The organism is Stutzerimonas stutzeri KOS6 (assembly GCF_000307775.2).
GTDB lineage: Bacteria > Pseudomonadota > Gammaproteobacteria > Pseudomonadales > Pseudomonadaceae > Stutzerimonas > Stutzerimonas stutzeri_B.
On record NZ_KK020676.1, the window covers coordinates 933487 to 991157 of the forward strand.

A 57671-nucleotide genomic window follows, 5' to 3' on the forward strand; every position below is an offset into this window, starting at 1 on the left:
CCAACGGCTCTCGGTACTGCTGGAAAAGCCTCTACACTCGAAACGTCTTGCCATTTACGGAGTACCACCCGATGACCCTTTCGCCTTTCCATCTCGCCATTCCCGTGTACGACCTGGCCGCCGCCCGTGCCTTCTACGGCGAAACGTTCGGCTGTGCCGAAGGCCGCAGCAGCGATCACTGGGTGGATTTCGACTTCTTCGGCCACCAGCTGGTGATTCACGAGGCGCCGAAGATGGCGCATCAGGAAGCGGCACACAGCAACCCGGTGGACGGCCATGACGTGCCGGTGCCGCACTTCGGCGTGGTGCTCGGCTGGGAGGCGTGGGAGGCGCTGGCCGAGCGGCTGAAATCGCGCGGCACAGGTTTCGTCATCGAGCCCTATGTGCGCTTCCAGGGCCAGGTCGGCGAGCAGGCCACCATGTTCCTGCTCGACCCCTGTGGCAACGCCCTGGAATTCAAGGCGTTCAAGGACATCGGCCAGCTGTTCGCCAAGTGAGCCGGATCAGCCGCGCTCGGCGAGGTGCTGGTCCTTGAGCTTGACGTAGTTGCCGGCGGTGTAGCTGAAGAAGCTGCGTTCCTTGTCGGTCAGCGGGCGCGCCTGCTTCACCGGGCTGCCGACGTAGAGGTAGCCCGATTCCAGGGTCTTGCCCGGCGGCACCAGGCTGCCGGCGCCGATGATCACCTCATCCTCGACCACCACGCCGTCCATGACGATCGAGCCCATGCCCACCAGGATGCGGCTGCCCAGGGTGCAGCCGTGCAGGGTGACCTTGTGCCCGACAGTGACCTCGTCGCCGATGGTCAGCGGGAAGCCGTCCGGGTTGTACGGCCCGGCGTGGGTGATGTGCAACACGCTGCCGTCCTGGATGCTCGAACGTGCGCCGATGCGGATGCGGTGCATGTCGCCGCGGATCACCGTCAGCGGCCAGACCGAGCTGTCGGCGCCGATTTCCACATCGCCGATGACCACGGCGGAGTCATCGACGAACGCGCGCTCGCCCAGTTTCGGAGTGCTGTTTTGGTAGCTGCGTATCGCCACGATAGAAACCTCTTTGGCTGCGTGAAGGGTCGATTGTAATTAAGATGACCGGCATTGCCGCTGCGGAACAGGGCTGAGCAGCATGCCGCCTGCCGTGGTCAGAGTAACAACCGGCCGACCGGCGTTGAAAAACCTCGACAGCGCGTCCATCTAGGACATCTGCCTGCCACTTCCGGCCTCGCTCTTGCGAGCGGCCTGCAATCCTCTTCGTCACAAGGTGCCCCCGTGAGCGCGAACAATCCCCTGCTGCAAGACTTCGACCTGCCACCCTATTCCGAAATCCGTCCGGAGCACGTCGAGCCGGCCATCGACAGCATCCTCGGTGACAACCGCGTGGCGCTCCAGGAGCTGCTCAGCCGCCCGGCCGAGAGCCTTGACTGGCAGACCCTGGTGGTCGGGCTGGACGAGCTGAACGATCGCCTCGCCCGCGCCTGGGGCCCGGTCGGCCATCTCAACTCCGTGTGCAACAGCCCGGAACTGCGTACAGCCTATGAGGCCTGCCTGCCCAAACTGTCGGCTTATTACACCGAACTGGGGCAGAACCGCGAGCTGTTCGAGGCCTATCAGGCACTGGCCGCGAGCCCCGCGGCGGCTGGCTTCGAGGTGGCGCAGAAGACCATCCTCGAGCATTCGTTGCGCGACTTCCGGCTGTCCGGCATCGACCTGCCACCGGTCGAGCAGCAGCGCTTCGGCGCGATCCAGATGAAGCTCGCCGAACTCGGCAGCAAGTTTTCCAACCAGCTGCTGGACGCGACCCAGGCCTGGACCCGGCACATCACCGACGACAGCCTGCTGGCCGGCATCACCGATTCGGCCAAGGCGCAGATGGCCGAGGCAGCCAAGGCCAAGGGCCTCGATGGCTGGCTGATCAGCCTGGAATTCCCGAGCTACTACGCGGTGATGACCTACGCCGACAATCGCGACCTGCGCGAGGAGGTCTACACCGCCTACTGCACCCGCGCCTCGGACCAGGGCCCGAATGGCGGGCAGTTCGACAACGGTCCGGTGATGGCCGAGATCCTCGAGCTGCGCCACGAGCTGGCCGGCCTGCTCGGCTACGGCAACTTCGCCGAGCTGTCGCTGGCGACCAAGATGGCCGAGTCCACCGAGCAGGTACTGAGCTTCCTGCGCGACCTGGCGGTGCGCAGCAAGCCGTTCGCCGAGCGCGACCTGGCCGAACTGCGCGCCTTCGCCGCCGAACAGGGCCTGGACGACCTGCAGAGCTGGGACCTCGGCTACTACGCCGAGAAACTGCGCCAGCAGCGCTACAGCCTGAACCAGGAAGAGCTGCGCGCCTACTTCCCGATCGACAAGGTGCTCTCCGGGCTGTTCAGCATCGTCCAGCGTCTGTATGGCATCGAGATCCACGAGCTGGAAGGCTTCGACGGTTGGCATCCGGACGTGCGCCTGTTCGAAATCAGCGAGAACGGCGAGCATGTCGGGCGCTTCTTCTTCGATCTCTATGCGCGACCGAACAAGCGCGGCGGCGCCTGGATGGACGGTGCCCGCGACAAGCGCCGCACCGCTGACGGCACGCTGCAGACGCCGGTGGCCAACCTGGTCTGCAACTTCACCCCGCCGGTGGGCGAGCGCCCGGCGCTGCTGACCCACGACGAGGTCACCACCCTGTTCCACGAATTCGGCCACGGCCTGCACCACCTGCTGACCCAGGTCGAGCACGCCGGTGCCTCGGGCATCAACGGCGTGGCCTGGGATGCCGTGGAACTGCCGAGCCAGTTCATGGAGAACTGGTGCTGGGACCCCGAGGGCCTGGCGCACATCTCCGGCCACTACCAGACCGGCGAGCGCCTGCCGCAGGACAAGCTGGACATGATGCTGGCGGCGAAGAACTTCCAGTCCGGCATGATGATGGCGCGCCAGCTGGAGTTCTCGCTGTTCGACTTCGAGCTGCACGCCACCCACGGCGACGGTCGCAGCGTGCTGCAGGTGCTCGAACACATCCGTGACGAGGTCTCGGTGATGCGCCCGCCGGCCTACAACCGCTTCCCCAACAGCTTCGCGCACATCTTCGCCGGCGGTTACGCGGCCGGTTACTACAGCTACAAGTGGGCCGAGGTGCTGTCATCCGACGCCTTCTCGCGCTTCGAGGAAGAAGGCGTGTTCAATGCCGAGACCGGCCGCGCCTTCCGCGAGGCGATCCTGGCGCGTGGCGGCTCGCAGGAGCCGATGGTACTGTTCGTCGATTTCCGAGGCCGCGAGCCGTCCATCGACGCCCTGCTGCGCCACCTCGGGCTGGTAGCGGAGGCCGCGGCATGAGCAACGAAGTATCCCGTGTCACCACCAAGCGCTTCATCGCCGGGGCCGTATGCCCGGCGTGCAGCGGCAGCGACTGCATCAAGATGTGGGACGTCGACGGTGTGCCGCACCGCGAATGCATCGACTGCGGCTATGCCGACACCCTCAACGCCCAGGGCCAGTCGGTGCCGATGGAGCTCGGCACGCGCGTGAACAAGGCGCAGTCCAAGCCGGCCAACCCACAGGTGCAGTCGGTGCAGTTCTTCCCCAATCCGAAACTGAAAAAGCCGGAGTAAGCACTGTTCTGCGGCGATCTGGCGGCATAACTGGCTGCTGCACAGGTTAGGCGTGCACAGACTGCCTTGACTTTGCTGGGCGGCCCGCCTCGGGGCGAGGCTTTTGAGCTCGATGGTTGCTGCGGAGCCCATCAGCCGTCGATCTGCGGCGACGTAGGTTGGCTTGAGGCGCGCAGCGCCGGAGCCCAACATTGCACGCCCATTCTGGCGCGATGCTCCGCTCGTTGGGCTTCGCTGCGCTCAACCTGTACGCATCGCCGCGAGGGCGCGCCTCCCACAGGTTCGGGGCGTGCAGACTGCTTTGGCTTGGTGGGAGGCCCGCCCTCGGGGCGATGCTTTTGAGCTTCTGGCTGCTGTGGGGCCTTTCAGCCCCCCACCTTCGGTGACGCCCGTCCCGGCTGCGGCGTGCGGGCGAACAGGCGCTTGAGTTTCATCGCCGGCGCCTCGATCAGGTGCCAGGACAATGCGGCGAGGATCAGCGTCGGCACGAAGGCGATCAGCGCGAGCCCGGCCACGCCGACCTGCGGGCCGAACAGGTGGATCGTCAGCTGCTGGAACGGGAAGGCGTAAATGTACAGGCCGTAGGAAAAATCGCCGTACTTGCCGAAGCGCGAGATCCACGGCAGCGGCGCATAGGCCAGGTAGAGCACCAGATACGGCAGCGCAAGGAAGTACACCAGCGGACCGATGTCGGTGCGGAAGGTCGCCACCAGCGCGACGAACAGCAGCGCGGCGATCCAGCCACGCCAGGGGATGTCGTCGCGGTAGAGGAACAGCGCCGAGCCGCTGTAGTAGAGCAGGCCCAGCTTGAAGATGTTCTTGATGAAGTAGGATTCGATGCCGAGCTTGCCCAGTAGCCAGAAATGCCCGACGGCGAGCACGGCGATAGGCAGGAAGATCAGCCGGCGCTTGAGGAAACCGGTCAGCCCCAGAATCATTACGCCGATGTACATCAGCACTTCCAGCGGCAGGGTCCACAGCGAGCCGTTGACCACATCGGCATAGATGTTTTCGGTGAACACGCCGGGCAACTCGTAGCGGGTCACCAGCAGGATGTTCTGTAGGTAGGTCCAGGTGCCGTCGGCCGCCAGGTATCGGCCGAGATCGAACTGTGTGACCAGCGGTCCGATGACGAAGGCCGAGAGCAATACCGCAACGATCAGCGCCGGGAAGATGCGCAGCGCGCGTTTGATCAGGAAGCTCTTCGGGCTGCTGCTGGCCAGCCACGACGAGGCAATCAGGTAGCCGCTCATGACGAAGAAGATGCCAACGGCAATCGAGCCGCCTTTTTCGTAGCCGGTCAGCAGCGACAGCGGTTCGTCTTCGCGGCGGCCGACCAGGGGGTAGCAGTGGGCGAACAGCACCAGCGCAGCGGCGAAGAAGCGAAGGAAATCGAAATTGTTTTCCCGGGTATGGAAGGAACCGGTGGGATGCATGAGCTGCTCCTGACTGACGGCAGTGATTTGGGAACGGGAAGGCGCCGCAGATAGGGCGCCCATGCCGGTACTGCCGGATCGGGTGCCGACGGGCAGTCCGATCATCCCTGTCGTTTGCCGGCGGGTTCCGTCGACAGGCAGGCGCTCACGGTGCGATCGCTGCCTGATGAGCCCCTTTTGTCCGAAACGCAGCCCAAATGTTCCCCGGCCATCCGACGGGTGGTGACAGCGACCATCGATCAGCCGCGCTGGCATCCGGTCGGGCAGGCGATTACTGTATGCATGAACAGTAATAGCGGCGGCGACCATCATGACGTTCACCATGCCGACTCCACGCGGCCGCGGCACCGCGATCAATCCCGACAACCGCTTTGCGCCAATGCGCAGCGAGGCCTATGACGATGGCTGGGAACAGGATGTACCGCCGACCCGTGCCACCGAGGTGCGCCGGGAGATCGCCAAGTCGGTACTGACCCGCAACCAGTCGCCGGACGTGGGGTTCGATCGCTCGGTCAACCCCTACCGCGGCTGCGAGCACGGCTGCATCTACTGCTTCGCGCGGCCCACTCACGCCTACTGGGACCTCTCGCCCGGCATCGATTTCGAGACGAGACTGATCGCCAAGACCAACCTGGCCGAGCGCCTGGAAGCCGAGCTCTCCAAGCCGGGCTATGTGCCGCAGCCCATCGCGCTGGGCGTGAACACCGACGCCTACCAGCCGCTGGAGCGTGAACAGCGACTGACGCGCCAGGCACTGGAGATCCTGCTGCGTTTCAGGCATCCGGTGCACATCATCACCAAGGGCTCGCTGGTGCTGCGCGATCTCGATCTGCTGGTGCCTTTGGCCGAGCAGCGGCTGGTCAGCGTCTCGGTCAGCCTGACCACGCTGGACGACGAGCTCAAGCGCATCATGGAACCGCGCGCAGCTTCGCCGACGGCACGTCTGCGGGTATTGCGTACCCTGCACGACGCTGGCGTACCGGTCAGCGTGATGTGCGCGCCGATGATCCCGATGATCAACGACATGGAGCTCGAACGCCTGCTGGAAGCGGCGCGCGAGGCCGGTGCGCGCTCGGCCGGCTACGTGCTGCTGCGCCTGCCGCACGAAGTCGCCGGGCTGTTCGAGGGCTGGCTGCAGGAACACTTCCCGCAGCGCGCCACCCATGTCATGAGCCTGGTGCGCCAGTCGCGCGGCGGCAAGGATTACGACGGCCGCTTCGGCAGCCGCATGCGCGGCGAAGGCCAGTTCGCCCAACTGCTCGCCCAGCGCTTCCAACTGGCCTGCAAGCGCCTGGGCTACAACCGGCGCGACCAGAACTACGGTCTGGATTGCAGCATTTTCGCGCCGCCCGGGCAGCAGCTGAGCCTGATCTGACAACAACACTTTGGTGGGCTGAAGCCCACCCTACGGGCGTGTGCCTGCCAACGCGTCGCCAGCCGTGGGGTGGGCTTCCACGTAAGGTGGATGACGCTTCACCCATCCACCGCAGCGCAGCACGCACCGCGAGCTATGCCGCTCGGTAACACGGACCCGTCGGTCGTCGCGCCCATCCGGCCAGCGAACCCGCGGCGGAACTATCCCCCACCCCGTTGCACCAATCCCTGTATCCCCGCACCGGAGGCATCGTGGACTGGATCGATTTGCTGCAATGGCCGGCCATGGTGGTCACGGTACTGGCCGCCTGGCTCATCGGCTCGCTGAATCCGGCCCGCCGCACGCTGGGATTCTGCTGTTTCCTGCTGAGCAACCTGCTCTGGGTGATCTGGGGCTGGCAGGCCCAGGCCTGGGCGCTGATCACCCTGCAGGTGTGCCTGGCGCTGATGAACCTGCGCGGGGTGAAGAAGAACGATGCCCCCGCACGACCCGAGCCAGACACGCCCCGCGCTTGAATTGCCAGAGTGGGATCGCTGTCTATACTCCGAATCGTAGGCGTACCTGATTGAGTTCCGACTGCGCGTGCAAGCGCCCATGTCGCCATCGAACATTTCGCTGGCAGCGTTGGGCAGAATCGGACCGATCGAAAACGTAGCTGGCATGACGGGAATGGTTTCCCGGCCAGCCGATTTTCGGCGGTGCGATGGCGGTCGGCGGGATAACAAGAATCATAAGGGGAACCCGCAATGTCTCGACATCCATGCATCTGGATGGGGCTTGGGCTTTCGGCATTATTTGGCCAGGCTCAGGCGGCCTGGGACGTGAACATGCGCTCCGGCGCCACCGACGTCAGCCGTTCGGTGTTCGACCTGCACATGACGATCTTCTGGATCTGCGTGGTCATCGGCGTGCTGGTGTTCGGCGTGATGATCTGGTCGATGGTCGCCCACCGCCGCTCCAGGCGTCAGCACTCAGCCAACTTTCACGAGAACACCCGCGTCGAGGTGCTCTGGACGGTCATCCCGCTGCTGATCCTGGTGGGCATGGCGGTGCCGGCGACGCGCACGCTGATCCACATCTACGACTCCAGCGAGTCCGATGTGGACGTGCAGATCACCGGCTACCAGTGGAAATGGCACTACAAGTACCTGGGCGAGGACGTGGAGTTCTTCAGCAACCTCACCACGCCGCGCGACCAGATCAACAACCAGGCACCCAAGGGTGAGCATTACCTGCTGGAAGTCGATGAGCCGCTGGTGATCCCGGCCGGCGCCAAGGTGCGCTTTCTGATCACCTCGGCGGACGTCATCCATTCCTGGTGGGTGCCGGACCTGGCAGTGAAGAAGGACGCCATCCCCGGCTTCATCAACGAGTCCTGGACCCGCGTCGAGGCGCCCGGCATCTACCGCGGCCAATGCACCGAGCTGTGTGGCAAGGACCACGGCTTCATGCCGGTGGTGGTGGAGGTCAAGTCCCGCGAGGACTACGCCACCTGGCTCGGCGAGAAGAAGGCCGAGGCCGCCAAGCTGGCCGAGCTGACCAGCAAGGAATGGACACTGGACGAGCTCACGGCCCGCGGCGAGAAGGTCTACCAGACCAACTGCAGCTCTTGTCACCAGGCATCGGGTGAAGGGCTGCCGCCGATGTTCCCGGCACTCAAGGGCTCGGCCATCACCACCAGCGACGTCGAGGCGCACATCGAGATCGTCGTCAACGGCAAGCCGGGCACCGCCATGGCGGCCTTCGGCAAGCAGCTGTCGGAAGTCGATCTGGCCGCGGTCATCACCTACGAGCGCAACGCCTGGGGCAACGAGACCGGCGAAATGGTCACGCCGAAAGACGTGCTCGACTTCAAACAGGCCGAAGAAGCCACCCAGTAAGAGGATTCGGTGATGAGTGCAGTGATCGATGATCATGGTCATGCCGGACATGACCACCACCACGGCCCGGCCAAGGGTCTCTCGCGCTGGCTGCTGACCACCAACCACAAGGACATCGGCTCGATGTACCTGTGGTTCAGCTTCTGCGCCTTCCTGCTCGGCGGCTCCATGGCCATGGTCATCCGCGCCGAGCTGTTCCAGCCGGGGCTGCAGATCGTGCAGCCGGAATTCTTCAACCAGATGACCACCATGCACGGCCTGATCATGGTCTTCGGCGCGGTGATGCCGGCCTTCGTCGGCCTGGCCAACTGGATGATCCCGCTGATGATCGGCGCGCCGGACATGGCCCTGCCGCGGATGAACAACTTCAGCTTCTGGCTGCTGCCGGCGGCGTTCGGCCTGCTGGTCAGCACCCTGTTCATGGAGGGCGGCGGGCCGAACTTCGGCTGGACCTTCTACGCGCCGCTGTCGACCACCTATGCACCGGAGTCGGTGACCTTCTTCATCTTCGCCATCCACCTGATGGGCATCAGCTCGATCATGGGCGCGATCAACGTGATCGCCACCATCCTCAACCTGCGCGCGCCGGGCATGACGCTGATGAAGATGCCGCTGTTCGTCTGGACCTGGCTGATCACCGCCTTCCTGCTGATCGCGGTGATGCCGGTGCTGGCCGGGGTGGTGACCATGATGCTGATGGACATCCACTTCGGCACCAGCTTCTTCAGCGCGGCCGGTGGCGGCGACCCGGTGCTGTTCCAGCACGTGTTCTGGTTCTTCGGCCACCCCGAGGTGTACATCATGATCCTGCCGGCGTTCGGCGCGGTCAGCTCGATCATCCCGGCGTTCAGTCGCAAGCCGCTGTTCGGCTACACCTCGATGGTCTACGCCACCGGTGCCATCGCCTTCCTCTCGTTCATCGTCTGGGCGCACCACATGTTCACCGTCGGCATCCCGCTGACCGGCGAGCTGTTCTTCATGTACGCCACCATGCTGATCGCCGTGCCGACCGGGGTGAAGGTGTTCAACTGGGTGTCGACCATGTGGCGCGGCTCGCTGTCCTTCGAGGCGCCGATGCTGTTCGCCGTGGCCTTCGTCATCCTCTTCACCATTGGCGGCTTCTCCGGACTGATGCTGGCCATCGCGCCAGCCGACTTCCAGTACCACGACACCTACTTCGTGGTCGCCCACTTCCACTACGTGCTGGTGCCGGGGGCGATCTTCGGCATCTTCGCCTCGGCCTACTACTGGCTGCCGAAGTGGACCGGGCACATGTACGACGAGACCCTGGCCAAGCTGCATTTCTGGATGAGCTTCATCGGCATGAACCTGGCGTTCTTCCCGATGCACTTCGTCGGCCTGGCCGGCATGCCGCGGCGCATCCCCGACTACAACATGATGTTCGCCAACTTCAACATGGTTTCCAGCATCGGTGCCTTCATGTTCGGCGCCACCCAGCTGCTGTTCCTGTTCATCGTCATCAAGTGCATCCGCGGTGGCGCGCCGGCCCCGGCCAAGCCCTGGGACGGCGCCGAAGGGCTGGAGTGGAGCGTGCCGTCGCCGGCGCCCTACCACACCTTCCAGACGCCACCGGACTTGAGCGATGTGCACGAGCATCGCAAGGGCACCGGCGGGGAGCTGACGCCGTGAGCAGCGGGCCTGATCGGTATGTGCCGATCCTGCAGCCTGTACCGGCCCCGGTTAGCCGCCTGGGCCGGGCAGGGCTTAGCTTGCGCCAATCCGCATGGCCGGACCTTGGTGGCGGTGGGCTGAAGCCCACCCTACGGGGTTTGTGGCTGCCTGGGTGGGCTTCAGCCCACCAGATCGCGGTAGTTGCTCACCAAATCACAGGCGCCCCGTTCGCCTGCCAAGGAGGCTTGCCATGAGCACCGAGCTTCCCCTGCGCCGCTTGGTACTGCGGCTGACGCTGGTGGTGGTCGCCATGTTCGGCTTCGGCTTTCTGCTGGTGCCAATCTACGACGTCATGTGCCAGGCCTTCGGCATCAACGGCAAGACCGCCGGCGCCTACACCGGCGTGCAGAACGCCGACGCAGCACGGGCCGTGCGGGTGCAGTTCCTCGCCACCAACGCCGCCGGCATGCGCTGGGAGTTCGGCCCGCTGGCCGACCAGCTCAGCGTGCACCCGGGCGCCAGCCAGGAAATCCGTTTCGTCGCCTACAACCCGACCGACAAGCCGATGACCGCGCAGGCGATCCCCAGCGTCTCGCCGTCGCGGGCAGCCGCGTACTTCCACAAGACCGAATGCTTCTGCTTCACCCAGCAGGTGCTGCAACCGGGCGAGCGCATCGAGATGCCGGTGCGCTTCATCGTCGATCGCGACCTGCCCGCCGACGTGCACAACCTGACCCTCGCCTACACGCTGTTCGACATCACGTCCCGCCAGCCGCCGGTGGCCGTCAACGCCACATCGGCCCCGGCCAAGGAGAGTCTGCAATGAGCCAACAGACCACCCACGAGCAGTATTACGTTCCCGATCAGAGCAAATGGCCGATCATCGCCACCGTCGCCCTGCTGGTCACCTTCTACGGCCTGGGCAGCTGGTTCAACGACCTCAAGGCCGGACGTGATGAGTCCAGCGGGCCGATGATCTTCTTCGCCGGCGCCCTGCTGATCGCCTACATGATGTTCGGCTGGTTCGGCTCGGTGGTGAAGGAAAGCCGCGCCGGGCTGTACAGCGCCCAGATGGACCGCTCGTTCCGTTGGGGCATGAGCTGGTTCATCTTCTCGGAGGTGATGTTCTTCCTCGCCTTCTTCGGCGCGCTGTTCTACATCCGCTACTGGGCTGGCCCCTGGCTCGCCGGCGAAGGCGACAAGGGCATCAGCAACATGCTCTGGCCCGGCTTCGAATACACCTGGCCGCTGCTCAACACCCCAGATCCCAAGCTCTATCCGGCACCGGAAGGCACCATCAGTGCCTGGGGCCTGCCGCTGATCAACACCATCCTGCTGGTCAGCTCCAGCTTCACCCTGACCTGGGCGCATCATGCGCTGCGCAAGAACAATCGCCAGCACCTCAAGCTCGGCCTGGCGCTGACCGTGCTGCTCGGCGCCGCGTTCCTGGTGCTGCAGATCGAGGAGTACGTGCATGCCTACACCGAACTGGGGCTGACCCTCGGCTCGGGCATCTACGGCGCGACCTTCTTCATGCTCACCGGCTTTCACGGGGCCCACGTGACCATGGGCGCGATCATCCTCACGGTGATGCTGGTGCGCATCCTGCGCGGGCATTTCAGCCCGGAGCAGCACTTCGGTTTCGAGGCGGCGGCCTGGTACTGGCACTTCGTCGACGTGGTCTGGATCGCGCTGTTCGTCTTCGTCTATGTGATCTAGCGAATCAGAAACCGAACGCCGGCCGCAGTTGGCCGGACCAGAAACCCCAGCCGATCAGCGCAACGGTCAGCGCGCTGAGGCTGACGCGGATGAACAGCGCCGTGATCACGCGGGAGCTGCGGCCCTCGTCCCTGACTAGGAAGAACAATCCACTGAACAGACTGGCCAGCGTGGCCACTAACAACAGAACGATCGCCGCCTTGAGCATGAGCGATTCCACGACAGGGGTATTTGGGGGTGGAGTATAGCCAGCCGTATCGACATCCCAAGGCACCGGCCATGAGCGGCTTCAGGCCGGGGCTGCTGCCGACCGTACTGGTACTGGCCATGCTGCCGGTACTGGTGTGGCTGGGCTTCTGGCAGCTGGAGCGCGGCGAGCAGAAGCGCGAGTTGCTGGCTAGCCAGGAAGCACGCCAGCAGGCCGCGCCGCTGGCACCGCACGAGATTGAACGGCTGAACGATCCGGCCTTCGCCCGGGTCTTTTTGCAGGGCCGTTTCGATGCCGATCACAGCTTTCTGCTCGACAGCCGTACCCGCGACGGCCAGGTTGGCGTCGAACTGCTGCAACCCTTCCATGACGAGCTCAGCGATCGCTGGGTGATGCTCAATCGTGGCTGGATACCCTGGCCGGATCGCCGCGTGCCGCCCGTCTTCGACACGCCGAAACAACCGCTGAAGCTCGCCGCCTGGGTCTACGTGCCGCCAGGCAAGCCGTTCGTCTTCAGTCATCGCATGGCCGAAGGCTGGCCACGCCTGATCAACCATGTGGACATCGAGGCGATGTGGCAGCAGACCGGCCACCAAGGCGGGCTCCACGAGCTGCGTCTGGAGCCCGGCCCGGGCGCCTACCGCGCCGACTGGCCGATCACCAGCATGAGCCCATCGCAGCATCTGGGCTACGCGGTGCAGTGGTTCGCCCTGGCCGCCGCCCTGCTGGCCCTGTTCATCTATTTCGGCGTGCATCAGGCACGGGGGAAGCAAAGTGGAAACGATGAATCCAACCCTCGCCGGCCGTGAACCGAAGCGCGGTCACGGGCGGCTGCAACTGCTGCTGATCATCGGCGTGGTGCTCGGGCCGATGCTGCTGGCTTCGGCCATGTACCGTTTCGGTTTCTGGGTGCCACAGAGCCGCAGCTATGACGGCGTACTCATCGCCAATGGCCTGGACCGTGCGGCCATCGGCGTGACGACGGCGGCAGCCGAACGCCGCTGGGAACTGCTGGTCACCGCGCCTCAAGGTTGCGATGCGCAATGCCGGGAGCTGGTCTACCTGGCCCGGCAGATCAATATCGGCCTGGCCCGCGAAGCGGCCCGCGCCAGCCATGCCCTGGCCAGCGCCACGCCTCTGGACGAAGCCTACGAGCAACGCCTGCGCCGCGAGTATCCGCAGCTGCAGCGCCATGCACTGGATGCCGGCGTGTATGCCCGCAACCCCGAGGCGCCAGCCGCGCCACAGCTGTGGATCGTCGATCCGCACGGCAACCTGGTGCTGCGCTACGACGCCGGGGCCAACGGCAAGGCAATCCTCGATGACCTGAAATACCTGCTGAAGATCTCGCAGATTGGCTGAGGCACTGCGCCGCTGCGCTGCGGTCCCAAACAGGCCGCCCAAGGAGAACCCGATGGCCAGACCCGGATACCGCCTCGCCCTGATCGCCACGCTGCTGGCGGTGGTGGTCGTGCTGCTCGGTGCCTATACGCGGCTGACCCACGCCGGCCTCGGCTGCCCGGACTGGCCTGGCTGCTACGGTTTCCTCGCGGTGCCGATGAGCGAGCAGGCGCAAGGGCTGGCGGCACTGCGTTTTCCCGAGGCGCCACTGGAGGTGCAAAAGGGTTGGAACGAGATGATCCACCGCTATTTCGCCGGCGCGCTGGGGCTGATGATCCTCGCGCTCGCGGTGCAGGCCGTGCGCCGCCGCAGCCAGTCCGGCCAGCCGCTGAAGCTGCCGCTGCTGCTGCTCGCCGTGGTGATCGCCCAGGCACTGTTCGGCATGTGGACGGTGACCCTGCAGCTCTGGCCGCAGGTGGTCACCGCGCACCTGCTTGGCGGCTTCAGCACGCTGAGCCTGCTGTTCCTGCTGTGTCTGCGCCTGTCCGGCGCCATCGCACCCTTGCCAGGTGCCGATGGCCGGCTGCGCACCTTCGCCGCCCTCGCCATGCTGGCGGTGATCGGCCAGATCACCTTGGGCGGCTGGGTCAGCAGCAACTATGCGGCGGTGGCCTGCACCGATTTCCCGACCTGCCACGGCGAATGGTGGCCGCGAATGGATTTCGCCAATGCCTTCAACCTGGCCCATCACGACATCGGCCCCAACTACCTCGGTGGATTGCTCTATGGCGAGGCACGCACCGCGATCCATGTCAGCCACCGCATCGGCGCACTGTGCGTGACGCTGATCCTGCTGTTGCTCGCCGCCATGCTCATGCGTCGCGGGCTCGGCCGGCTGGCCGGGCTGCTCATCGCCGCACTGGCGCTGCAGGTCGGCCTGGGCATCAGCAATGTGCTGTTCAACTTGCCGCTAGTGGTGGCCGTCGCGCACAACGGCGGTGGTGCCGCGCTGCTGCTGGTGCTGGTACTGGTCAATTACCGGCTGCGGCTGCCCGCCGGCGTCGCTCAGCGTGACGAGGTTCCGGCATCGATTTCGAACACGACGGGGCAGCTCGATCTGCCCCGCGCATGACCACAAGGAGAACCCCCATGGCGACTCTACTCAGCGAACGCAGCGCCCAGGCCAGCTGGCGCGACTACCTGGAGCTGACCAAGCCGAAGGTGGTGCTGCTGATGCTCATCACCTCGCTGGTGGGCATGTTCCTCGCCACCCGCGCCGGCGTGCCCTGGACGGTGCTGCTGTTCGGCAACCTGGGCATCGCCCTGTGTGCCGGTGGCGCGGCGGCGGTGAACCATGTGGTGGACCGGCAGATCGATTCGGTGATGGCCCGCACCCACAAGCGCCCCCTGGCCGAAGGCCGGGTCTCGCCAGCGGCGGCACTGACCTTCGCCTTCGTTCTCGGCGTCAGCGGGCTGGCCCTGCTGCTGACCTTCACCAATGCCCTCGCCGCCTGGCTGACACTGGCCTCGCTGATCGGCTACGCGGTGATCTACACCGGCTTTCTCAAGCGCGCCACCCCGCAGAACATCGTCATCGGCGGCCTCGCCGGCGCCGCACCGCCGCTGCTCGGCTGGGTCGCGGTGACCGGCCAGGTGAGCGCCGAGCCGCTGCTGCTGGTGCTGATCATCTTCGCCTGGACGCCGCCGCACTTCTGGGCGCTGGCCATTCACCGCAAGGACGAGTACGCCAAGGTCAACGTGCCGATGCTGCCGGTGACCCACGGCGTGCCCTACACCAAGGTGCACATCCTGCTCTACACGGTGATGCTGCTGGCGGTCAGCTTCATGCCCTTCGCCATCCACATGAGCGGCCCGCTGTATCTTGCTGCCGCAACGCTGCTGGGTGCGCGCTTCCTCTACTGGGCCATTGCGCTATACCGCGACAGCCGGCCACATGCGGCAATCAAGACGTTCAAATTCAGCATCTGGTACCTGTTCGCGCTGTTCATCGCGCTGCTGGTTGATCATTATCTGCTGCTCGATTTCTAAGCAGTTGCACTAAGGACATCCATGACCCGCATCCAGAAAACCGTCTTCATTCTCGTGGCGCTGATCGCGCTGGTCGTCGGGCTGACGGTTTCCAAGGTGCTCAACAGCCAGCGCCAGCTCGATCCCACCCAGCTGCTGGACGCCGGCATCGTCCTCCTGCCACAGAGCCGCACGGTGCCGGCGCTGAGCCTGACCAACCAGGACGACGAAGCAGTAAAACTGGATGAACTGGAAGGGCAGTGGACGCTGCTGTTCTTCGGCTACACCTTCTGTCCGGACATTTGCCCCACCACCCTGGCCGAGCTGCGCCAGCTCAACGGCATGCTGCCGGACACCGTCCGCGACCAGCTGCGCATCATCCTGGTCAGCGTCGATCCGAACCGCGACACGCCCGAGAAGCTCAAGGAATACCTCGGCTACTTCAATGCCGGCTTCCAGGGTCTGACCGGCCCGCTGGACGATATCCAGACCCTGGCCAATGGTGTCGGCATACCCTTTATTCCCGGCGATACCAGCAAGGAAAACTACACCGTCGACCACAGCGGCAACCTGGTCCTCATCGGCCCGGACGGTCGTCAGCAAGGGTTCATCCGCTCGCCGCTGCGGGTGCAGAAGCTTGCCGAGCAATTGCCCGAACTGGTCAACCGCGAACCTTAGCATCGCAACAGCTATCGCCCCGGGGGCGGGCCTCCCACCAGGCAGTCTGTGCACACCCGAATCTGTGGGAGGCGCGCCCTCGCGGCGATGCAGGCCGCAGGCCTGCCAGTGCCACAGGCCGCTGAAACGGAAACGCCAGGGACAACTCACAACAAAATGCAAATCAGGCAACCGACCGACATCCGGACGGTGTTTTCGCCATGGGCTCGACTAGGCTGACAAGACATTCGCTTCCGGAGACCGCCCATGACTCGCCTGCCAACGTTTGCCGCCCTGGCCATCCTTTCGCTGCCCCTGTTACCGGCACATGCGCAACAAATATTGCCCGGGCTGTGGGAATTCAGCAGTAGCGACGTCCAGGTCGACGGACAGCAGATGCCGGGCATGGACCAGATGCTGGAACAGATGCGGAACCTGCCGGCCGAGCAGCGGCGGCAGATGGAGGAGATGCTTGCCGCGCAAGGCGTGCAATTGGGCAGCAAGGGCGTACAGGTCTGCCTGAGCAAGGCCCAGGTCGAATCCGGCGAGCTGCCGTTTCAGGATGATCCGGCCTGCACCCAGTCGATCACCGAGCGCAGCGACCAACTGTGGAAGTTCAGCTTCGAATGCCCGGGTGCCCGTGGCCAGGGGGAGGCGCGCTTCATAAGCCCCCGCGAATTCACCAGTACCGTCGAGAGCCAGTATCGCCAGGGCGCCGAGACGGGCACCACGCGGATGCAAACCCATGCGCGCTGGATAGCCGACGACTGCGGGCAGCTCCGGCCGGCACGCTAGGTTCCACGTGAAACCCCCATGCCTGCTGGCATCGGGCCTAGTCGCCGCTCCAGGTGCCCTGGCTGTTCTGCTCGCAGGCGGGCCGGAGAAAGCGTGCGTCACTGGCGACGCCGTAGTAGTGGATGTCCTGCCGATACGGCATGTTCGATACCTGGGCGTCGCGGCAGACACCGAACGCCCCATCCGGGCAATGCTCGACGAACTCCACCTCGACCTGCTGATCCCTGAGCTGCGGCTGGCAGAAGCCCTTGCGGAACAGCTCGGCGGGGATGCTGCGGTTCTCCTGGCAAAGCTTCACCCGAACCCGATCAGCGTGGCTATGTATGACACAGGCCTCGGCCATGGCCTGACCCGCGACGCTCATGCTCACCAAAGCCGTCAGCAATACCGGTAACCGCATGATTTGCGCCCTCCCCCGATCGCGGGCGACTTTAGCACGAGCGGGGGGACTACCTCTTTCAGCCGCCACGGAAAATGCGCACCATAGGCGCCATGCTCGAACGTATCCCGACCCATCTCATCGGCGGCCCACTCGGCGCAGGCAAGACCAGCCTGATCCGCCATCTGCTCACCCAAAAGCCAACCAATGAACGCTGGGCCGTCCTGGTCAACGAGTTCGGCCAGATCGGTCTGGATGCCGCCCTGTTGAGCAGCGCTAACGCCGACGTCACGCTGGCGGAGATACCCGGCGGCTGCCTGTGCTGCGTCAACGGCGTGCCGTTTCAGGTGGGCCTGGCGCGCCTGCTGCGCCGTGCGCGACCGGATCGCCTGCTGATCGAGCCATCCGGCCTGGGGCATCCGGCCGAGTTGCTGCACCAGCTCGGTCAACCACCGTGGCAGCGCGTGCTGGCGGTCCAGCCGAGCGTGCTGGTCCTCGACGCCCGGGCGCTGAGCGAAGGCATGCCATTGCCGGACAGCCAGCAGCAGGCGCTGGGCGATGCCGGCCTGCTGTTGCTGAACAAGAGCGAAGCACTCGACGAACCGACACGCCGCCAGCTGGCAAATCGGCTGCCAGACGTGCCGCTGTATTGGGCCAGCCACGGCCAACTGCCGCTCGATCGGCTGCCGGGCATCCACGCCCGCGCCAGCGAGCAGCAGGCAGGGACAACCAGCCTGCCGCCAGCACCGGCGGCACTGCCTCAGGTCTGGCTCGATCCAGGCCAGCCCATCTGCCAGATCCAGGCTGCGCCCGAAGGTTGGAGCATCGGCTGGCGGTGGCACCCGACCCAGCATTTCGATCTCGAACGCTTGAGGCACTGGCTGGTGCAATGGCCGTGGCGGCGCGCGAAGCTCGTGGTGCATGGCCGCGACGGCTGGCAATCGGCCAATGCGCTGGATGGACAGCCGCTGCGTTTCAGCCCGAGCGAGTGGCGCAAGGATTCACGCCTCGAGCTGATCTTCGCCGAGCCGCAGGCACAGCAGGAGCTGGAGCACGGCATGCGCAGCTGTCGTATCGTCGACTGAGCGGCTCAGTCACGCGAGCGGCGCCATTCGTCCAGCTGGATTACCCGGCCCGGCTCGTCGGTCGGCCGGAAGGGATGCGCCGCCAGTTCGATGCGGCCGACCTGGCTGCCGAACATGACGATGCTGCCGGGATGGCGCTGCTCGCCAGTGACGGTGAATTCGAAACCGTAGACCCGCGCCAGCCGGCGCCGCCCGCGCGCATCTGGAAGCCAGGTCAGGCGGCGAAAGGCGACGTTGCCATCGAGCAGCTCGACATCCTGCTGCTTGCAATGGCGGCGTACTGCCAGCAGCGCTCGCTCGCGAATGCCATGCGAATGCCAGAGCCAGGCGCCTGCGGCAGCCAGCAGCATGAACAGGAACAGGTTGCCCAGAGTCAGCATGGAAATCGGAAAAGTGGCCAGCGGGCGCCCAGCTTAGCAGGCCGTTGCCCGGCTACCCTGTAGAGGTGGTCGAACATGCTCTCAGCTTTCCAGCCAGACATCGCGGGCCCAGTGCCAGACCGACTCCCAGCTCTCCTCGGTCAACTCGCCGTCGTCCCCGTCCCACAGCGTCACCTGCCCATCCAGATCGACCACGTAATAGTCGCGTCCATCCTGGCAGATCGGGATCAGGTCGCGCGGCACGCCAGCGTCCCAGGCATTGGCCGCCACTTCCGGCAGATAGGTATGCGATTGCGGGTCGGTGGCGGTGACCGGCTCCAGGCGACCGTAGATCACGTCACTGACCTGCAGCAGAAATTCCCGCAGGCCGAACGGCAGGTTGATCAGCAACTGTTCCTCGATCTCCACCAGCAGATCATCGTCTGGCAACTCCAGCGGTACCGGCACCGGCTCGTTGAGTTCGCGCAGCTGTTCGATGACTTCTTCCATCTCCACCTCCTGTCGTAAGGCCCCGGGCAAGGCCACGTTTATACAGCCCGCTCGATTGGCGAGCCAGTTCCATCGGGGTAAAGTGCCAACCAAGCAAAACACTCTACTATTTCGTTTGCAGTCGATTCACCGGATTCTCCCGCACAGTCGCCGAAATTAGGTAGCAACTTGCATTGGTGCCTGCCGTCGCTGTCGGCCCCGACCGGGCCTGAACAAGGACAACACGCAATGACCACTACCGAAGCCACGGACCTGCTCGAGGCCATCGCCCGATGTGCCAAGGAACCCATCCACGTTCCGGGCAGCATCCAGCCGCACGGCTTTCTGCTGGCCGTCAGCGAGCCCGAACTGCGCGTCCAGCAGGCCAGTGAAAACGTTCGGCACTGGCTCGGGGTCGAGGCCAGTGCGCTGCTCGACCAGCCCTTGTCGAGCCTGCTGCCGGCTGCACCGCTCGAGGCTGGCCTGGCCTCGCTGACCGAGGAAGACCACAACCCTTTTCACCTGAGCGATGTCAGCTTCGCCCTGCAAGGTGCCGGTGACCAGGCCTTCGCGCTGATGGCCCACCGTCACGCAGGGCGGCTGATCCTCGAGTTCGAACGCACCGGCAATTCCGGCCAGGCCTACGACACGCTGTATCCACTGATGCGTACCTTCGTCGCCCGGCTGCAGGAAACCGGCCGGATCGACGATCTGTGCCAGCTGGCGGTCGAGGAGGTCAAGCGCATCACCGGCTTCGGCCGCGTCAAGGCATACCGCTTCGATGCCGAGGACAACGGCGTGGTACTGGCCGAGATCGCCGATCCGGGCTATCCGAGTTATCAGGGACTGTGCTTTCCAGCCGCCGACATACCGCCGCAGGCGCGTCGCCTTTACCGCGACAACCTCATCCGCGTCATCCAGGATGCCGACTACCGGCCCTCGCCGCTGGTGCCGCCGCTCAACCCGGCCTCCGGTGCGCCGCTGGACCTGAGTTTCGCCGCGCTGCGCAGCGTGTCCCCGGTGCACCTGCAGTACATGCGCAACATGGGCACCCGGGCATCGATGTCGATCTCCCTCGTCATCCAAGGTCGACTCTGGGGGCTGATTTCCTGCCACGATGCCGAACCCCGCGCGGTCAGCTACCAGACGCGCACTGCCTGCGAGCTGCTCGGGCGCATCCTCGCACTGCAGATCGAGGCACGAGAGAGCGAGACACTGGCGCAACGCAAGCTGGAGCTGCGCCGGCAGATCGTGCATCTGCTTTCGGCCATGGCCGACTGCGACAGCGTGGTCGAGGGCTTCCGACAGTTGCCCGAGGTCGTGCTCAGCTTCGCCGAGGCCAACGGCGCGGCAATCATTTCCGCCGACCGCTGCGAAACCGTCGGCGACACGCCCGATAACGAACAGATCTCGCAGCTGGTGCGCTGGCTGGGCGAGCGGCATGCCCAGATGGTCTTTCACAGTGATTGCATCAGCCGGGACATCCCCGAGCTGCCCGGCCTCGCCGAACACTGCGCCGGAGTGCTGGCGATCTCGATCTCCCGCCTGCATGCGCATTATCTGATCTGGTTCCGACGCGAGCAGATCAAGACCGTCGACTGGGCCGGCCAGCCGCAGAAGCACATCGACAGCCAAAGCGGTGCCCTCAGTCCGCGCCACAGCTTCGAGCGCTGGCGGGAGATCCTGCGCGGCTATGCATTGCCCTGGGACCCGGTGGAAATCGAATGCGCCCTGGAATTGCGCAACGCGGTGCTCGGCATCGTGCTGCGCAAGGCCGAGGAAATGGCGCAGCTGACCGGCGAACTGCGCGCCAGCAACAAGGAGCTGGAGTCGTTCTCCTACAGCGTGTCCCATGATCTGCGTGCGCCGCTGCGGCACATTGCCGGCTACACCGAACTGCTCGGCGAAATGGAAGGCAGTCACCTGAGCGAACGCGGCATGCGTTTTCTCGAAAACATTGCCGATGCAGCGCGTTTCGCCGGCACCCTGGTGGACAATCTGCTGAGCTTTTCGCAGATGGGCCGTGCGGCGCTGCGCCTGTCCGACGTCGACCTCGGTGCACTGGTCGCCTCGATCCGCGAGGAGATCGCGCCGGACTGCGAAGGCCGACAGATCGAATGGCACCTGTTGCCGATGCCAATCATCGTCGCCGACGCCTCGTTCATCCACATGGTGCTGCGCAATCTGATCGGCAATGCCGTCAAGTACAGCCGCAAACGCGAAGCGGCAGTGATCGAGGTGGGCGCAGAGCAGCGTGTGGGCGAGGTAGTGGTTTACGTACGCGACAACGGCGTGGGCTTCGACATGCAGTACGCCAGCAAACTGTTCGGCGTCTTCCAGCGCCTGCATCGCATGGAAGAATTCGAGGGCACCGGCATCGGCCTGGCCAGCGTGCGCCGCATCATCGAGCGCCACGATGGCCAGGTCTGGGCCGAAGGCGAGCTCGACAAGGGCGCCACCTTTTATTTTTCCTTACCCAAACTGACCTATACCCAGTCCCTACCGGACCGAGGCAACCGATGCTGAAACCCATCCTGCTGGTCGAGGACAACCCTCACGACCTGGAACTCACTTTGATTGCGCTGGAGCGCAGCCAGCTCGCCAACGACGTGGTGATCATGCGTGACGGCGCCGAGGCGCTGGAATACCTGCTGCGCAGAGGTGCCCATGCCGGTCGTGCGGACGGCAACCCTGCAGTGCTGCTGCTGGACCTGAAGCTGCCCAAGGTCGATGGGCTTGAAGTCCTCAAGACGGTACGCGACACCGCCGAGCTGCGCAGCATTCCGGTGGTCATGCTGACATCCTCGCGGGAAGAGCCCGACCTGATGAAAGCCTACGAGCTCGGGGTGAACGCTTACGTGGTCAAACCGGTCGAATTCAAAGATTTTGTCGCCGCAATTTCCGACCTCGGCGTCTTCTGGGCCGTGCTCAACGAGCCACCACCCGGTTCACTGCGGCTGAAGCGCGCGCGCAACAAAGACGAACAGAACTGAAACAGCGACTGCCCGCTGCATCTGGCGGGCCGTTCCGATGACTCCTGCTTGCTCGACCGGATGGATATGTCAGCGTCAAAGAACATCAGTGTGCTGTTCATCGAGGACAGCCCGCACGACGCCGAACTGGCCCAGCTGGCGCTGGAGCGCAGCGGTTACACCCTGCACACCGAACTGGTGTATGACCACGCCGGTGTGGTCGAAGCCCTGCAACGGCGCGAGTTCGACCTGATCCTCGCGGATTTCATCCTGCCCGGTTTCTCCGGTAGCCAGGCGTTGCAGGAGGCGCGTCGACTGGCACCGCAGATCCCCTTCATCTTTCTTTCCGGGGTTTTCGGTGAAGAGCATGCCGTCAACATGATGCGCTCCGGTGCCGTCGACTACGTGCTCAAGCAGAATCTCGGCTTTTTGCCCAAGGCCGTTGAACGCGCGCTGGGCGAGGTCAACGAGCGCCGCCGTCGGCTGCAGGCCGAGCAGGCACTGCGAGAAGTCGAAGTGCGTGCGCGGCTGGCCATCGATGCGGCGCGGCTGGGCATGTGGGACTACGAACCGCAGAGCGGCACGCTGATCTGGGACACACGCTGCCGCAAAATGATGGGGGTCGCCCCGCAGGCACAGGTGAACATGCCGCTGTTCGAACGGCTCTGTCATCCGCAAGATCGCCAGCGGATACGCGAGCAGGTCGCCCGCGCTATCTCCAGCACGGACGCGGGAGAGTTCTGCACCACCTACCGGGTGCTGCTCGACGACGGGCGCATCCGCTGGATAGAGACCCGTGGGCAGGCTTCCTTCGAAGGCGAAAGATGCACACGCTTCGTCGGCGTGGTGATGGATATCACCGAACAAGAATTGGCGACACAAACGCTGCGGCAGATGAACGAAGCCCTCGGCGAGCGCGTTCAGGAGCGCACCCGCGAGCGCGACCGCACCTGGGAGCTGTCACGCGACCTGCTGGCAGTGACCCATCCGGACATGATGCCCATCGCGCTGAATCCGATCTGGGAGCACGTCTTCGACTGGTCGCTCGAACAACTGATGGAGCATCCGCTGACCCGAATGGTCCACCCGGACGACCTGCAGGCCACGCTGGAGGAGACCGCCCGCGTCGGGCGCGGCAAGGTCACCAACCGCTTCGTCAATCGCATGCGGCACCGCGACGGCAGCTACCGCTGGCTGGCCTGGTCGGCGGTGGCCGACGGCGGTCGCATCTACTCGGCCGCACGCGACATTACCAGCGAGATCGCTGCCATCGACAGGCTGGCCGAGGCCAACCGCGAACTACGTGCACAGATTCAGGAGCGCGAGCGCGTCGAGGCGACCCTGCAGCAGATGCAGCGACTCGAAGCCGTCGGCCAGCTGACAGCCGGTGTCGCTCACGATTTCAACAATCTGCTGACCGTTATCCTCACCAGCGCCAGCTTCCTGCAGAAGGATCTGGAAAAGGGCGCGCCGGTGGAGCGCTGTCTGCGTCGACTGCAATACATACATGACTCCGGCGAGCGCGGCGCGATGCTGACCAGGCAGCTACTCGCTTTTGCCCGCCGTCAACAGCTGGCACCCACTGCGGTCGACCTCAACGAGGCCCTGGTCAATCTGCTCAGCCTGTTGAAAAGCACGCTGGGCGGCAGCGTCAGCATCGAAACCGACACCCAGGCGGACATCTGGCATGCGCTGGTGGACCCGACCCAGATCGAAATGATCATCCTCAACCTGGCGATCAACGCACGCGACGCCATGGGCGATGGCGGTCGGCTGACGCTGGCCACGCGCAACGTGCTGATCAGCGAGCCGGCCCGGCGCGCCGAGGACCCCGGTCCCGGCGAGTACGTGGTGCTTTCGGTAGCCGACACCGGCACCGGAATGAGCGAGGAAGTGCTGAGCAAGGCATTCGAGCCTTTTTTCACCACCAAGGAGGTCGGCAAGGGCTCGGGGCTGGGCCTGGCGCAGGTATTCGGCTTCGCCAAGCAGTCCGGCGGCGGTGCCCGCATCGAGAGCCGTGAGGGCATCGGCACGACGGTCGAAGTATTCCTCCCACGCACGACGGCCCCTCGCCAGCCAGAGCCCGTTGCCACGTCGAACGCCGACGCCGGCGAGGACTGCAGCCGGCACAGTATCCTGCTGGTGGACGACGACCACAGCGTGCGCGAGGTGACCGCACAGATGCTGAAGAACCTGGGCTTCGCGGTTACCACCGCGGATAGTGGTGATGAAGCATTACAGCGCCTCGCCAACGCTACCGATGTCGATCTGTTGCTGGCCGATTTTGCCATGCCCGGCATGAATGGCGGCGAGCTGGCGCGTACCGTGCGCGCCCGTCACCCCGAGCTGCCGGTGGTGTTCGTCACTGGCTACGCCGAGCTGTGCGAGCTGGGCCTGGAAGGCTATTCGGTCATCCAGAAGCCATTTCGCGAGGAGCAGTTGGCGCACAGGATTCATCTGGCTTTAAGGGAAGGCAGTCTTACCGATGGCTGAACTGCGCGCCCGTCTCAGACAGGCCACGGCACCACTGCACGAGCAGGTCGATGCCGCCTTCTCCAGCTTTGGCCTGGATCATCCGGACGGCTACTGCCGCTTCCTGCGTGCCCACAGCCGGGTGCTGAGCGCCACGGAGATCGCGCTGGAGCAGGCCGGCATGGAAAAATGGCTGGACGACTGGCCGGCGCGGGTTCGGCGCCATGCGCTGCTGGATGATCTGGCCGAGCTGAACTGCCCGCCGCCGGCACCGCTGCAAGTGCCTGGACTGAACGATATCGGCAGCTGCTGGGGCGCTGCCTACGTCCTGGAAGGATCGCGTCTGGGCGGACGGGTGCTTGCACGGCAGGTGCGCAAGTCCGACCCGGCAGCGCCTGTACGCTACCTGGAGCATGGCGAAGTCTCCAGGCTCTGGCCGACCTTCCTTGTCCACCTCGAGCAGCACGCGCCGGGCTGCCCATGGGAGCGCATCCTGGCGGGCGCGCAGGCCACCTTCGGCCTTTTCACCTCGGCCGCCCTGCTGGAACAAGCCTGTCCCTAGCCCCCAAGCGAAGCGGTGCCACGGCGCCTTTCAGCCTTGAGGGGCGCTGAGTCAGGCAATCGCCCGATCAGCCGCCAACACCTCCACGAGCTGTTCTGCCGGCATCGGCCGGGCGAACAGGTAACCCTGGAACGCGGCGCACCCGTGGGCCAGAAGGAACGCCAGTTGCTCTTCATTTTCAACGCCTTCCGCAACGACGCCCATGCGCATGGTTCGACCCAGCGTGATGATTGCATTGACGATGGCTGCATCGTCCTCGTCTCCAGGGATGGCCCGGGTAAAGGACTGGTCGATCTTTACCTCGTCGAAGGGCAGTTGACGCAGCCTGGACAACGATGAGTAACCGGTACCAAAGTCATCCAGCGAAATGCGCACCCCTAGGCTGCGCAAGCTGTGCAGCTTGGCGGCGATACTGCCAATTTTCTCGTCCAGAATGCTCTCGGTCACTTCGAGTACCAACCGCTCTGCGCTGGCCCCGGTGGTCTGCAGTGCGCTGACTACATGGCTCACGAAGTTTTCCTGTCGTAACTGCTGGACGCTGACATTGACCGAAATTTTCAGGCCGCTCAACGCCTCGACTCTGCTCCACTGCGCCAACTGACGGCATGCCTCGGCAATGACCCAGCGCCCCAGTTCCACGATAAAACTCGAACGCTCGGCCAACGGAATGAAGTCGGCAGGCGAAATCATGCCTTTGGCCGGATGCCGCCAGCGCAGCAGCGCTTCTACGCCATACGGTTTACGCGAGCTGTCGAACTGCGGCTGGTACCACAACTCGAACTGCTTCTGTTCAAGCGCTTTCCTGAGTTCGGCAGCGAGCATTGCCTTGCTGGAAGTAAGCGCATCCAACTGGCTGTCATAAACGCAATAGGTATTGCGGCCTCCGTCCTTTGCTTCGTACATCGCCAGGTCAGCGTGACGCAGCAATTCATCGAGCTGATAGCCATCTCCGCGGAACAGTGCAACGCCAATGCTGGCGGTGCCGACAACCGATATTTCTCCTAGCTGGAGCGGCACATTGAAGCTTTCGAGCAACTGCCGGGCCACATGCCGGGCCTGTTCGGTCGCCGCATCCTGATCGGTATGCAGCCCCTCGAGAATGATGACGAACTCATCCCCGCCCAGTCTCGCCACCGTATCACCTCGCCGCACGTTGCCGCTTAGCAGGCGGGCTATGGCGACCAGGAACTCATCCCCCTTGAGATGCCCATGGAGGTCATTCAAGGTCTTGAAGTTGTCCAGATCGATGAACATCAGCGCAGCATGGCTACGATCACGAACCGTGTTGTCACGCGCCTGGCTCAACCGTTCCATGAACAGCCGCCGGTTCGGCAAGGCCGTCAAGGTATCGTAATAGGCCAGTCGCTTGATCTGCTCTTCGGCGCTGCGTTTCTCGGTGACGTCCGATCCCACTTTCAGAATCGAGCGCGGCTCGCCATTGGGCTCCCGAATCAGCGTCCAGCTCTCCTCGACGAACATCTTGCTGCCATCGCGGGCGCGGATCTGACAGAACTCCTGGTTGACCTGCTCCGCGTGCATGACTTCGCTGAACACGCGGAGCAGCGCCGACTCATCTTCATAGCACACCGACACGGACTGCCCCACGGCCTGCACTTTGCTCAGGCCATACATCTGTTCGGCGCCCTTGTTCCAGAAGCGAACCCTGAGATCCAGGTCAAGCACGACAATCGATTCACTGGCGTGATCGAGCAACTCGGCCTGCTCCTTAAGCAGACTGTCAGCTTCTATTCGCCTGATTTCGGCGGCAGCCCTGACCGCAAACACCTGCAATACGGACGTCGCCAGGACCGAGCGCTCAAGTGGCTTGCTGTACAGCAGGTAAATGAAGCCGATCACCTCCCCTTGAGCATCCAGTAACTGCCCCCCGAGATAGGAGCGGGCCTGGAGTCCGCCGATGCCTGCACCCGGGAAAATCCCGGAGAGGTTGTCAGGAATATGGCACTCGACGTCTCGCAGCAGGTTCTCACAGGGCGTGCCTTCAACGGCATAGGTAAAGTTGTCAATGCGAACACCGTCGATCACAACTGCAAGCGTGGTGGCCATAGCCGGAGAGCGGGAGGAGAGTCGAGCGATGCAGCCGCCATCGGCCTCAAGACCCGCCATCAGGTTGCGTAGCAACACGGAAAAGAACTGCTCATCTTCGAGACTGGCGACGCTGGCTGCCATATTCATCATCGCAGCCTGCATCTTTCGGCGTTTGGTCAGATCCTGCGCGCCACCCACGACGTGGTGAGCGACTCCATTCTCATCTCGCAAAAATGCAGCTTGCGAATACAGGGTCTCGATCTCTCCGTCCGAGCGAACATAGCGAAACTCGCGATCCCAGACGGTACTGCCACCGTGCAAGGCCTGTCTGAAACTTTGTATTACTCCGGCCTGATCATCAGGATGAACACCTTCCAGCCACTGGCAGACATACTGCTGCTGCCTCTCGCCAACTGCCGCCTTCTTCAGATTGTGGGACAGAATCTTGCGTTCCAGATCGAGTTCCCAAATGGAGTCATTGGTGACCTGGGCGATGGACAGCAAACGCTGTTCACTCCTGACCAACGCTTGTACTTGGGCGTTGATCTCCGTGACATCCCGGGCCGCCCCTTCTATGGAAACGACTCGGCCATCCTCCAGCATCGCCTGGCCGATAAGCTCGAGATAGAGAGCCTCCCGCTCGGGCCGCTTGATCAGTAATTGCAGTTTGAAATTACTGAAATCAGCGCTGCAACGCCGAATCGCATCCAGAAGGGCCTTGCGCGCGGAGCGCTCCAGCATGCGCAAGAAGCGCCTAGGGGATAGATCACCAATTGGACTGCCGAGGAGCAAGGCTTTCACTAGCGATCCGAGCTCAAGTTGGTAGCTCGGAAGCGACAATGACCATCCATCCACACCCGCCAGCTGAGAGGCATTGCGCATGAGCGTTTCGTATTTTCTGAGACGTCGCTGGCGCTTGATATCCTCGGTGAGTTCGTGAGCGAGTATCAGTATTCTCCGTTCGCCCGCCTTGACTGCGAAGTCCGCCAGTGTCAGACGGGTCCAGACAGAGAGGCCGGCGTTCTGGAAGCAGACATCAAGGGTGGCTACCTTTTCCTTGCGCTCACCTGTGCTGGCAAGCGCATCCGTGAACCTGACCCGACCATCCCATCTGACCAACGTCTGTAGTTCGATACCTAGCAGAAAATCACTATCCGCTTCGAGCATATCCCCGAAACTGTTGTTCACCGAGTGCACACGGCCGTGCTCATCGACAACCAACATGCCGATTGCGACTTCGTTAAATACCGTTGCATAAATCCGCTCGGACCTTGAGGCCTGCTCTTTTATGCGTTCACGCTGGTTTACCGCTCTCGCCCAGTGCATCAACAGCAGATAGAACAGCACCGCCGACGAAATGACCCCAAACACCAAAGCCAGCAAAATGCTGCGTTGCGTATTCTGTCTGTTCTGCACAAAGTTCTTGATAGCAGAAGAAATAGCACCTGCCTTATGGCGGATCTCGTCCTGCAATGAGACCCCCTGATTAAGCTTCTCCAGCTGATAGCCAGCATCCCGTTCATAAAGACGCTGCCCTGCGAGATCGCGGGCGAACTTCACACGCTCGGTGACCAACTGCTCGAATACATTCAGATCGACATTCTCGAGCTCAAGTCCATGCAGCGATGCCTCCAACTTTTTTAAGCTGTTGTCCAAAGCCTGCTCGGCATCGATCAACGGAGCCAGGAAAGGCATCTGTTTCGTCAGGTTATAACCACGGGCGGCCGTTTCTGCATCGACGCTGAGTCGCAGTACATTAACGAGTTGCAGTTCGGCCTGCATGGCCTGAGCAACTTGAAGATGAACAAGGTGCACCTGGTAAATGAGATAGAGCACAAGGCTGCTACCCACACCAATAGATACGCCAACGCGGACAAGCCAATGGCTTGAGGCAATATAGCTAGCAACTCGTTTCATAACCTGCACTCGAAAGTATGGAAGCGACTCGAAATAAAGGTGCAACGAAACACAGCTTTAAAAAACTTTTCTGAATCGCACGTGCGCTGCCCTGCCCGCTTCTAGCCAGCTGCCCAGACTGACCTGACAGCAGAGGTACAGCCTCGCGAACTACAGGCACTTACGCCTCAAAGCGTTAGCAATCGACAGGTTTTTCGCCCGGTAATGCCGGTAGTGGTCTCGAAGAAGAATGACGGCGTATCACGGACAAGCCCAACGTACGCAGGGCATAAGCGCTGACCTCGCATCATGCCCATCCACGGATCGCTCTGCGCCGCAGACAGTGGAAGCTTAGGGGATGATGGCAACGAGCCACAATAGCTTCGGTGCTAAATAGGCGAGTCGTTGCCAGCATCCGCGGCAGAGCACAAGCCAGGGGTGAAAAAACGCAGAATTTCGAAAACTTTTGCAAAGAACTCGATTTTATTGCAGCGAAAAACCAGGCCCACACGGCCTTTGGTATGCAATTCATTTCAGGGGTTTTCCATATACCTACACTGGCAGGCAACGTTTCATGTGGCTCATGCCCGGCAATGAACTGTCCGGCACATAGCGAGCGCCGATGCCTGTTCAGGGACTTTCGATTGCCCACACGAGGCCTCAGGTAGCGATTTGATCCAGCTATGCCTCGCTACTGCTCCAGCCTGCAACAGTCGTCTGCGGTGTCCGTACACAGGGATTCTAGAAGTCGATGAGCATGGCTGACTGCGTCAGGACAACAGGTCCAGCAACAGTTTTCTCAGGTTTAGCAGTTTGATGCGTGTTTCGTCGGGCCACTCACGGCAATAACCCAGCCGGGTTTCCACCCAGCGTTCGAACGAGTTCCGCGGGGTGACAAGAAGACCGCCTGCATGCTGCTCTGCGGGTTTGTTGGGATTGCCGCCCCAACTGACTTCGTGAATTTCCTCGGTACGAAAAAGCAGACAGCGGGATTCGGTGCGACCGCGCTGGCGAACCGACACGCTGGCGATACCGGCGACTTCGGTCAGCAGCGGGTCCGGGCAGTCTACGATCAGGCTCTGGCTGATACTGATGCCATTTGCATCCTGTGTACCGGCCAGCCATGGATCGATAATTTCCATGCTCTCGGCATCGGGTATCACACCGGCCGTGAGCCTTTCGTGGCCGCTCTCCAGCAACACGCCCTGGGCGCCGAATTCATCCATGAGGTACTGGCTGAAGGCTGGCCAGGCCTGGGCAACAGTGCCGACATTGGCAATGCTGTCGAGCCACTGGTTCTGCCTGTCAAGATACTCGTGCAGCCCGAGGAGCAAGCCAGTGAGTAACTCGCGGACACGCAGGTTGTAGCTTTGCACTTGCTCAGCCAGCAGCTGTAGTTCAGGCAGACTCAGGCTTCTGGCTGTCGATGAGTGGCAGGAAAGCAAGGCCCGCAGGCCACTTGCGGTCTTTATCGGGAAGGAAATGGCACCCGCCACGCCCATGTTCTGCATGTAGCCTCGGTGTACGGGCGAAACGCTGCGCAGATCGACATACGAAAGATCAGGGACACTACCATGTCCGAGCAGGTCCACGGCCGCTGCCCCGGCGTCGGGAATGCTACGCCAGGGCGATTTCAGGTACAGCTCCCGGGCAACCCTGGGAATGTCGCTGGCGGGAAACCTGAGTCCAAGGTAAGTGCCTTTGCACTGTGGACTGCGAGCTTCGGCTATCACTTCCCCGGTATCGTCATTGCGAAAAAGGTAAAGCATCACGCGATCAAAACCGGTATGCGCCTGGATGTGCTCGACCAGTTGTTGTTGGGCGCTGGCCAGATCATTGAGGTCGGCGAATGGGACGAAGCCCAGCAGTGGAATGGGGCCGTGGGCGGGTGGATTGCTTTCGTTCGGCAGCAGCTCCATCGTGATCGAGCCATTGCCAGAACGGGTTGCGACGGCTGAGGCGGGTCGCCGAGAAAGGGTCACATTGTTTCGCGCATAGCGACTGCCGGGCGCCTGCCCCAATTCCATGGCAAGCATCGTCAGTTCATCCGGCAGGACGGTTCCGATCAGTTGCTGGGGAGCCTGCGCCAGCCATTGCTCGATGTTTGCCGAAGCATGGGTGATGAGCCGATCACCGTCGGCAACCAGCAAGGCACCGTAAGCCTGGATGGCCCCGGACAAGTGCAGCTGCTCCTGCTCGCACAGGTCGATAAACCCACCGATCATGGCCATGTGCGGTTTCCGTTTTTCAATTTTTCGGTGAAGTCGAGGTATTCCAGGGGACGGGAGCAGAGATACCCCTGGATGTAGTCGCAGCCATTATCGCTCAGCCATTGCAGTTGCCCTTCGGTTTCCACACCCTCGGCTACGGTTAGGAGGTTGAGGGCCGCTGCCATGGCCAGAATGGCCTTGGCGATGGCTTCGTCACTCTTGTCCTTGCCGCCGAGGCCATCGACAAAGGTCTTGTCGATCTTTAACTCGGCCAGCGGGAGTCGTTTCAGGTAGCTCAACGATGAGTAACCGGTGCCGAAGTCGTCGATGGAGAGGCGAACGCCCATTTCCTTAAGTCGCTGGATATTGCCAAGAGCTGTGCTGGTGCGCTCGAGCAGGGTACCTTCGGTGATCTCGACCTGCACCAGTGTCGCGGGCACCCGATATTGGTGCAGGCGCTTGGCAAGCATGTCCGGGAAGTGATCGTCCTGAATGCTGCGAGCGGAGATATTGACGGCAACGGGTACCGGGTCCAGCTCGTTGCCCTGCCAGTACGCCAGCGCCTGCACCGCCAGCTGGATCACCTTGCGGTCGACCTCCTTGATCAGTCCACCGGTTTCTGCAGCCGGAATGAAGTCGGCAGGAGAGACCACCCCCATCTCAGGGTGGGTCCAGCGCAGCAGTGCCTCGGCACCAATCATGCGCCGCGGTGCTTCGGTGGTGAATTTGGGTTGGAACACCAGCCGCAAATGACATTCGCGCAAGGCCTCGCGCAATGCGGCTTCGAGGTTGCTCTGACGTTGAAGCTGCGCATGCAGCTCCGGCTTGAACAGTTCGAACCCGTTGCGCCCGTTATGTTTGGCCCGGTACATGGCCGTATCGGCTGCCTTGATCAGGGTAGTGCTGGTTTCGCCGTCATCCGGATAAAAGGCCAGGCCGATACTGCCGGTGACATACAGGTTTCTGCTGCCTACCTCTATGGGTTGGCGCAATGCCTGGATGATGCGCTCGGCCACGCGTTCGGTGCCGGCAAAGTCGATATCGGTCAGCACCACGGTAAACTCATCCCCGCCAAGACGTGCCACGGTATCCACTTCGCGCATAAGGCTCGAAAGGCGTCGTGACACCTCGACCAGCAATTGGTCGCCGATATCGTGCCCCAGGGTGTCGTTGATGCCCTTGAAATTGTCCAGATCCATGAACATCAGGGCGGCGATGCCGTTGCTTCGGCGCGCCTGGGCAATGGCCAGATCGAGACGATCCTGAAACAGCGACCTGTTGGGTAGCCCGGTCAGGGCGTCGTGGGTTGCTAGGTATTCGGCCTTGGCCTGGCTTTCCTTGATCCGGGTAATGTCGGAGAAGACCGCAACATAGTAGTCGTTGGCGCTTTCGTGAATACGATTGATGGTCAGCCACTCGGAAAACAGTGCCCCGTCCTTGCGACGGTTAGTAAGCTCACCCTGCCAGAAGCTCCGGTTCTCCAGTCCGCTCCACATGGACTGATAGAGTTCCTGAGGATTTTCGCCTGAATCCAGCAAGGCGTCGATCTGGCAGCCAATGGCCTCTTCGGCGCTATAGCCGGTAATCCTGGTGAAAGCACTGTTGATCGAGCGAATGACCATGTGCCGATCAGTGACCACGATGGCCTCGCCGGCCTGCTCGAACACCTTGGCGGAAATGCGTAGCTGACGTTCGGATATCTTGTGGGCGGTAATATCTTCCGCCTCGTTGATGATCAGGTTGGGACGCCCGTGCTCGTCCCGCAATACCTGATGCACGAACCTGAATACCCGTTCCTGTGCACCGGGCAGGACATGCTCGCTTACCACGACGCGCTTTTCCCGCAGGGCTTCCAGGTCGCAACTCCACGAAGCTGTGGCAAAGGATTCGGGGAACAGCTCGAAGTCGTTACGGCCTTCTACCTTGCCATCGACCAGACCAAAGGACTCCAGAAAGGCCGGGTTGGCAAAGGTGTAGTTGCCACTCAGGTCCTTCATCGACAGCAGCACGATGGTGTTCGCCATCAGCGTTTCAAGCTGTGCTCTGGAACTGCGAAGGTCGGACTCGGTTTTACGTATGTCAGTCACGTCCACCAAGCTGCACACAAGCAACTCGACATGCTGTTCCAGACTCACCCCTGGGGTGATCTGCAGGTGAAACTGCCGGCCATGGTGTTCAATCAACAGCTCTTGCGGCTCGCGGCGGTTTTTGGCCTGGTCCAGGCAATCCTCGATGACGCGGAAATGGCTCGGTAGCCGTATCCGGCTGACATGCTGGTGGATGGCTGCGTGCTTGAAACCGAAAAGTCGCGCCGCTGCAGCATTGAAGCGCACCAGATGCTGTTCGCGATCGAACACCAGCACGGCAAAGTCAAGCGCATCATAAACGTGGGTGTACTCGTCGTTGAGGGCCTGAAGCTCACCAGTTCTGACATTGAGCTCTTCATTCAGGCTCATCAACTCCTCGTTGGTGGCCTGCAGTTCCTCGTTGGCAGCCTCCATCTCCTCGTTGGTGGCCTGCAACTCTTCGTTGGACGCCTGAGCCTCCTCGTTGAGCGACTGCATTTCCTCGTTAGCGGTCGCCAGCTCCTCGATCAGGGCCTGTAGATGTTCACGGGTGGCGACCAGTTCCTCTTCGGTGCTGCCACTGACCAGCGGCGACGCCTGCAGCGGCTCGGGCGCGGCTTTGCCGGTTTGCACAGACTCAAGGATGACCAGCAGTTGCTGTTCGTGCAGTCCGGGAACAGGCCTGACCGATAGGCGCCAGGCTTCACCGTCGAAGATGCGCGGGCGCCCGAAATGAGACTGAGGGTTCTTGTTCAACTGGTGCAGCAGCGAAATCAGCTCGCCACGGAAAACGCTGGTAATCAGTTCGCTGACATGGCTGTTCGCGCGTCCTCTGGGTACATGGAAAAACTTATCCACCTCACCGGCCGTACGCAGGACATTTGCGTTGACGTCACACAGCGCGACGGTGATGCCAAGGTGCAGCACCACGGTTTCCAACAGATGCTGGATCTCGACATCCTGCCGGCGACGCGCCTTGATCACCGAGAGCGAGGGGTCGATTGCCGCTACCTGCAGGCTGTGGCCACCTTTCTGCTTGCGAAAAATGCGCTCGCGGCGGTCCAGGGGAGCAAACAGGCTATCCGAGGTGCCGATACTTTCGCTGCGGCCGAGAAACAGAAGACCGCCGTGTACCAGAGCGAAATGGAAACGCTTCAGTACTTGCTGCTGAAGACTGCTGTCGAAATAGATCAGCACATTACGGCAGGTAACCAGATCTATACGCAGGAAGGGTGGATCACTCACCAGGTTGTGCCGGGCAAACACAATCATGTCGCGCAGTCGCTTGCCTACCTCGTAATTACTGCCAACAGGGACGAAATAACGCTGCAGGCGCTGTTCCGAGAGTATCTCCAGCGCAGCAGAGGGATAGAGCCCGCGACGTGCTACTGCCAAAGCTTCGTCATCTACATCGGTGGCAAATATCTGAATCGATGCGCTTACCCCCAGATGCGCCAGGGCCTCGTCAAACAGCATGGCAATGCTGTAGGCCTCTTCTCCTGTTGCACAGCCGGCTACCCAGGCGCGAATCTCGTTGCCCCGTTCGATGGCGTTGCGGCAGACGTCTTCGACGTAGGACCTGAGAGTATCGAACGCCGTGTTGTCACGAAAAAAGGCCGTGACGGAAATCAGGATGTCCTTGGACAGGTTGTCCAGTTCCTCAGGATGCTGTTTCGTCAGGAGCAGATAATCCTCTACCGAGGTATGACTGGTTGCGACCATTCTGCGGCGAAGACGACGGGATATGGTTCCGGGCTTGTAGCCGGAAAAGTCGATGTCCCGGCGTGACTTGAGCAGCTCTAGCAGTTCTGCCGGCAGCTCGGTATCGCCGTCCTGTTGTGGTACCTGCACTTGCAGGCGGGCCAGTTTTTCCAGTTTTGTGGCAATACCCTCCGGCGGCAGGATGAAGTCGGCCGCCCCTGCACTTATGGCGGAGCGCGGCATGCCGTCGTACTTGGCGGTTTCCGGGCACTGAACCAAGGTAGCGCCACCAGCGGCCATGATTGCACGAAGGCCGGCTGTGCCATCCGATCCGGTTCCGGACAGCACGATGCCCGTAGCTTGCTCACCGTGCTCCGCCGCGAGGGAAATAAAAAAGTCGTTGATCGAAGGCTTGGGGAAAACGTCCGGCCTGGCCGCAAATAGCAGGAAGCGCCCGTCGCGGACGACGGCATTGCTGTTTGGAGGGACCACATAGACCACACCGGCCTCAGGTATCACTCCGTCATCCATGGCGCAGACGGTGAGGCGTGTTTCCCGGGCGAGTATTTCTGGCAACAGGCTTTTGTGGGTCGGGGATACGTGCTGCAACACCACATAGGCAAACGGCAGTTCCACATTCAGGGCATGCAGCAGATGCGAGACTGCTTCCAAGCCTCCTGCCGATGCGCCTATGGCAACGATCGAAGCCGATGCCAGACGCTTTTCCATAAATTTGATCGCCCCTGTGGACTTTTTACTGCAGATATAGGGGATTAGGCACTATGTCAAACTATGTCTACGCGTTCGTTCCCATTATTTTTATCCATTTATTGCTTAACCAACTATCACCATTATTTTTAGCCAGACGATCACTCCACCGTCACCGACTTGGCCAGGTTGCGCGGCTGGTCGACATCGGTGCCACGCAGCACGGCGACGTAGTACGACAGCAACTGCAGCGGCAGGGTATAGAGGATCGGCGCCAGGGCGTCGTGGATGTGCGGCATGTTCACCAGGAAAATGCCTTCGCCATTTTCGAAGCCCGCCTCGCGATCGGCAAACACGATGAGTTCACCGCCACGGGCGCGCACTTCCTGCAGGTTGGACTTGAGCTTTTCCAGCAGCTCGTTGTTCGGCGCTACCGTGACCACCGGCATGTCGGCATCCACCAGCGCCAGCGGGCCATGCTTGAGCTCGCCGGCCGGGTAGGCCTCGGCGTGGATGTAGGAGATTTCCTTGAGTTTGAGCGCGCCCTCCATCGCCACCGGGTACTGGGCACCGCGGCCGAGGAACAGTGTGTGGTGCTTTTCGGCGAAGTGTTCGGCAATCTTCTCCACCGTGGCGTCCATGGCCAGCGCCTCGCCCAGGCGGGTCGGCAGGCGGCGTAGTTCGTCGACCAGCTCGGCTTCGCTGGTTGCGCTCAGGGTGCCACGTACCTGACCCAGCGCCAGGGTCAGCAACATCAGTCCGACCAGTTGAGTGGTGAAGGCCTTGGTCGACGCCACGCCGATTTCGGGACCGGCCTGGGTCAGCAATGTCAGGTCCGATTCACGCACCAGCGAGCTGATACCCACGTTGCAGATCGCCAGGCTGGCAAGATAACCGCCGTCTTGATTGGAACGCTGCTTGGCATTGCGCAGCGCTGCAAGCGAATCGGCCGTCTCGCCGGACTGGGAGATGGTGACGAACAGGGTGTCCGGCTGCACCACCACCTTGCGGTAACGGAACTCGCTGGCAACCTCGACCTGACAGGGAATGCCGGCCAGTTCCTCCAGCCAGTAACGGGCGACCATGCCGGCGTGATAGCTGGTGCCACAGGCGACGATCTGCACATTGCGCACCTTGGCGAACAACTCGGCGGCCTGCGGTCCGAACGCCTGCACCAGCACCTGATGATCGCCTAGCCGACCTTCCAGGGTGCGCTGCACGACCTTGGGCTGCTCGTGAATCTCCTTGAGCATGAAGTGCCGGTACTCGCCCTTGTCCGCCGCTTCGGCACCTTCGTGGTACTGCACCGCCTCGCGCTGCACCGGCTGACCGTCGATGTCCCAGATCTGCACCGCATCGCGGCGGATCTCGGCGATGTCGCCCTCTTCCAGATACATGAAGCGGTCGGTGACCTGGCGCAGGGCCAGCTGATCCGAAGCGAGGAAGTTTTCTCCCAGGCCCAGACCGATCACCAGCGGGCTGCCGCTGCGCGCAGCCAGCAGACGATCCGGCTGCTTCGCGCTGATCACCGCCAGACCGTAGGCGCCATGCAGTTCCTTGACCGCCGCCTTGAGTGCAATGGTCAGGTCACCGAGCGCCTCGAGTTTGTGATGCAGCAGGTGAACGATGACTTCGGTATCGGTATCGGAGTGAAAGACGTAACCCAGCCCCTTGAGCTGCGCCCGCAGCGCCTCGTGATTCTCGATGATGCCGTTGTGTACGACGGCCAGGTCATCACCGGAAAAATGCGGATGAGCGTTGCGCTCGCACGGCGCGCCGTGAGTGGCCCAGCGGGTATGCGCGATGCCCAGGCGCCCGGCCAACTGCTCCTGCTGCTGGGCGTGCTCCAGTTCGGCCACCTTGCCGTTGCGGCGCAGACGTCGCAGCGTTGCGCTGCTATCCAGCACGGCAAGGCCGGCACTGTCGTAGCCACGGTATTCCAGGCGCTTGAGGCCCTCGAGAAGGATCGCAGTGATGTTGCGTTCGGCGACGGCGCCAACGATGCCACACATGGTCAGGTCTCCAGATGGGTTTCGACGGCCACGCAGATCAGCTTTACGCCGCGGGCCAGGATGCTGGTGCGCGCCTCTTCACTGAGACGCTCATCGGTAATCAGGGTATGCACACTGCTCCAGGGCAGTTCGAGATTGGGGATGCGCCGGCCGATCTTGTCCGCCTCGGCGAGCACGATGACTTCGCGCGCAACGTCAGCCATCACCCGGGACAGCCCGAGCAGCTCGTTGAAGGTCGTGGTGCCGCGCTGCAGATCGATGCCATCGGCACCGATGTACAGCTGATCGAAATCATAGGAGCGCAGCACCTGCTCGGCGACCTGCCCCTGAAAGGATTCGGAATGCGGATCCCAGGTACCGCCGGTCATCAGCAGCACCGGTTCATGTTCGAGTTCACGCAGCGCGTTGACCACGTTCAGGGAGTTGGTCATCACCACCAGGCCGTGTTTGTGCCCCAACTGCGGAATCATTGCCGCCGTGGTGGTGCCGCTGTCGATGATGATGCGCGCATGCTCGCGGATGCAGCCGACCGCGGCGCGGGCGATGGCCTGCTTGTAGGGCGAGACGGGCTGCACGCTGTCGCCGATCAGCTCCTGCGGCAGCAGCACCGCACCGCCATAGCGACGCAGCAGCAAACCGTTCTTTTCCAGGGCGGCCAGATCCTTGCGAATGGTGACTTCCGAAGTTTCGAAACGGCGCGACAGCTCGTCAACGCTGACCTCGCCACGCTCGTTGAGCAAGGCGAGGATCGCGTGGCGACGTTGTGGGGTGTTGCGCTTCGACATAAATATGTTTCGATTCGAAAGTTATTGGCGCGAATCAAAACATAAGTGCTTCAGGGCTGCAAGCTGTTAGCCGGCCTCCCCAACCCCAAAACTGGATCTACGACTGCTTCTTCGGTCGCTGCCAGCCTTCGATATTGCGCTGGCGGCCGCGGCCCAGGCCAAGGGTATGCGCCGGCACGTCCTCGGTGATGGTCGAACCGGCGCCGGTGGTCGCCCCGTCGCCCAGCGAAAGCGGCGCGACCAGCGAACTATTGGAACCGATGAAGACATCCTCGCCCATCACCGTCCTGAACTTGTTGGCACCATCGTAGTTGCAGGTGATGGTGCCGGCACCGATGTTGGTCCGCGCGCCGATCTCGGCATCACCGAGATAGCTGAGGTGACCGGCCTTGGCGCCATCGCCCAGGGTCGCATTCTTCAGCTCGACGAAATTGCCCACATGCGCCTTGGCGCCCAGGACGCTGCCCGGACGCAGCCGCGCGAACGGTCCGCAATCGGCACCTTCACCGACTACCGCACCTTCGAGATGGGAACTGGCCTTGACGATCGCCCCGCGACGCAGCGTACTGTCCTTGATCACGCAATTCGGCCCGATCTGCACGCCGTCTTCGATGACCACCTTGCCTTCCAGTACCACGTTCACATCGATCAGCACATCACGACCAACGCTGACTTCGCCGCGCAGATCGAAGCGTGCCGGGTCACGTAGCGTCACCCCCTGCGTCATCAGCCAGCGGGCCGCGCGCCGCTGGTAGTGGCGCTCCAGTTCGGCGAGCTGGATGCGGTCGTTGGCACCTTGCACTTCCATGGCGTCCAGTGGCTGCTCGGTAGCCACGCGCAGGCCGTCGGCAACCGCCATCGCGATCACGTCGGTCAGGTAGTACTCGCCCTGAAGATTGCTGTTGGACAGTCGTCCCAGCCATTCGCCGATACGGCTGCCGGGCACGGCCAGAATTCCGGTATTGCCCTCACGAATCGCGCGTTGCTCATCGCTGGCATCCTTGTGCTCGATGATCGCCTGCACCTCGCCACGCTCGTCCCGGACGATGCGGCCATAGCCGGTTGGATCGTCCAGCGTCACCGTCAGCAACGCCAGCTGCTCCGATCCGACCTTTTGCAGCAGGCGCTGCAGGGTTTCGGCTTCGATCAGCGGCACATCGCCATAGAGAATCAGCACGCGCTCGGCTGCCAGATGCGGCAGCGCCTGAGCCACCGCATGGCCGGTACCCAGCTGCTCGGCCTGGATCACGTAGCTGAGGTCGTTGCCGGTCAATTGCTGACGCACCTGCTCGGCACCATGGCCGATGACCACCTGGATGCTGCGCGGCTGCAGAGCACGCGCCGTATCGATGACATGGCCGAGCATGGATTTGCCGGCAACAGGATGCAGCACCTTGGGCAGTGCGGAACGCATGCGGGTGCCCTGACCCGCGGCGAGAATGACGATATCGAGGGACATGAAGCGATTCCTGAGCGGTCTTTCGATCCGACGGCCCGGCGTAGCGCGTCCGGGTGTTGCTGGTGTCGGAAACGATAAATGGCAGAAAAAAGAAAAAGGGTAGCCAAGGCTACCCTTTTACTCGTACGCGATGAAGTCGCTTGCCTATCAGTGACGGCCGTACTTCTTGCGCATCTGCTCGACGGTACGCAGCTGAGCTGCGGCCTCGGCCAGACGAGCGGCCGCGGAGCCGTAGTCGAAATCCGCGCCCTTCTCGTGCAATGCCTTTTCGGCGGCCTTCACGGCAGCCTGAGCAGCAGCCTCGTCGATGTCCTTGGCGCGCGTAGCGGTATCGGCGAGAACCTTCACCATGTTCGGCTGGACTTCGATGAAGCCGCCGGAGATGTAGAAGATCTCCTCGTCACCACCCTGCTTGATCACTCGAACCGGACCCGGCTTGAGATCGGTCAGCAGCGGCGCGTGACCCGGCAGAACGCCGATGTCACCCAGGTTGCCGTGGGCGACGACCATTTCCACCAGCCCCGAGAACAGCTCTTCTTCCGCACTGACGATGTCGCAATGCACTGTCATAGCCATGTTCATGCCTCGGTAATCAGCCTGATCGGCAGCTGCCGCTCAGGCTGGTTGGCGCCCGCGAACGGGCGCGCCAGTTACAGTTTCTTGGCTTTCTCGATGGCTTCGTCGATGCTGCCGACCATGTAGAACGCCTGTTCCGGCAGATGGTCGTAGTCGCCATTGAGGATGCCGGAGAAACCACGGATGGTTTCCTTCAGCGGAACGTACTTGCCTGGCGAGCCGGTGAAGACTTCGGCCACGAAGAACGGCTGGGACAGGAAGCGCTGGATCTTACGAGCGCGGGATACCAGCTGCTTGTCGGTCTCGGACAGTTCGTCCATACCGAGGATCGCGATGATGTCCTTCAGCTCCTTGTAGCGCTGCAGCACGTACTGGACGCCGCGGGCGGTGTCGTAGTGCTCCTGGCCGATCACCAGCGGATCCAGCTGACGCGAAGTCGAGTCGAGCGGATCGACCGCCGGGTAGATACCCAGGGAGGCGATGTCACGCGACAGTACGACGGTGGCGTCGAGGTGGGCGAAGGTGGTCGCCGGGCTCGGGTCGGTCAGGTCGTCCGCAGGAACGTATACGGCCTGTACGGAGGTGATCGAACCGTTCTTGGTGGAGGTGATGCGCTCCTGCAGAACGCCCATCTCTTCGGCCAGAGTCGGCTGATAACCTACCGCGGACGGCATACGGCCCAGCAGCGCGGACACTTCGGTACCGGCCAGGGTGTAACGGTAGATGTTGTCGACGAACAGCAGAACGTCACGACCTTCGTCACGGAACTTCTCGGCCATGGTCAGGCCGGTCAGGGCGACGCGCAGACGGTTTCCCGGCGGCTCGTTCATCTGGCCGTATACCAGGGCAACCTTGTCCAGAACGTTGGAGTCCTTCATCTCGTGATAGAAGTCGTTACCTTCACGAGTACGCTCACCCACACCGGCGAACACGGAGTAACCGCTGTGCTCCATGGCGATGTTACGGATCAGCTCCATCATGTTTACGGTCTTGCCGACACCGGCACCACCGAACAGACCGACCTTGCCGCCCTTGGCGAACGGGCAGACCAGGTCGATAACCTTGATGCCGGTTTCCAGCAGTTCATTGCCACCAGCCTGCTCCGAATAGGAAGGAGCTGCGCGGTGGATGGTCCAGCGCTCTTCTTCACCGATCGGGCCGGCTTCGTCGATGGGGTTACCCAGGACGTCCATGATGCGACCCAGGGTCTGCTTGCCGACCGGTACGGAGATACCGGCACCGGTGTTGACGACGTCCAGGCCACGCTTGAGGCCTTCGGTCGAACCCATGGCGATGGTACGGACAATGCCGTCGCCCAGCTGCTGCTGGACTTCCAGGGTGGTCTCGGCGCCCTGAACTTTCAGTGCGTCATAGACGTTCGGTACCAGATCGCGCGGAAATTCCACGTCGATGACGGCGCCGATGATTTGAACGATACGTCCGCTACTCATGTTTGGTTCCTCTGAATATTTGAACCGTTCTTAAACCGCGGCAGCGCCGCCGACGATTTCCGAAATTTCCTGAGTGATCGCAGCCTGACGGGCCTTGTTGTAGACCAGTTGCAGGTCGCCGATCAGCTCACCGGCGTTGTCGGTTGCGTTCTTCATGGCAATCATCCGCGCGGCCTGTTCGGCTGCGCCGTTCTCAACCACCGCCTGATAGGCCTGGGACTCGATGAACCGTACCAGCAGGGCATCCAGCAGTTGCTGGGCATCCGGCTCGTAGAGGTAGTCCCACTGACCTTTCTTGACCGGCTCGGCGTTCTCGTCTGCGGCCAAAGGCAGCAGCTGGTCGACCGTGGGCTTCTGGGTCATGGTGTTGATGAACTTGTTGGATACCAGGTACAAGCGATCGATACGGCCTTCGTGGAAGCCGTCCAGCATGACCTTGACGCTGCCGATCAGATCGTTGATCGACGGCTCTTCGCCGAGGTTGCCGATCGCCGCGACGACGTTGCCGCCGAAGCTGCGGAAGAAGCTCGCGCCCTTGTTGCCGATCACGCACAGGTCGACTTCGACCTTCTGGTCGTGCCACTCCTTCATGTTCTTGATCAGGACCTTGAACAGGTTGATGTTCAGGCCACCGCAAAGACCACGATCAGTAGACACGACGATATAGCCGACACGCTTGACCGGACGCTCCACCATGAACGGGTGACGGTACTCCGGGTTGGCAAAGGCCAGATGGCCGATGACCTGCCGGATCCGCTCCGCATAAGGGCGGCTGGCAGCCATGCGCATCTGTGCCTTGCGCATCTTGCTGACGGCCACCTTTTCCATGGCGCTGGTGATCTTCTGCGTGCTTTTGATGCTCGCAATCTTGCTGCGAATCTCTTTTGCGCCTGCCATTTGACACCTATCGGGTTAGCAGGCGGGAGCCTTTCGGCTCCCGCTGCGGCTTACCAGCTTTGCGTGGCCTTGAACTTCTCGATACCAGCCTTCAGGCCAGCGTCGATTTCGTCATTGAAGTCACCCTTCACGTTGATCTTCGCCATCAGGTCGGCGAACTCGCGGTTGAAGAAGGCGATCAGGGCCTGCTCGAAGGCGCCAACCTTGGCCACTTCCACGTCCGTCAGGAAGCCACGCTCGGCGGCATACAGGGACAGGGACATGTCGGCGATGGACATCGGCGCGTACTGCTTCTGCTTCATCAGCTCGGTAACGCGCTGACCATGCTCCAGCTGCTTGCGGGTCGCTTCGTCGAGGTCGGAAGCGAACTGCGCGAACGCAGCCAGTTCACGATACTGAGCCAGAGCGGTACGGATACCACCGGACAGCTTCTTGACGATCTTGGTCTGCGCAGCACCACCCACGCGGGATACCGAGATACCGGCGTTGACGGCCGGACGGATGCCTGCGTTGAACATGGCCGATTCCAGGAAGATCTGACCGTCGGTGATGGAGATCACGTTGGTCGGAACGAACGCGGAAACGTCGCCAGCCTGGGTTTCGATGATCGGCAGAGCGGTCAGGGAACCGGTCTTGCCAGTTACCGCACCGTTGGTGAACTTCTCGACATACTCCTCGGAAACGCGCGATGCGCGCTCCAGCAGACGGCTGTGGAGATAGAACACGTCGCCCGGGTAGGCTTCACGTCCCGGCGGACGACGCAGCAGCAGGGAAATCTGGCGGTAAGCCACAGCCTGCTTGGACAGATCGTCATAGACGATCAGCGCGTCTTCACCGCGGTCGCGGAAGTACTCGCCCATGGTGCAACCGGCGTAAGGAGCCAGATACTGCAGGGCAGCGGATTCGGAAGCGGACGCAGCGACAACGATGGTGTTGTGCAGCGCGCCGTGCTCTTCCAGCTTGCGAACCACGTTGGCGATGGTCGACTGCTTCTGACCGATGGCAACGTAGACGCAGCGGATGCCGCTGTTCTTCTGGTTGATGATGGCGTCGATGGCCAGGGCGGTCTTGCCGATCTGACGGTCACCGATGATCAGCTCGCGCTGGCCACGGCCTACCGGGATCATGGCGTCGACCGACTTGTAACCGGTCTGCACCGGCTGGTCGACGGACTTACGCCAGATCACGCCCGGCGCGACCTTCTCGACCGCGTCAGTTGCCTGAGCGTTGATCGGGCCTTTGCCATCGATCGGGTTACCCAGTGCGTCGACAACACGCCCCAGCAGTTCCGGACCAACCGGAACTTCGAGGATACGGCCGGTGCACTTGGCGCTCATGCCTTCGGTCAGGCCCAGGTAGTTACCCAGAACCACGGCACCTACGGAGTCCTGCTCCAGGTTCAGTGCCATACCGAAGATGCCGCCAGGGAACTCGATCATCTCGCCGTACATGACGTCGGCCAGACCGTAGATGCGTACGATACCGTCAGAAACGCTGACGACGGTGCCCTCGTTACGGGCTTGAGCAGCGACATTCGATTTCTCGATGCGCTGCTTGATGATTTCACTAATCTCGGAAGGATTCAGTTGCTGCATGCCATGACCCTCAAATCAGGATTTCAACGATTCGGCCAACTGGCTCAGTTTGCCGCGGACCGAACCGTCGACAACCACATCACCGGCGCGAATCAACACGCCGCCGATCAGCGCAGGATTCACGGCCTGCTGGAGGTTGACGGTGCGATCTAGCCGCTTCGACAGGGCGGCAGCCAAAGTTTGGAGTTGCTCGTTGCTGAGCTCGAAGGCGGTTTCAACTTCTGCCTCGAGCGTTTTCTCGGCTTGCGCCTTGATGTCCTCGTACAGCTCCCACACGGTCGGCAGGACCGACAGGCGATCGTTTTCGCCAAGGGTCTGGACGTAGTTGCGGAAAGCTTCGTCGGCATCGTCACCGAGTAGACGCACCAGCCCCTGGACCTTGCTTTCGCTGGTCAGGCGGGGGTCGTTCAGCAACGCTGCGACTTCTGGGACTTCAACAGCGATGGCGGCCAGGTTCAGCATTTTCGACCAGGACTCGGTCGTTCCTGCGGCGCTGGCGAACTCGAAAGCGGCTTTCGCGTAAGGCCGAGCAAGCGTCTGGGTATTGATCATCGCTTGCCTCGCTTAGAGTTGGGAGGCCAGTTTTTCGACCAGCTCGTTGTGCACCTTGGCGTCCACCTGGGACTCCAGGATCTTCTCTGCACCGGCGACGGCGAGAGCCGCTACCTGACTGCGCAGTTGGTCCCTGGCACGGTTCACTTCCTGTTCGATCTCGGCGCGGGCGCCGGCGACCAGTCGCTCGCCTTCGACACGTGCCTGCTGCTTGGCTTCCTCGATGATCGCGTTGGCGTGCTTGTTCGCCTGCTCGATGATCTGGGCTGCCTGCTCCTTGGTCTCGCGGAGGGTGTTGGACACCTTGTCCTGAGCCAGTTTCAGGTCTTGCTGCGCACGGCCTGCCGCATCCAGTCCTTCGGCGATCTTCTTCTGGCGCGCTGCCATGGCTGCCGTGATTGGCGGCCATACGAGCTTCATGCAGAACCAGACGAAGATAGCGAAGGCGAGCGTTTGACCGAACAGCGTCAAGTTAATGTTCACAGCGATTTACCTCGTGCTATCTCGTTCAACGCGGGAGTCATTCCACGGCGACGGGGCTCGCCCGGCGAACCCCATCTCAAACCGGAAAAATGATTAACCGGCGACAACGAAGATGAGGTACATCGCGATACCAACGCCGATCATCGGCACGGCGTCGAGCAGACCGGCCATCAGGAAGGTCTTGGTTTGCAGCTGGGGAGCCAGCTCAGGCTGACGAGCAGTCGATTCCAGCAGCTTGCCACCCAGCAGGGCGAAGCCAATACCAGTGCCCAGGGCACCCAGACCGATCATGATGGAGGCGGCGATGTAGACGAGTTCCATGTAAAGCTCCTGAAGCTAAGGGGGTTAAGGTTTTTCGGTTGAAACGTTTAACGGTTTTCAGTGATGTTCTTCATGGGCAGAGCTCAGGTACACCACCGTCAGTACCATGAAGATGAATGCCTGAAGCGGGATCACCAGGATGTGGAAGATCGCCCAAGGCACATTCAGGGTCCACTGCACGTAGAACGGCAGCAGCGCGATGAGGATGAATACCACCTCACCTGCATACATGTTGCCGAACAGACGCAGTGCGAGACTGAGCGGCTTGGTCAGCAAACCGAGAATTTCCAGGAACAGGTTGAACGGCACCAGCGACCAGTGGTTGAAGGGCGTGAACGCCAGCTCCTTGCTGAAGCCGCCGAAGCCCTTGACCTTGACGCTGTAGAACAGAATGAGGATGAACACGCCGAGCGACAGGCCGAAGGTACCATTCGGGTCGGCGGTCGGGACGATCTTGAACGCCGGCAGGCCCAGCAGGCTGGCGATGCCCGGGATGTAGTCGACCGGGATCCACTTCAGGCTGTTCATCAGGAACACCCAGACGAAGATGGTCAGCGCCAGCGGCGCGATCAGGGTGTTACGGCCGTGGAAGGTGTCCTTGACCACGCCCTCGACGAACTCCACACACATCTCGACGAAGTTCTGCAGCTTGCCCGGCACACCGTCAGTGGCGACCTTGGCCGCGCTGCGGAACAGCAGAATGAAGATCGCCCCCATCAGCAGGGACCAGCCGAGGGTATCCAGATGGAACGCCATGAAACCCATGTCGCGAGCTTCGAGGCCGGTCTGGGCAATGGTCCAGGTGGCCTGATCGAGAACAGAGCCGTCAGCACGCTCGTAACCTGCTGGCAGCTTGCCGTAGGTGAGGTTTTGCAGGTGGTGCTGGATATATTCAGCAGGGGTACTCGCCATAAACGCCTCAATGCTCAATGCTTCGGATTGTTTTTCATCAGCAGGAGCGCGCTTGCACCTACACCCAGAACCAGCAGATAGCCGGCAAACAAGGCAATCGGTTGCAGCGGTTTCACTCCCACGAACACCAACGCAAACAGCGCTGCTGCCAGAATCTGTTTACCCATCTCGCCAGACCAGAAGGACTGGATGATTGCCCGGGTCGAACGTGCGCCAAAGTAACGAAAGGCCTTGTACGCGAAATACACGTTCGCCGACAGCGCAATCAGACCACCGCACAGTGCGGAGTAGCCGGCGACCATACCAAATGCCAGCCCGCATGACACAGCGGTTGCCACTACGACCATCGCCTGCATCAGCAATATGCGAAAAGCCGGAAGGCGATGGAAGGGTGTTCTGTTGCGTATGTTCACCTGATTTCCATCACTGCAGCCGCCGCGTAAATAATTGTACGCAGTCAAAAAAAGCGCGGCGAGTATAGGAGCAGGGCAGTCCCGGTTCAACTCTCCGGTAGTATTTTCCGACCAGCACTACAAACATTTTGTATCAACGAATGTGCGCCAGAACGCCCTGCAGTTCATCCAGCGAACTGTAACGAATCACCAGCTGGCCTTTGCCCTTCTGTCCGTGCCGGATCTGCACCGGTGAGCCCAGGCGTTCCGCCAGGCGCTGTTCCAGACGGCTGATGTCCGGGTCGACCCTGACCTCGGCTTTCGCCACTTCCTTGCCGCTCAGCCACTGGCGCACCAATGCTTCGGTCTGGCGGACAGTGAGTCCCCGTGCGACAACATGCCGCGCGCCTTCCACCTGCCGCTCCGCCGGCAAGCCGAGCAATGCACGGGCATGGCCCATCTCCAGATCGCCATGGGACAGCAGTGTCTTGATTTCCTCGGGCAGACCGATCAGGCGCAGAAGATTGCTCACCGCGACGCGCGACTTGCCCACGGCATCGGCAACCTGCTGCTGGGTCAGCTGGAATTCCTGCTGCAGGCGCTGCAGCGCCACGGCTTCCTCGATCGGGCTGAGGTCCTCACGCTGGATGTTCTCGATCAGCGCCATGGCGATGGCAGCCTCATCCGCTACCTCACGGACCAGTGCGGGCACGCTCTGCAATCCGGCTTGCTGGCTGGCCCGCCAGCGCCGCTCGCCGGCGATGATCTCGTAACGCCCGGCGCCGACGGGGCGCACGACGATAGGCTGCATCACACCGTGGTTCCTGATCGACTGCGCCAGTTCTTCCAGTGCCTGGGCGTCCATGTCGCGGCGCGGCTGATACTTGCCGCGCTGGATCAGATCCAGCGGCAGGTGCTGCAGTTCACGGGTGTCGACCTTCGCGGCCTCTTCCTGCATCGCCGACACACTGGCGCCGCCGAGCAGGGCATCGAGTCCGCGGCCTAGGCCTCTTTTCTTGGTCGCCATGAATAGTCCTTATGCGGGGGTGCCGCGCACCGATTGTCGCTGGCGCCGCGACAGTTCTCCGGCCAGGGCCAGATAGGCCAGAGCACCCTTGGATTGCTTGTCGTAGACCAGCGCCGGCATGCCATGGCTGGGCGCCTCGGCGAGCCGGACGTTGCGCGGAATCACGGTGTCGTAGAGCTTGTCGCCGAAATGCGCCTTGAGCTGTTCGGAAACATCGTTGGTCAGGCTGCTGCGCGAGTCGTACATGGTGCGCAGCAGACCCTCGATCTTCAGGCTCGGGTTGAGTGCCTGTCCGATCCGCTGGATCGAATTGACCAGGTCGGTGAGCCCCTCGAGGGCGTAATACTCGCACTGCATGGGAATGATCACTCCATCGGCGGCGGCCAGTGCGTTGATGGTCAGCATCGACAGCGAAGGCGGGCAATCGATGAGAATGTAGTCGTAGTTCTCGCGTACTGGCGCCAGCGCTTCGCGCAGGCGTTTTTCCTTGGCCGGCAGGTTGAGCAGGGCAACCTCGGCTGCCGTCAGGTCACGATTGGCCGGCAGCAACTGGTAACCGCCATGCTCGGAGAACTGCATGGCGTCCACCAGGCTGCACTCACCGATCAAGACGTCGTATATCGAATACTCGAGTCCGAGTTTGTCCACACCGCTACCGGTGGTGGCATTGCCCTGTGGGTCGAGGTCGATCAGAAGCACCCGCCGGCGCGTGGCAACCAGCGAGGCCGCCAGATTGATGCAGGTGGTGGTCTTGGCGACACCGCCCTTCTGGTTGGCAATGGCGAAAACTTTAGCCATGGTCAGTGTCTGTCCGGGTCATGAAGTGCGGCGCAGTATCAACAGATGGCGCTGGCCTTGGCAACCGGGAACCTTGAGTACGTGACAGGCATCGAGGCGGAAGTCCTCCGGAAGTCGTTGCAGCTCGTCATCCGGCTGCACGCCCTTCATCGCCAGCCAGCGGGTGCCGAGATTGCCCAGGTGGCGCGTCCAGCTGGAGAAATCCTCGAGCGAACTGAATGCTCGCGAGGTAATACCATCGAACGCATTCGATGGCTGGAATTGCTCGACGCGGCTGTGTACCACTTCAAGATTGGCCAGCTTCAGTTCCAGTTTCACCTGGGTCAGGAAGCGCGTCTTCTTGCCGTTGGAATCCAGCAGGGTGAAGGACAGCTCGGGGAACATGATCGCCAGCGGTACTCCGGGCATGCCGCCGCCACTGCCGACATCAAGCCAGTTCCGGCCTGTCTCGGCCACGAACGGCACCACACTCAGGCTGTCGAGCAGATGGCGCGAAACCATTTCGTTAGGGTCACGCACTGCTGTGAGGTTGTAGGCCTTGTTCCATTTGATCAACAGCGCCAGATAGGCAAGCAACTGCTGCTGTTGCCATTCATCCAGCTCGATGCCCAGTTCCCGGGTGCCACGCACCAGTTCGGCGGCGTGCGATTCGCTGACCAGAGTCATCAGGCGCTTTGCTCCAGTTGCTGGCCGGCGCTGCGTTTCTTCAGATGGATCATCAGCAGCGACACTGCGGCCGGCGTCACACCCGGTATGCGCGATGCCTGGCCGAGCGTCTCGGGCCGGGCCTGGCCAAGCTTGTGCTGGATCTCCTTCGACAGACCGGGAATCCCCGCGTAGTCCAGGTTGTCCGGCAGTGCGACGTTTTCGCTGGCACGCAGCCGCTCGATCTCTTCCTGCTGTCGCTCGATGTAGCCGGCGTACTTGGTCTTGATCTCCACCTGTTCGGCGACCTGCGGATCCTGCGCACCGTCACCGGTCAGTTCGATCAGACTCTGGTAATCGATTTCCGGACGGGCCAGCAGGTTGAGCAGGTTGTACTCGCGGGCCAACGGGCTGCCGAAGCGCTCGGCAATGGCCTCGCCTTCCGGCGTTCCCGGGCGCACCCAGCAGCTCTTCAGCCGCTGCTCTTCGCGCTCGATACCCTCGCGCTTGGCACAGAAGGCGGCCCAGCGGCCGTCATCCACCAGACCCAGCTCGCGGCCTTTCTCGGTCAGGCGCAGATCGGCATTGTCCTCGCGCAGGATCAGCCGGTATTCGGCGCGCGAAGTGAACATGCGATAGGGCTCCTGAGTACCAAGGGTGATCAGGTCATCGACCAGCACACCGAGGTAGGCCTCATCCCGGCGTGGGCACCAGCTGTCCTTGCCTTGCGCGCGCAGCGCCGCGTTGGCACCGGCGAGCAGGCCCTGGGCACCGGCTTCTTCGTAACCGGTGGTGCCATTGATCTGGCCCGCGAAGAACAACCCGCCGATCACCTTGGTTTCCAGACTGTACTTGAGATCGCGCGGGTCGAAGTAGTCGTACTCGATGGCATAGCCCGGCCGCACGATATGCGCGTTCTCCATGCCGCGGATGCTTTGCACGATCTGCAGCTGCACGTCGAAGGGCAGCGAGGTGGAGATGCCGTTGGGGTACAGCTCGTGGGTAGTCAGGCCCTCGGGTTCGAGGAATACCTGGTGGCTGTCCTTGTCGGAAAAACGATGAATCTTGTCCTCGATGGACGGGCAGTAACGTGGGCCCACGCCTTCGATCACCCCGGAATACATCGGCGAGCGATCCAGGTTGGAGGCAATGATCTCGTGTGTACGGGCATTGGTGTGGGTTATCCAGCAACTGACTTGCCGCGGATGCTGTTCACGGCTACCCAGGAAGGACATCACCGGCAGCGGTGTGTCACCGGGTTGCTCGGTCATCTTCGTGAAATCCACCGAGCGCCCGTCGATTCGCGGTGGCGTACCGGTTTTCAGGCGTCCGACGCGCAAAGGCAACTCACGCAGACGCTGCGCCAGGGCGATCGAAGGCGGATCGCCCGCGCGCCCACCCGAATAATTCTGCAAGCCGATGTGGATAAGTCCGCCGAGGAAGGTCCCGGTCGTCAATACAACTGAACTGGCGAGGAATCTCAGGCCCATTTGCGTAATGACGCCACGCACTTCGCTTTGTTCGACGATGAGATCGTCGGCGGCCTGCTGGAATATCCACAGGTTCGGCTGGTTCTCCAGCAACTCCCGAATTGCAGCCTTGTAAAGCACCCGGTCCGCCTGGGCGCGCGTCGCTCTCACCGCCGGGCCTTTGCGGCTGTTCAGCACGCGAAACTGGATGCCACCTTTGTCGGTGGCCGTGGCCATGGCGCCGCCCAGCGCATCGATCTCCTTGACCAGATGACTCTTGCCGATACCACCAATGGCCGGGTTGCAGCTCATCTGACCGAGGGTTTCGACATTGTGGCTGAGCAACAGGGTCTTCGCGCCCATGCGTGCGGCTGCCAATGCAGCTTCGGTACCGGCATGACCGCCGCCGATCACGATCACGTCAAAACGGGAAGGGAAGTCCACCACGCACCTCGTGCCTGTTCAGAATATGGGAATTCGGGAAATCGCGAAGTATAGGGATATAGCGTTCGCTAAAGAAGGGCTTTGGACAAAAAATGATCAACCGCCTGACCGATGATCACGAGCGGGACAAAATAGAAAATAGAGAAGAAATATATAAAGAGCTTGTTTATATGTTTATGTATGGTGAAGCCCTTTTCTGTGGATAACCACTTGAAAGCCCCATCGTTTCTGGCTTACGCAAAAGGATAAAGCTGTGCTGCGGCTGGGTGGTCCCGGTGTGATTGCCGTCAACAGGCTGTGCGTAAATTGCGCTGTTATGCACAGGCGACGTTTTGCGCAGCTTACGAGATGGGTTTTCGACTGGGCTCAGGCCTGCTTTTCCACAGGGCTTAGTCAGCAGAAGGCGGTATTTTTCAGGCAGCCGAAAGCCCATTGCGGCGGCAATGATCGACTTGTTTGAAGACAGATGGATGGCGTTTAGGCGCTCTGCAGCGCCTCGGACTGCGTCATTTGCCGATGCAGAAGCTCGAGAAGATGCGACCGAGCAGATCGTCGGAGCTGAATGCGCCGGTAATCTCCCCGAGGGCTTGTTGGGCCAGGCGCAGGTCTTCGGCCAGCAACTCGCCGGCCCCCGCCAGGGTCAGCTGGGCGTGCCCATGTTGCAGGTATTGTTCGGCCAGACGCAGGGCGTCCAGATGACGGCGACGGGCGCTGAAACTGCTTTCCGCGGTCTGCTCGTACCCCATGCAATGCTTGAGGTGTTCACGCAGCAAGTCGATTCCCTCCCCCGAGCGCGCACAGAGGTTGAGCGTAACCTGCCCATCGGCACTGACTCGCAGCGCGATCGGCTCGCCAGTGAGATCCGCCTTGTTGCGGACCAGTGTGACTTTGCCGGGATCAGGCGTGAAATCGAGGAATTCCGGCCACAGAGCCAGCGGATCGGCGGCTTCAGGCGCGCTGGCATCGACCATCAGCAGAATGCGATCCGCTTCGCCGATCGCGCTGAGTGCGCGTTGCACGCCGATGCGCTCGACCTGGTCCTCGGTGTCGCGTAGACCGGCCGTATCGACCACATGCAGCGGCATGCCGTCGATGAGGATATGTTCGCGCAACACGTCCCGCGTGGTGCCGGCGATGTCGGTAACGATGGCGGCCTCTCGTCCCGCCAGGGCATTGAGCAGACTCGACTTGCCGGCGTTCGGCCGTCCCGCGATCACCACCGTCATGCCATCGCGGAGCAAGGCCCCCTGTCCTGCTTCACGCAATACTGTGGATAACTCGGCACGCACACCGTCGAGTTGAGCCAGCACATGCCCATCGGCGAGGAAATCGATTTCCTCCTCGGGGAAGTCGATGGCGGCTTCGACATAGATTCGCAGCTGGATCAGCTTCTCGGTGAGCTGATGCACACGCCGTGAGAATTCGCCTTGCAGCGAACGCACCGCGTTACGGGCGGCCTGCGCAGAACTTGCTTCAATCAGGTCCGCTATCGCTTCTGCCTGGGCCAGGTCGAGCTTGTCATTGAGAAATGCGCGTTCGCTGAACTCGCCGGGCCGCGCCAGGCGCACGCCCAGTTCGACACAGCGCTGCAGCAGCATATCCAGCACTACCGGTCCGCCGTGCCCCTGCAGCTCAAGCACATCCTCGCCTGTGAAAGAGTGCGGCCCCGGAAAGAACAGCAAGAGGCCTTCGTCGATCACTTCGCCGTCGTCGGCGTGAAATGCGCCGTAATGAGCATGGCGTGGCGTTGGCTCCCGTCCGCTCAGGGTAATCGCGATAGCCTTGGCGCGCGGTCCCGAAACTCGGACGATACCGACACCTCCACGGCCGGGTGCGGTGGCGACGGCGGCGATCGTATCGCGAGCTGGACTCATGGGGGCTCCTTTCAGATAGGCAGATAGCACAACGCCCCAATCAAGGGGCGTTGTGCATGGCGGTTGAGGCGTCAGGCGGGCTTCGCCGCGGCCTCGATCTTGCGGGTAATGTACCACTGCTGAGCGATGGACAGGACGTTGTTGACCACCCAGTACAGCACCAGACCGGCCGGGAACCAGAGGAAGAAGAAGGTAAAGATGATCGGCAACAGCTTCATCACCCGTGCCTGCATGGGATCCGGCGGCGTCGGGTTCAGCTGCTGCTGTATGAACATGGTCACGCCCATGATGATCGGCAGGATGAAGAACGGATCCTTGATCGACAGGTCGGTGATCCAGAACATCCAGGGCGCCTGGCGCATCTCGACGCTTTCCAGAAGCACCCAGTAGAGCGCCAGGAAGACAGGCATCTGCACCAGAATCGGCAGACAGCCGCCGAGCGGATTGATCTTCTCCTTCTTGTACAGCTCCATCATCGCCTGGGACATCTTCTGGCGATCATCGCCATGCTGTTCCTTGAGCGCCTGCATTTTCGGAGAAACGGCACGCATACGCGCCATAGACTTGTAGCTTGCGGCCGAAAGCGGAAAGAACGCCAGCTTGATGACGATCGTCAGAACGATGATCGACCAGCCCCAGTTGCCCAGCAGGGCGTGGATGTTCTCCAGCAGCCAGAAGATCGGCTGTGCGATGAACCACAGGATGCCGTAGTCGACCGTCAGGCGTAGCCCCGGCGAAAGCTCTTCCAGCTTGTCCTGGCTCTTCGGGCCGGCGTACAGCGTGGCGCCGGTTTCACCCTGGGCGCCAGCGGGCACGGTGACGGCAGGTCCGGTGAAGCCGATAATGTAGTTGCCCTGGCTATCCTTGCGAGTCTGCACCTGATTGGTGTCGCCTGGCTGAGGAATCCATGCCGTGACGAAGTAATGCTGCAGCCATGCGATCCAGCCACCCTGGACGCTTTCGCGCAGGTTGTTTTCGTCCATGTCGCCCATGGAAACCTTGCGATAGGGCTCCTCCTTGGTCCACAACGCAGCGCCGAGGTAGGTAGCGGTGCCGGTAGCGGTGCTCGAGGATGGATCGCTGCTCTTGTCACGCTTGAGCTGACCGAACAGATAACCGGTCCATGGCTGTTCGCTCTGGTTGTCGATCAGATAGCTGACACCCAGTGCGTAATTGCCACGCTCGAGAGTGAAACGCTTGATGTAGTTGATCCCGTCAGCGCTATATTTCAGGTCGACAACCAGTTGGTCCTGACCCTCGCTCAGCTGGTAGTCGGTTTTCTCGCTGCTGTACTGGGGACGGCCGCTGGCCTTGTCCGGCCCATCGCCGATCAGCCCGCTCTGTGCCTCATAGGTGCGCTCGCCGCTGCGCTCGAACAGCTGGAACGGGACATCCGGACGATCCTGGCGACGCGGGAACTGAGGTAGATGCAACTCTACGATGTCGCCGCCACGCGGATCGATCGCCAGGTCCAGTACGTCGGTACGGACGCGAACGAGCTGGGTGCTCGGTGCCGAACTCGGCATGGCGCTGGCCTGTTGCTGGCCGGCCACGGCTGGCACGTCTTCAACACCACCTTCGCTTGATGCGCTCGGGCTTTCCGGCAGCGCAGGAACGCCAGGCTGGCTTTGCGCGGTTTCGGTCGGCAGTGCTGCCTGACCGTAGTCCTGATTCCACTGAAGAACCATCAGGTAGGCAACGACTGCTAGAGATACAAGCAGTATCGAGCGTTTGATATCCATGGTTACTCGGCCATCGGAGATGAATTGGAAGTGTTATGGGAAGGCACGGGATCGTAACCACCGGGATTCCACGGGTGGCAACGCCCCAACCTGCGCAGACTCAGCCAGCCGCCACGTAGCAGACCATGAGTTTCGATGGCCTCCAGTGCGTAGCAGGAGCAGCTTGGATAGAAACGGCAGTGACTAGCCATCATGGGACTGATGGCGTACTGGTAGACCTTGATCGAAGCGGTGGCCAATTTACGCATGAGGGCTTTTGGCGGCTCCAGGTTCGACGGTGGTCTTGGATGGGCTGCGTGACAGTCGCTTCCAGAGCTTGGCGAATTGACGCGCCAGTTCGGGATTGTCCAGATCAGCCAACCCCTTGCGGGCGACGATCACGATGTCCCAACCCGCCAGTTCCACTTGGTGATGGCGAAATGTCTCGCGAATCTGCCGCTTGATGCGATTGCGCTCGACCGAAAGCTTGACGCTTTTCTTGCCGATCACCAGCCCTAGGCGGGGGTGCTGCAGATCGTTCTGCCGTGCCAGCAGCAATACATTCCTGCCTGGCACCTTACCGGAAGGGGAGTCGAAGACTGCCTTGAATTGGCGGGGAGTCAGCAGACGCTTTTCCCGGCCGAAGCCCCGACTCACTACCTGTTCCGATATCAGACGGTCAGACGCTTGCGGCCTTTAGCGCGACGACGCGCCAGGACTTGACGACCGTTCTTGGTGGCCATACGGGCACGGAAGCCATGGGTACGAGCGCGCTTGATGGTGCTGGGTTGGAAAGTGCGTTTCATGGTGCGTTTACCTGGTGATCCATTGCGGGCCGGAATAGCCCCCTTTTAAGAGACCGGCGATTGTAGAGAAGCTAGCGAGCCAGGTCAATTTCCTGGCCGCGGCCTGCTAGCAGAAAATATAAGAGAGAAGAAATATAAGCTTTTAAGATGTAGTGCTTATAGATGGTCTCGCCATATTCTGTGGATAGATCGCCACAGGCCCCGCGGTTACTGGCATATACCGTATTGGAAAGGTGGTGGGAAAGCGGTGTCGGTCCGGTGCAGGGCTTCTGCACAAGCTGGGGATGAAATGCCTAGATATCCACAAGCGCGGTCGTGCTCCGCTTTTCAACAGCCTCGTCCACCCTGCTCAGGCTGGGTTATGCACAACCTTTGTATGGCGTCGTGTGGTTTACAGACACACATTCGTTGACATGCTTCGGTTGGCCTTCGTTTTCCTGTTGTTGTGGATAACCACACCTCGCCCAGCTACAATACCGGCCGTTTAACCTCGACGATGTCGATAGGAGTTTCCGTGTCGGTGGAACTTTGGCAGCAGTGTGTGGAGCTTTTGCGCGACGAGCTACCTGCCCAGCAATTCAACACATGGATTCGCCCACTGCAGGTGGAGGCCGAGGGGGATGAGCTGCGTGTCTACGCGCCTAACCGTTTCGTGCTCGACTGGGTTAACGAGAAGTATGTGTCCCGCCTGCTTGAGCTATTGTCAGAGCGCTCGACGGGCCTCGCCCCATCGCTCTCTCTGCTAATTGGAAGCAAGCGCACTTCGGCAGCAGCACTGCCTTCTGCTGCTGTTGCTCGTGCTCAGCCGCAACCTGTGGTCTCGACTACGCCCGCACCTGCTGCGCAGCCGCAGGCCCCGCGTTTCGAGCCGTTGTCTGCCGATACCAGCGAGCCCGAGCAACCCCGGGTCGAACGCACCGTGCAAGTCGAAGGTGGCCTCAAGCACACCAGTTATCTGAATCGGACCTTTACCTTCGAAAATTTCGTCGAAGGCAAGTCCAACCAACTTGCGCGCGCTGCCGCCTGGCAGGTAGCCGATAATCCCAAGCACGGCTACAACCCGCTTTTTCTTTATGGCGGCGTCGGGCTGGGCAAGACTCACCTGATGCACGCGGTGGGCAATCACCTGTTGAAGAAGAACCCGAATGCCAAGGTGGTCTACCTGCATTCCGAGCGCTTCGTGGCCGACATGGTCAAGGCGCTGCAGCTCAATGCCATCAATGAGTTCAAGCGCTTCTATCGTTCTGTCGACGCGCTGCTGATCGACGACATCCAGTTTTTTGCCAAGAAAGAGCGCTCGCAGGAAGAGTTCTTCCACACCTTCAATGCGCTGCTTGAAGGTGGTCAGCAGGTCATTCTCACCAGTGATCGCTACCCGAAGGAAATCGACGGGCTGGAGGAGCGTCTCAAGTCGCGTTTTGGTTGGGGCCTGACTGTCGCGGTCGAGCCGCCTGAACTGGAAACCCGGGTCGCTATCCTGATGAAGAAGGCTGATCAGGCGAAGGTGGATCTGCCCCATGATGCGGCGTTTTTCATCGCGCAGCGGATTCGTTCCAACGTGCGCGAACTCGAAGGCGCCCTGAAGCGGGTCATCGCACATGCTCACTTCATGGGGCGCGACATCACCATCGAGCTGATTCGTGAGTCCCTGAAGGACTTGCTGGCGTTGCAGGATAAGCTCGTCAGCGTCGACAATATCCAGCGCACCGTGGCCGAGTACTACAAGATCAAGATTTCCGATCTGCTGTCCAAGCGACGGTCGCGCTCCGTGGCTCGTCCACGTCAGGTGGCGATGGCGTTGTCCAAGGAGCTGACCAACCACAGCCTGCCGGAAATCGGTGATG

The 57671-nt window shown here is 61.9% G+C and carries 51 protein-coding genes (1 of these 51 running past the window's edge); 21 read left to right on the plus strand and 30 right to left on the minus strand.

The features are described from left to right. Nucleotides 1-71: 71 nt before the first annotated feature. A complete protein-coding gene (locus B597_RS32575) occupies nucleotides 72-497 on the plus strand; it encodes a VOC family protein (RefSeq protein WP_003291783.1) in 426 nt (141 codons plus the stop codon). 6 nt (nucleotides 498-503) lie between these two features. Here B597_RS32575 and B597_RS32580 read toward each other — a convergent pair whose 3' ends face one another. Further along, nucleotides 504-1040 carry a gamma carbonic anhydrase family protein gene (locus B597_RS32580; protein ID WP_003291784.1) on the minus strand — a complete coding sequence of 179 codons (537 nt, stop codon included), beginning with the start codon at nucleotides 1038-1040 and terminating at the stop codon, nucleotides 504-506. Nucleotides 1041-1265: 225 nt separating this feature from the next. Here B597_RS32580 and prlC point away from each other — a divergent pair, with 225 nt between their 5' ends. Then, complete coding sequence (gene prlC, locus B597_RS32585) at nucleotides 1266-3317, plus strand: oligopeptidase A (RefSeq protein ID WP_003291785.1); 2052 nt, start codon at nucleotides 1266-1268, stop codon at nucleotides 3315-3317. Continuing rightward, on the plus strand, nucleotides 3314-3592 hold the full coding sequence (locus B597_RS32590) for a YheV family putative zinc ribbon protein (protein ID WP_003291786.1): 279 nt from the start codon (nucleotides 3314-3316) through the stop codon (nucleotides 3590-3592). The genes prlC and B597_RS32590 overlap by 4 nt, the downstream gene beginning before the upstream one ends. A 365-nt stretch (nucleotides 3593-3957) precedes the next feature. Here the strand turns inward: B597_RS32590 and B597_RS32595 are convergent, their stop codons facing one another. Continuing rightward, nucleotides 3958-5028 carry an acyltransferase family protein gene (locus tag B597_RS32595; protein ID WP_024161895.1) on the minus strand — a complete coding sequence of 357 codons (1071 nt, stop codon included), beginning with the start codon at nucleotides 5026-5028 and terminating at the stop codon, nucleotides 3958-3960. A 310-nt stretch (nucleotides 5029-5338) separates the two neighbouring features. Here B597_RS32595 and B597_RS32600 point away from each other — a divergent pair, with 310 nt between their 5' ends. The 6 genes from B597_RS32600 to B597_RS32625 all read left to right on the plus strand — a co-directional run bounded on the left by B597_RS32600 (nucleotide 5339) and on the right by B597_RS32625 (nucleotide 11634). Beyond that, nucleotides 5339-6403: a PA0069 family radical SAM protein gene (locus B597_RS32600; RefSeq protein WP_003291789.1), complete on the plus strand. Its 1065-nt coding sequence runs from the start codon at nucleotides 5339-5341 to the stop codon at nucleotides 6401-6403. A 284-nt stretch (nucleotides 6404-6687) separates the two neighbouring features. Next, nucleotides 6688-6918 carry a hypothetical protein gene (locus tag B597_RS32605; RefSeq protein WP_234461798.1) on the plus strand — a complete coding sequence of 77 codons (231 nt, stop codon included), beginning with the start codon at nucleotides 6688-6690 and terminating at the stop codon, nucleotides 6916-6918. 231 nt (nucleotides 6919-7149) lie between these two features. Then, on the plus strand, nucleotides 7150-8283 hold the full coding sequence (gene coxB / locus B597_RS32610; RefSeq protein ID WP_003291792.1) for a cytochrome c oxidase subunit II: 1134 nt from the start codon (nucleotides 7150-7152) through the stop codon (nucleotides 8281-8283). A 12-nt stretch (nucleotides 8284-8295) separates the two neighbouring features. Next, nucleotides 8296-9933, plus strand: a complete 1638-nt coding sequence (gene ctaD, locus B597_RS32615; protein WP_003291793.1) for a cytochrome c oxidase subunit I — start codon at nucleotides 8296-8298, stop codon at nucleotides 9931-9933. 232 nt (nucleotides 9934-10165) lie between these two features. Beyond that, nucleotides 10166-10741, plus strand: coding sequence for a cytochrome c oxidase assembly protein (locus tag B597_RS32620; protein ID WP_003291794.1), 576 nt, complete (start codon nucleotides 10166-10168; stop codon nucleotides 10739-10741). Continuing rightward, a complete protein-coding gene (locus B597_RS32625; protein ID WP_003291795.1) occupies nucleotides 10738-11634 on the plus strand; it encodes a cytochrome c oxidase subunit 3 in 897 nt (298 codons plus the stop codon). The genes B597_RS32620 and B597_RS32625 overlap by 4 nt, the downstream gene beginning before the upstream one ends. Before the next feature lie 4 nt (nucleotides 11635-11638). Here the strand turns inward: B597_RS32625 and B597_RS32630 are convergent, their stop codons facing one another. Next, on the minus strand, nucleotides 11639-11842 hold the full coding sequence (locus B597_RS32630) for a twin transmembrane helix small protein (protein ID WP_003291797.1): 204 nt from the start codon (nucleotides 11840-11842) through the stop codon (nucleotides 11639-11641). A 71-nt stretch (nucleotides 11843-11913) separates the two neighbouring features. Here B597_RS32630 and B597_RS32635 point away from each other — a divergent pair, with 71 nt between their 5' ends. The 6 genes from B597_RS32635 to B597_RS32660 all read left to right on the plus strand — a co-directional run bounded on the left by B597_RS32635 (nucleotide 11914) and on the right by B597_RS32660 (nucleotide 16663). Then, nucleotides 11914-12651, plus strand: coding sequence for an SURF1 family protein (locus B597_RS32635; protein ID WP_003291799.1), 738 nt, complete (start codon nucleotides 11914-11916; stop codon nucleotides 12649-12651). Next, a complete protein-coding gene (locus B597_RS32640; RefSeq protein ID WP_003291800.1) occupies nucleotides 12626-13204 on the plus strand; it encodes a hypothetical protein in 579 nt (192 codons plus the stop codon). Before B597_RS32635 ends, B597_RS32640 begins: the two co-directional genes overlap by 26 nt. A 52-nt stretch (nucleotides 13205-13256) precedes the next feature. After that, nucleotides 13257-14315 carry a COX15/CtaA family protein gene (locus B597_RS32645; RefSeq protein ID WP_003291801.1) on the plus strand — a complete coding sequence of 353 codons (1059 nt, stop codon included), beginning with the start codon at nucleotides 13257-13259 and terminating at the stop codon, nucleotides 14313-14315. A 17-nt stretch (nucleotides 14316-14332) separates the two neighbouring features. Further along, nucleotides 14333-15232, plus strand: coding sequence for a heme o synthase (gene cyoE / locus B597_RS32650; protein WP_003291802.1), 900 nt, complete (start codon nucleotides 14333-14335; stop codon nucleotides 15230-15232). Nucleotides 15233-15253: 21 nt separating this feature from the next. Beyond that, nucleotides 15254-15889: an SCO family protein gene (locus B597_RS32655; RefSeq protein WP_003291803.1), complete on the plus strand. Its 636-nt coding sequence runs from the start codon at nucleotides 15254-15256 to the stop codon at nucleotides 15887-15889. Between the two features lie 246 nt (nucleotides 15890-16135). Next, nucleotides 16136-16663: a DUF3617 domain-containing protein gene (locus B597_RS32660; RefSeq protein WP_003291804.1), complete on the plus strand. Its 528-nt coding sequence runs from the start codon at nucleotides 16136-16138 to the stop codon at nucleotides 16661-16663. A gap of 37 nt (nucleotides 16664-16700) precedes the next feature. Here the strand turns inward: B597_RS32660 and B597_RS32665 are convergent, their stop codons facing one another. Beyond that, the gene (locus B597_RS32665) at nucleotides 16701-17063 is read right to left on the minus strand and encodes a hypothetical protein (protein ID WP_024161897.1); all 363 of its coding nucleotides are present in this window, start codon (nucleotides 17061-17063) and stop codon (nucleotides 16701-16703) included. Between the two features lie 74 nt (nucleotides 17064-17137). On the opposite strand from B597_RS32665, the gene B597_RS32670 reads away from it, so the two are divergent. After that, on the plus strand, nucleotides 17138-18127 hold the full coding sequence (locus tag B597_RS32670; RefSeq protein WP_024161898.1) for a CobW family GTP-binding protein: 990 nt from the start codon (nucleotides 17138-17140) through the stop codon (nucleotides 18125-18127). A gap of 5 nt (nucleotides 18128-18132) precedes the next feature. On the opposite strand, the gene B597_RS32675 is transcribed toward B597_RS32670, so the two are convergent. Both B597_RS32675 and B597_RS32680 read right to left on the minus strand, forming a co-directional pair. Next, nucleotides 18133-18507: a DUF3301 domain-containing protein gene (locus B597_RS32675; RefSeq protein ID WP_003291808.1), complete on the minus strand. Its 375-nt coding sequence runs from the start codon at nucleotides 18505-18507 to the stop codon at nucleotides 18133-18135. Nucleotides 18508-18588: 81 nt separating this feature from the next. Further along, entirely contained in the window at nucleotides 18589-18996 is a 408-nt protein-coding gene (locus B597_RS32680; RefSeq protein ID WP_003291809.1) for an SMI1/KNR4 family protein, read from the minus strand. A 228-nt stretch (nucleotides 18997-19224) separates the two neighbouring features. Here B597_RS32680 and B597_RS32685 point away from each other — a divergent pair, with 228 nt between their 5' ends. The 4 genes from B597_RS32685 to B597_RS32700 all read left to right on the plus strand — a co-directional run bounded on the left by B597_RS32685 (nucleotide 19225) and on the right by B597_RS32700 (nucleotide 24981). Further along, nucleotides 19225-21501, plus strand: a complete 2277-nt coding sequence (locus B597_RS32685; RefSeq protein ID WP_003291810.1) for an ATP-binding protein — start codon at nucleotides 19225-19227, stop codon at nucleotides 21499-21501. Next, complete coding sequence (locus tag B597_RS32690; RefSeq protein WP_003291811.1) at nucleotides 21495-21968, plus strand: response regulator; 474 nt, start codon at nucleotides 21495-21497, stop codon at nucleotides 21966-21968. Before B597_RS32685 ends, B597_RS32690 begins: the two co-directional genes overlap by 7 nt. A gap of 66 nt (nucleotides 21969-22034) precedes the next feature. Beyond that, nucleotides 22035-24440: a response regulator gene (locus B597_RS32695; RefSeq protein ID WP_031323345.1), complete on the plus strand. Its 2406-nt coding sequence runs from the start codon at nucleotides 22035-22037 to the stop codon at nucleotides 24438-24440. After that, on the plus strand, nucleotides 24433-24981 hold the full coding sequence (locus tag B597_RS32700) for a biliverdin-producing heme oxygenase (RefSeq protein WP_003291813.1): 549 nt from the start codon (nucleotides 24433-24435) through the stop codon (nucleotides 24979-24981). Before B597_RS32695 ends, B597_RS32700 begins: the two co-directional genes overlap by 8 nt. A 51-nt stretch (nucleotides 24982-25032) precedes the next feature. Here B597_RS32700 and B597_RS47910 read toward each other — a convergent pair whose 3' ends face one another. The 24 genes from B597_RS47910 to rpmH all read right to left on the minus strand — a co-directional run bounded on the left by B597_RS47910 (nucleotide 25033) and on the right by rpmH (nucleotide 55827). Continuing rightward, nucleotides 25033-28944, minus strand: coding sequence for an EAL domain-containing protein (locus tag B597_RS47910; protein ID WP_024161899.1), 3912 nt, complete (start codon nucleotides 28942-28944; stop codon nucleotides 25033-25035). A gap of 749 nt (nucleotides 28945-29693) precedes the next feature. Beyond that, a complete protein-coding gene (locus B597_RS32705; protein ID WP_003291815.1) occupies nucleotides 29694-31154 on the minus strand; it encodes a GAF domain-containing protein in 1461 nt (486 codons plus the stop codon). Beyond that, nucleotides 31145-35629: an EAL domain-containing protein gene (locus tag B597_RS32710; RefSeq protein WP_043289798.1), complete on the minus strand. Its 4485-nt coding sequence runs from the start codon at nucleotides 35627-35629 to the stop codon at nucleotides 31145-31147. The genes B597_RS32705 and B597_RS32710 overlap by 10 nt, the downstream gene beginning before the upstream one ends. 140 nt (nucleotides 35630-35769) lie before the next feature. After that, nucleotides 35770-37620 (minus strand): glutamine--fructose-6-phosphate transaminase (isomerizing), encoded by a 1851-nt coding sequence (gene glmS, locus B597_RS32715; RefSeq protein ID WP_003291817.1) that lies wholly within the window; start codon nucleotides 37618-37620, stop codon nucleotides 35770-35772. Between the two features lie 2 nt (nucleotides 37621-37622). Then, a complete protein-coding gene (locus tag B597_RS32720; protein WP_003291818.1) occupies nucleotides 37623-38405 on the minus strand; it encodes a DeoR/GlpR family DNA-binding transcription regulator in 783 nt (260 codons plus the stop codon). A 97-nt stretch (nucleotides 38406-38502) separates the two neighbouring features. Then, on the minus strand, nucleotides 38503-39864 hold the full coding sequence (gene glmU, locus B597_RS32725) for a bifunctional UDP-N-acetylglucosamine diphosphorylase/glucosamine-1-phosphate N-acetyltransferase GlmU (protein ID WP_003291819.1): 1362 nt from the start codon (nucleotides 39862-39864) through the stop codon (nucleotides 38503-38505). A gap of 147 nt (nucleotides 39865-40011) precedes the next feature. Next, nucleotides 40012-40440 carry a F0F1 ATP synthase subunit epsilon gene (locus B597_RS32730; RefSeq protein WP_003291820.1) on the minus strand — a complete coding sequence of 143 codons (429 nt, stop codon included), beginning with the start codon at nucleotides 40438-40440 and terminating at the stop codon, nucleotides 40012-40014. A 74-nt stretch (nucleotides 40441-40514) separates the two neighbouring features. Further along, nucleotides 40515-41891, minus strand: a complete 1377-nt coding sequence (atpD, locus tag B597_RS32735; protein WP_003291821.1) for a F0F1 ATP synthase subunit beta — start codon at nucleotides 41889-41891, stop codon at nucleotides 40515-40517. A gap of 30 nt (nucleotides 41892-41921) precedes the next feature. Next, a complete protein-coding gene (gene atpG, locus B597_RS32740; protein WP_003291822.1) occupies nucleotides 41922-42788 on the minus strand; it encodes a F0F1 ATP synthase subunit gamma in 867 nt (288 codons plus the stop codon). Between the two features lie 50 nt (nucleotides 42789-42838). Then, nucleotides 42839-44383, minus strand: a complete 1545-nt coding sequence (gene atpA, locus B597_RS32745; protein WP_003291823.1) for a F0F1 ATP synthase subunit alpha — start codon at nucleotides 44381-44383, stop codon at nucleotides 42839-42841. A gap of 15 nt (nucleotides 44384-44398) precedes the next feature. After that, nucleotides 44399-44935: a F0F1 ATP synthase subunit delta gene (locus B597_RS32750; RefSeq protein WP_003291824.1), complete on the minus strand. Its 537-nt coding sequence runs from the start codon at nucleotides 44933-44935 to the stop codon at nucleotides 44399-44401. Nucleotides 44936-44947: 12 nt separating this feature from the next. Then, nucleotides 44948-45418: a F0F1 ATP synthase subunit B gene (locus B597_RS32755; RefSeq protein ID WP_003291825.1), complete on the minus strand. Its 471-nt coding sequence runs from the start codon at nucleotides 45416-45418 to the stop codon at nucleotides 44948-44950. A gap of 93 nt (nucleotides 45419-45511) precedes the next feature. Then, on the minus strand, nucleotides 45512-45739 hold the full coding sequence (atpE, locus tag B597_RS32760) for a F0F1 ATP synthase subunit C (protein ID WP_003290909.1): 228 nt from the start codon (nucleotides 45737-45739) through the stop codon (nucleotides 45512-45514). 57 nt (nucleotides 45740-45796) lie between these two features. Beyond that, entirely contained in the window at nucleotides 45797-46651 is an 855-nt protein-coding gene (atpB, locus tag B597_RS32765; RefSeq protein WP_003291826.1) for a F0F1 ATP synthase subunit A, read from the minus strand. A gap of 14 nt (nucleotides 46652-46665) precedes the next feature. Beyond that, nucleotides 46666-47064 (minus strand): F0F1 ATP synthase subunit I, encoded by a 399-nt coding sequence (locus B597_RS32770; RefSeq protein WP_082321494.1) that lies wholly within the window; start codon nucleotides 47062-47064, stop codon nucleotides 46666-46668. A gap of 133 nt (nucleotides 47065-47197) precedes the next feature. Beyond that, the gene (locus tag B597_RS32775) at nucleotides 47198-48070 is read right to left on the minus strand and encodes a ParB/RepB/Spo0J family partition protein (RefSeq protein WP_003291829.1); all 873 of its coding nucleotides are present in this window, start codon (nucleotides 48068-48070) and stop codon (nucleotides 47198-47200) included. Nucleotides 48071-48079: 9 nt separating this feature from the next. Further along, nucleotides 48080-48868, minus strand: a complete 789-nt coding sequence (locus B597_RS32780) for a ParA family protein (RefSeq protein WP_003291830.1) — start codon at nucleotides 48866-48868, stop codon at nucleotides 48080-48082. A gap of 18 nt (nucleotides 48869-48886) precedes the next feature. Next, nucleotides 48887-49534, minus strand: coding sequence for a 16S rRNA (guanine(527)-N(7))-methyltransferase RsmG (gene rsmG / locus B597_RS32785; RefSeq protein WP_003291832.1), 648 nt, complete (start codon nucleotides 49532-49534; stop codon nucleotides 48887-48889). Further along, entirely contained in the window at nucleotides 49534-51426 is a 1893-nt protein-coding gene (gene mnmG / locus B597_RS32790) for a tRNA uridine-5-carboxymethylaminomethyl(34) synthesis enzyme MnmG (RefSeq protein WP_003291833.1), read from the minus strand. Before mnmG ends, rsmG begins: the two co-directional genes overlap by 1 nt. A gap of 506 nt (nucleotides 51427-51932) precedes the next feature. Continuing rightward, complete coding sequence (gene mnmE / locus B597_RS32795) at nucleotides 51933-53300, minus strand: tRNA uridine-5-carboxymethylaminomethyl(34) synthesis GTPase MnmE (RefSeq protein ID WP_003291834.1); 1368 nt, start codon at nucleotides 53298-53300, stop codon at nucleotides 51933-51935. A gap of 71 nt (nucleotides 53301-53371) precedes the next feature. Continuing rightward, nucleotides 53372-55042, minus strand: a complete 1671-nt coding sequence (gene yidC / locus B597_RS32800; protein WP_003291835.1) for a membrane protein insertase YidC — start codon at nucleotides 55040-55042, stop codon at nucleotides 53372-53374. Between the two features lie 2 nt (nucleotides 55043-55044). Next, nucleotides 55045-55290 (minus strand): membrane protein insertion efficiency factor YidD, encoded by a 246-nt coding sequence (gene yidD, locus B597_RS46355; protein ID WP_003291836.1) that lies wholly within the window; start codon nucleotides 55288-55290, stop codon nucleotides 55045-55047. Continuing rightward, nucleotides 55283-55678: a ribonuclease P protein component gene (gene rnpA / locus B597_RS0223285; protein WP_003291837.1), complete on the minus strand. Its 396-nt coding sequence runs from the start codon at nucleotides 55676-55678 to the stop codon at nucleotides 55283-55285. Before rnpA ends, yidD begins: the two co-directional genes overlap by 8 nt. A 14-nt stretch (nucleotides 55679-55692) precedes the next feature. After that, a complete protein-coding gene (gene rpmH, locus B597_RS46360) occupies nucleotides 55693-55827 on the minus strand; it encodes a 50S ribosomal protein L34 (RefSeq protein WP_003291838.1) in 135 nt (44 codons plus the stop codon). 514 nt (nucleotides 55828-56341) lie between these two features. Between rpmH and dnaA the strand changes: the two genes are divergently transcribed. Then, nucleotides 56342-57671, plus strand: partial view of a chromosomal replication initiator protein DnaA gene (gene dnaA, locus B597_RS0223295; protein ID WP_003291839.1) — the 5' portion only. Its footprint extends 122 nt past the window's final position; the window shows 1330 of its 1452 coding nt (coding positions 1-1330); it begins with the start codon at nucleotides 56342-56344; the stop codon falls past the right edge of the window.

Coding starts and splice junctions, on each gene's coding strand:
- B597_RS32660 (WP_003291804.1), top strand. CDS start 16,136: ATGACTCGCCTGCCAACGTTTGCCGCCCTGGCCATCCTTTCGCTGCCC.
- B597_RS32605 (WP_234461798.1), top strand. CDS start 6,688: ATGGTGGTCACGGTACTGGCCGCCTGGCTCATCGGCTCGCTGAATCCG.
- yidC (WP_003291835.1), bottom strand. CDS start 55,042: ATGGATATCAAACGCTCGATACTGCTTGTATCTCTAGCAGTCGTTGCC.
- B597_RS32750 (WP_003291824.1), bottom strand. CDS start 44,935: ATGATCAATACCCAGACGCTTGCTCGGCCTTACGCGAAAGCCGCTTTC.
- rsmG (WP_003291832.1), bottom strand. CDS start 49,534: ATGACTCTGGTCAGCGAATCGCACGCCGCCGAACTGGTGCGTGGCACC.
- atpE (WP_003290909.1), bottom strand. CDS start 45,739: ATGGAACTCGTCTACATCGCCGCCTCCATCATGATCGGTCTGGGTGCC.
- B597_RS32690 (WP_003291811.1), top strand. CDS start 21,495: ATGCTGAAACCCATCCTGCTGGTCGAGGACAACCCTCACGACCTGGAA.
- cyoE (WP_003291802.1), top strand. CDS start 14,333: ATGGCGACTCTACTCAGCGAACGCAGCGCCCAGGCCAGCTGGCGCGAC.
- B597_RS32675 (WP_003291808.1), bottom strand. CDS start 18,507: ATGCTGACTCTGGGCAACCTGTTCCTGTTCATGCTGCTGGCTGCCGCA.
- B597_RS32775 (WP_003291829.1), bottom strand. CDS start 48,070: ATGGCGACCAAGAAAAGAGGCCTAGGCCGCGGACTCGATGCCCTGCTC.
- B597_RS32575 (WP_003291783.1), top strand. CDS start 72: ATGACCCTTTCGCCTTTCCATCTCGCCATTCCCGTGTACGACCTGGCC.
- B597_RS32670 (WP_024161898.1), top strand. CDS start 17,138: ATGCGCACCATAGGCGCCATGCTCGAACGTATCCCGACCCATCTCATC.
- B597_RS32695 (WP_031323345.1), top strand. CDS start 22,035: ATGTCAGCGTCAAAGAACATCAGTGTGCTGTTCATCGAGGACAGCCCG.
- B597_RS32645 (WP_003291801.1), top strand. CDS start 13,257: ATGGCCAGACCCGGATACCGCCTCGCCCTGATCGCCACGCTGCTGGCG.
- B597_RS32665 (WP_024161897.1), bottom strand. CDS start 17,063: ATGCGGTTACCGGTATTGCTGACGGCTTTGGTGAGCATGAGCGTCGCG.
- B597_RS47910 (WP_024161899.1), bottom strand. CDS start 28,944: ATGAAACGAGTTGCTAGCTATATTGCCTCAAGCCATTGGCTTGTCCGC.
- B597_RS32590 (WP_003291786.1), top strand. CDS start 3,314: ATGAGCAACGAAGTATCCCGTGTCACCACCAAGCGCTTCATCGCCGGG.
- B597_RS32730 (WP_003291820.1), bottom strand. CDS start 40,440: ATGGCTATGACAGTGCATTGCGACATCGTCAGTGCGGAAGAAGAGCTG.
- B597_RS32655 (WP_003291803.1), top strand. CDS start 15,254: ATGACCCGCATCCAGAAAACCGTCTTCATTCTCGTGGCGCTGATCGCG.
- atpD (WP_003291821.1), bottom strand. CDS start 41,891: ATGAGTAGCGGACGTATCGTTCAAATCATCGGCGCCGTCATCGACGTG.
- B597_RS32720 (WP_003291818.1), bottom strand. CDS start 38,405: ATGTCGAAGCGCAACACCCCACAACGTCGCCACGCGATCCTCGCCTTG.
- B597_RS32620 (WP_003291794.1), top strand. CDS start 10,166: ATGAGCACCGAGCTTCCCCTGCGCCGCTTGGTACTGCGGCTGACGCTG.
- glmS (WP_003291817.1), bottom strand. CDS start 37,620: ATGTGTGGCATCGTTGGCGCCGTCGCCGAACGCAACATCACTGCGATC.
- B597_RS32600 (WP_003291789.1), top strand. CDS start 5,339: ATGACGTTCACCATGCCGACTCCACGCGGCCGCGGCACCGCGATCAAT.
- B597_RS32705 (WP_003291815.1), bottom strand. CDS start 31,154: ATGGCCATGATCGGTGGGTTTATCGACCTGTGCGAGCAGGAGCAGCTG.
- mnmE (WP_003291834.1), bottom strand. CDS start 53,300: ATGAGTCCAGCTCGCGATACGATCGCCGCCGTCGCCACCGCACCCGGC.
- B597_RS32640 (WP_003291800.1), top strand. CDS start 12,626: ATGAATCCAACCCTCGCCGGCCGTGAACCGAAGCGCGGTCACGGGCGG.
- B597_RS32625 (WP_003291795.1), top strand. CDS start 10,738: ATGAGCCAACAGACCACCCACGAGCAGTATTACGTTCCCGATCAGAGC.
- coxB (WP_003291792.1), top strand. CDS start 7,150: ATGTCTCGACATCCATGCATCTGGATGGGGCTTGGGCTTTCGGCATTA.
- rpmH (WP_003291838.1), bottom strand. CDS start 55,827: ATGAAACGCACTTTCCAACCCAGCACCATCAAGCGCGCTCGTACCCAT.
- atpG (WP_003291822.1), bottom strand. CDS start 42,788: ATGGCAGGCGCAAAAGAGATTCGCAGCAAGATTGCGAGCATCAAAAGC.
- B597_RS32595 (WP_024161895.1), bottom strand. CDS start 5,028: ATGCATCCCACCGGTTCCTTCCATACCCGGGAAAACAATTTCGATTTC.
- ctaD (WP_003291793.1), top strand. CDS start 8,296: ATGAGTGCAGTGATCGATGATCATGGTCATGCCGGACATGACCACCAC.
- B597_RS32710 (WP_043289798.1), bottom strand. CDS start 35,629: ATGGAAAAGCGTCTGGCATCGGCTTCGATCGTTGCCATAGGCGCATCG.
- B597_RS32685 (WP_003291810.1), top strand. CDS start 19,225: ATGACCACTACCGAAGCCACGGACCTGCTCGAGGCCATCGCCCGATGT.
- B597_RS32635 (WP_003291799.1), top strand. CDS start 11,914: ATGAGCGGCTTCAGGCCGGGGCTGCTGCCGACCGTACTGGTACTGGCC.
- atpB (WP_003291826.1), bottom strand. CDS start 46,651: ATGGCGAGTACCCCTGCTGAATATATCCAGCACCACCTGCAAAACCTC.
- B597_RS32780 (WP_003291830.1), bottom strand. CDS start 48,868: ATGGCTAAAGTTTTCGCCATTGCCAACCAGAAGGGCGGTGTCGCCAAG.
- yidD (WP_003291836.1), bottom strand. CDS start 55,290: ATGCGTAAATTGGCCACCGCTTCGATCAAGGTCTACCAGTACGCCATC.
- B597_RS32700 (WP_003291813.1), top strand. CDS start 24,433: ATGGCTGAACTGCGCGCCCGTCTCAGACAGGCCACGGCACCACTGCAC.
- atpA (WP_003291823.1), bottom strand. CDS start 44,383: ATGCAGCAACTGAATCCTTCCGAGATTAGTGAAATCATCAAGCAGCGC.
- B597_RS32680 (WP_003291809.1), bottom strand. CDS start 18,996: ATGGAAGAAGTCATCGAACAGCTGCGCGAACTCAACGAGCCGGTGCCG.
- B597_RS32630 (WP_003291797.1), bottom strand. CDS start 11,842: ATGCTCAAGGCGGCGATCGTTCTGTTGTTAGTGGCCACGCTGGCCAGT.
- glmU (WP_003291819.1), bottom strand. CDS start 39,864: ATGTCCCTCGATATCGTCATTCTCGCCGCGGGTCAGGGCACCCGCATG.